Below are 56247 nucleotides of genomic sequence, written 5' to 3'. Positions count from 1 at the left end.
GTAGAAGGCGTGTTTCATTCACGAGCCCGAGACGAAAGGCTTACCATGAGCGACCGCGCCGCGGCAGCACGCATCCTTGCGCCGTCCGATGCGCTGACGGTGGAGACCGTACGTTCCGTGCTGCACTGGAACGCGCATCTGTTCAGTTTCACGATCACGCGTCCGCCGAGCTTCCGCTTCCGATCGGGCGAGTTCGTGATGATCGGGATGCCCGGCGAGCGGCGGCCGCTGCTGCGCGCGTATTCGATCGCGAGCCCGGCATGGGCCGAAGAGCTGGAATTCCTGTCGATCAAGGTGCCCGACGGGCCGCTCACCTCGCAGCTTCAGCGCGTCAGGCCCGGCGACCAGCTTTTCCTCGGCCGGAAGCCGACGGGCACGCTCGTCGCCGATGCGCTGCTGCCGGGGCGGCGTCTGTTCCTGCTTTCGACGGGAACAGGTCTTGCGCCGTTCATGAGCCTGGTGCGCGATCCCGATATTTACGAACGCTTCAACCAGATCGTGCTCGTGCACTCCGTGCGGCAGGTCAGCGATCTTGCGTACCGTGCCGATCTTGAAAGCCACCTCGCGGGTGATCCGCTGGTGCAGGATCAGGCGCTGCTGCAACTTTCCTATCTGCCGACAGTAACGCGCGAGCCTTTCCGCACCGGCGGGCGAATCGATACGCTGATCGCCGACGGCACGATGTTCCGATCCCCGCTGACGGGGCCGAAGCACTTCGATCCGGCAACCGACCGCGTGATGCTCTGCGGCAGCATGACGATGATCCGCGCCCTCGCCGCGCAGCTTGAAGCGGCCGGATTTGCCGAAGGATCGAACGCCGAACCGGGGCATTATGTGATCGAACGCGCGTTCGTCGGTTGAGGAGATACGGATTTGCGTTTCCGCCGGACGGCAAGCCGCACTAACCTGCCGGGCATGATTCGCCTGACCGCCCTTTGCACCGCGCTGCTCGCCCTTGCCGTCGCCATGCCGTCGCTCGCGCAAACCGAGCCGCAAACCTCCGCAACGCCCGCCGAAGCGCCGCCAGCGCCGCCATCTGCGCCGGAGAAGGTTTACGAGACCGTGCGCGTCGCGATCACGACGAGCGAGGGCCCGATCGTGCTTGCGCTGGAAAAGGAACGCGCGCCGCTGACGACCGCGAACTTCCTGCGCTACGTTGACCAGAAGCGGATGGACGGTACGGCCTTCTACCGCGCGATGAAACTGTCCGACGACGGCAGCTACGGGCTGATCCAGGGCGGCACGCAGGGCAATCCGAAGAAGGTTCTGCCCAAGGTCGCGCACGAACCGACCACGAAAACCGGGCTGTCGCACACCGACGGCGCGATTTCGATGGCGCGCGGCGCGCCGGGAAGCGCGGACGGCGATTTCTTCATCACCGTCGGTGCGCTCGATTCGCTGAATGCCGACCTGTCGAAGCCCGGCGACAATCTGGGCTTCGCGGTGTTCGGCCGTGTCGTGGAGGGCATGGACACGGTGCGCAGGATCATGAACGCGCCGACCTCGCCGACGCTCGGCGCAGGCGTGATGAAGGGGCAGATGATTGCGGCCCCCGTGCGGATCCTCACCGCGCGCCGGGCGCAGTAGGCTCAGCGCGCGAGCAGCAACGTCGGGGATTCGAGTAGCGCCTTCACTTCGCCGATGAAGCGCGCGGCCTCGTAGCCGTCCACCACGCGGTGGTCGAACGACGAAGAGACATTCATCATCTTGCGCACCTCAATCGCGCCGCTCCGCACCACCGGCCGCTCGACGAGGCGGTTGGGGCCGATGATCGCCACCTCGGGGTGATTGATGACGGGCGTGGTCGCGATGCCGCCGAGCGTTCCCAGACTGGTGATGGTGATCGTCGAACCGGAGAGTTCGTCGCGCTTCGCGGTGCCGTCGCGCGCGGCGGCGGCGAGGCGGGCGATTTCCGCCGCGAGTTCCCACAGGCCGAGGTCTTGTGCATTGCGAACCACCGGCACGATCAGGCCGTTGTCGGTCTGCGTCGCAATGCCGACGTGGACGGGCGTGTAGCGGCGGACGATGCCCGCTTCATCGTCGTACGTCGCATTGATCTGCGGGAAGCGCGGCAACACGCGGACAAGCGCCTGCACGAAGAACGGCAGCAGCGTCAGCTTCGGGCGCTCGTCTCCATAACGGGCGTTCAGTTCCGCCCGCGCGCCTTCGAGCGCGGTGAGATCGGCCTCCTCGACATAGGCGAAATGCGGAATGCGCCGCGCCGAGATTTCCATCTTCTCGGCGATCTTGCGGCGCAGGCCGACGAGTTTCGACTCGGTGAATTCATCGGCGCTCGGCGACACGCGCAAGGCTGCGACGTGCGCTTCGAAATCCGGGCGACGGATGCGGCCGTGCGGGCCGGAGCCCTTAACGGTCTCCAGATTCACGCCGCCCTGCTTCGCGAGACGGCGCACCAGCGGCGAGGCCTTCGGGCGCGATGATGCGGGTGCGGGCGGCGGCGTTTGGTCAGGGACGACGGCTGCTGCGGCTGCCTCCACAGGTTCGGCGCGCGCCTTTCCCTCCAGCGCGAATTCGACGAGCGCGGAGCCGATCTGCCGGAGCTGGCCGACCTCGCCGTGGATCGCGACGATCGTGCCGGATACCGGCGAGGTGAGTTCCACCGTCGCCTTGTCGGTCATCACATCCGCGAGCGGCTGGTCTTCGGCGACCGTATCGCCGGGCTTCACGTACCACTCGACGAGTTCGGCCTCGGCGATACCTTCGCCGATGTCGGGCAGCTTGAAGACGTAGTTCGCCATGTCCTTACGCCTCCATCGCGCGGCGCAGCGCATCGCCGACGCGCTTGGGCCCTGGGAAATAATCCCATTCGAAGGCGTGCGGGTAGGGCGTGTCCCAGCCGGTGACGCGCTCGATCGGTGCTTCGAGATCGAAGAAGCAGTGCTCCTGCACCAGCGCGGCGAGTTCCGCGCCGAAGCCGCAGGTGCGCGTCGCCTCGTGGACGACAACGCAGCGGCCGGTCCGGCTCACCGACTGGGTAATCGTTTCAAGATCGAGCGGCATCAGCGTGCGCAGATCGATCACCTCCGCATCGATACCGGTCTCGCTCGCCGCCGCGAGCGCGACATGCACCATCGTGCCGTAGGCGAGCACGGTGACGGCGCTCCCCGCACGCACGATGTTCGCCTTGCCGAGCGGCACGACATAATGCCCCTCCGGCACCTCGCTCGCGGCATGCTTCGACCACGGCTCGACGGGCCTGTCGTGATGCCCGTCGAAGGGGCCGTTGTAGAGGCGCTTGGGCTCGAAGAAGAGCACGGGATCGTCGTCCTCGATCGCGGCGATCAGCAGGCCCTTGGCGTCGTAGGGGTTCGACGGGATCACCGTCTTCAGCCCCGCGACGTGCGTGAAGATGCCTTCCGGGCTCTGGCTGTGGGTCTGGCCGCCGTAAATGCCGCCGCCGTAGGGGCTGCGCACGGTGATCGGCGACCACCATTCGCCGCCGGTGCGATAGCGCATGCGCGCGGCTTCGGAGATCAGCTGATCGGTCGCGGGATAGATATAGTCCGCGAACTGAATCTCCACGACCGGCCGCTTGCCGTAAGCGCCCATGCCGACAGCGACCGCCACGATGCCGCCTTCGGAGATCGGCGCGTCGAACACGCGGGTGAGGCCGTGCTTGCGCTGGAGACCATCAGTTGCGCGGAACACGCCGCCGAAATAGCCGACGTCCTGCCCGAAGATGGTGACGGCGGGATCGCGCGTCAGCGCCACATCCATCGCGCTGTTCAGCGCCTCGATCATGTTCATCGTCGCCATGGCTATACCCCCGCCTGCCTGCGCTGTTCGACAAGGTGAGGCGGCATCTCCTTGTAGACATCGTCGAACATCGTGGAGGCTGGTATGCGCGCGCCTTCTTTCAAAGTGCCGTAGCTTTCGGACTCCTTGCCCGCCGCGCGCACCTCGTCCTCGAGTTCCTTTTCAAGCGCTGCGTGGCGCTCTTCGTCCCAAAGGCCCGCGCCGATCATATGCGTCTTCAGCCGTTCGATCGGATCGCCGAGCGGCCATGCGGCGGCTTCCGCTCCGGGGCGATATTTGCTCGGATCGTCGGAGGTCGAGTGGCCTTCGGCGCGGTAGGTGAACAGCTCGATCACCGTGGGGCCGAGGCCGCTGCGCGCGCGGTTCGCCGCCCAGCGCGTGACGGCGTAGACGGCGAGAAAGTCGTTGCCGTCCACACGCAGCGACGGGATACCGTAGCCGAGCCCGCGCGAGGCGAACGTCGTGCGCTCGCCCCCCGCGATGCCGGAGAAGGACGAGATCGCCCACTGGTTGTTGACGATGTTGAGCACGACGGGTGCCTGATAGACGCTGGCGAAGGTGAGCGCATGGTGGAAGTCGCCCTCCGCCGTCGCGCCCTCGCCGATCCATGCGGCGGCGATGCGGCTGTCGCTCTCCGACGCCGACGCCATCGCCCAGCCGACCGCCTGGCTGTACTGCGTGGCGAGGTTGCCGGAGATCGAGAAGAAACCCGCCTCGCGGCTTGAATAGAACACCGGCATCTGCCGCCCTTTCAGGCGGTCGCGGCTGTTCGAATAGACCTGGTTCATCATGTCGACGAGCGGCCAGTCGCGCGCCACGAGCAGGCCCTGCTGACGGTAGGTGGGGAAGCACATGTCGCCGTATTCGAGCGCGAGCGCGGCGGCCACGGCGACCGCCTCCTCGCCCGTCGACTTCATGTAGAAGCTGGTCTTGCCCTGCCTCTGCACGCGGACCATGCGCGCGTCATAAGCGCGGGTCAGCATCATGGCGCGCAGGCCCTTTTCGAGCAGAGCTGCGGGCAGGCCGGGGTTCCAATCGCCCACCGGATTGCCCGCGTCGTCGAGAACGCGGATCAGCGCCCACGCAAGGTCGCGGATTTCGGCGGGGTCGGTGTCTTCGGCCGGTCGGCGCACCTCACCGGCAGGCGGCACCTTGATGTGCGACAGGTCGGGCGTTTCGCCGGGGCGGTGTCCGGGTTCGGGAATGTGCAGGCGCGTACTGTTTTTCAGCATGGGTGTTTCCTTGTGGCCGCTCATGCCGCCGCCCGCCGTCCGCGCGCGATGATGCGGCGGGCGCGTGTGTCGGCAACGGTGTTGGCGGGCACCTGTTCCGTGGCGGCGGAGTCGAGAATGGCGATGAGGCGCGGTGCGATCTCGGCGATGCGGCGCTCGACCGCTTCGGGCGCCTCGCCGAGATATTCGGCCGAGACGTTGATGATGCCGCCCGCGTTCACGACATAGTCCGGCGCGTAGACGATGCCGCGCGCGGCGAGGGCTTCACCGTCGGCCTCGGTTTCGAGCTGGTTGTTCGCCGCGCCGCAGATAAGGCGCGCTTTGAGCGTCGGGATCGTGCGGCCGTTCAGAACGCCGCCGAGCGCGCAGGGCGCAAGGATGTCCGCATCGGCGGAAAGGATGTCGTCGATGCCGACGGCGCGCGCACCGAGTTCGGCGACGAGCGCATCGACGCGGCGGCGATCGACGTCTGCAATCACGAGCCGCGCGCCCGCCGCGCGCAGCATACGGCAGAGCGCCGCGCCGACGCTCCCGGTGCCCTGCACCGCGACGGTCAGCCCGTCCAGATCGCTGCCGAGCGCAAAGCGCGATGCCGCGCGCATCGATTCGAACACGCCGCGCGCCGTCCACGGCGAAGGGTCGCCGCCGCTCTTGCCGGGCTGGGCGCGGAGGCCTGCGACAAAGCGCGTGCGTTCCCGCACTGCGGCCATGTCCTCCACGCTCGTGCCGACATCTTCGGCCGTGATGTAGGCGCCGCCAAGGCTTTCGACCGCATTGCCGAAGGCGCGGAACATTGCGGCCCGGTCGAAGCTGCCCGCCGGGCGCTGCAGCACCGCCTTGCCGCCGCCGAGCGGCAGGTCCGCGAGCGCGTTCTTATAGCTCATGCCGCGCGCGAGGCGGATGGCGTCGGCGGTGAGGTCGGCGCGGCGCTCGTAGTGCCAGAAGCGGCAGCCGCCCGCCGCCGGTCCGAGTGCGGTTGAGTGGATGGCGATGACGCCGATCGGCTCGCCGTCCGCAGTGCTGACGACGTGAATATCTTCCTGAAAATCCGTGACTTCGTGCGGCCGGTGGACCATCGGGCCTCCCTTTCGCGCACAAGCGTAACACGCATCCGGCTGATAAAAATTGCTCGTATGTGGATACGGGGCAGATTAAGGAATGATCTATTCTCAAAAGCGCAGATAGTGGAATAGATCATGCTGGAAGAACTGGACCCGTTCGAACGCAAGATTCTCGCGATCCTCCAGAAGGATTCGTCGCGGCCCACCACCGAGATCGCCGAGGAGGTCGGGCTGTCGCAGGCGCCCTGCTGGCGGCGCATCCAGCGGCTGAAAGAGGCGGGCTATATCAAGGCGCAGGTGAGCCTGCTCGACCGGCGCAAGATGGGCCTCAACACGCAGGTGTTCGCGCAGGTGAAGCTCACCCGCCACGGGCGCTCCAACCTGCACAAGTTCTCGGATGCGATCCGCGAGTTTCCCGAAGTGCTCGACTGTTTCGTGTTGCTGGGGCCGGTCGATTTCATGCTGCGGATTGTGACGCGCGACATCGAAACCTACGAGCGCTTCTTCTTCGAAAAGCTCTCGCAGCTTCCCGGCGTGCAGGAAGAGCACTCGATGGTGGCGCTGTCGGAGATCAAATCGACGACGGAATTGCCGATTCTGGAAAGCATGGCCGCAGCGTAGCGGCGCTGCTGCGCAGGGTGGATTTGCGGCGATCGTTCCCGCATAACATGCGGAGAACACGACGGGAGGTTGAGGTTTGGCCAAAAGACTCCGCGCTTTCACGGTTATCGCAATGGCGCTTTCGACGACCGTGTCGCACGCGCAGCCCGTTTCGGAAACCTGGGATGTGCGCGGTCTGAAGGCCCCCGCCGAGATCATCGTCGACCGCTGGGGGCTCGCGCATATTTATGCCGCGAGCACGCAGGATGCCTATTTCCTGCAAGGCTACAACGTCGCGCGCGATCGGCTGTGGCAGATCGATCTGTGGCGCAAGCGGGGCCTCGGGCTGTTGTCGGAAAGTTTCAGCGAGGCCTATGTGGAGCAGGATCGCGCCGCGCGCCTTTTCCTCTATCGCGGCAACATGGCGCACGAGTGGAAGCGGTATGCGCCGGGCGCGCGGGGCAGCTACGAAGCCTTCGTTTCGGGCATCAACGCCTATGTCGACGAGGTGCGCGCGGGCCGAAAGCCGATGCCGCGCGAATTCGCGCTGACCGACAGCGCGCCCGCGCATTGGCGTGCCGAAGACGTCGTGCGTATCCGCAGCCATGCGCTGGTGCTGAACGCACAGTCCGAAGTGCAGCGCGCCCGCCTGATCTGCAAGGGCGGCATGGAGGCGGCGCGCGCCGTGCAGCGGCTCTATCCCGACCATACACCCCAGGTGCCCGAAGGGCTCGACCCCTGCGTTATCGATGGGGAGGTGATGCGCGACTATGTGCTGGGTACGGGGCCGGTCAGCTTCGAAGGCCTGCCGAAACCGGCGGAAACAGCCTCCGCCGTTTCGGGCGACGGCGGCATGGAAGGCTCCAACAACTGGGTGATCGCGGGAACGCGCACGGCCACGGGCCGCCCGATCCTGGCGAACGACCCGCACCGCGCGCTCACCGTGCCGAGCCTGCGCTATGTCGTGCATATCGAAGCGCCAGGGCTGTCCTTGATCGGCGCGGGGGAGCCGGGGGTGCCTGGCGTTTCCTTCGGCCACAACGGCAAGGGCGCCTTCGGGCTCACCATCTTCAGCACCGATCAGGAAGACGTCTACCTCTATGATCTGCAGCCCGGCCGGTCCGACACGTATCGCTACCGGGGCCGATGGGAAAAGATGCGCATCGTTCGGGAGATGATCCCGGTCAAGGGCGGGAAAGCGGTTGCGGTGGAACTGCCCTTCACGCGGCACGGCCCCGTTATTCACCGCAATGCGGCGGACAATCGCGCGTATGCGATCCGCTCGGTCTGGTCCCAGCCCGGCACGTCGGCCTATGCGGCGGCATCCTGGCTCGCAGGGGCGTCGAGCTGGGAAGATTTCAGGAAGGCGGCGGACCACTGGGGAACGCCGCCGCTCAATCTGATCTGGGCCGATGAGGGCGGCACGATCGGCTGGACGGCTGCGGGGTTGACGCCGGTGCGGCCGAACTGGGACGGGCTGCTGCCGGTTCCCGGCGACGGACGCTTCGAATGGAACGGCTTCCTTGCGCCGCGGCGGCTGCCGAGTGTGATGAATCCCGCGCAGGGGTGGATCGCCACGGCGAACGAGCGGAACGTGCCGAAGGACCATCCCGCAGACGTGCAGATCGGCTTCGAATTCGCGGATCGCAGCCGCTACGATCGGCTCGCCCAGATACTCTCGGGCGCCGAGCGCGTCTCCGTGGCGGACGCGGCGGCGATGCAGATGGATACGCGCGATCTTTCCGCGCTGCGGCTCGTCGCGCTGCTCGGCGGCATGAAGGGGTGGGACGCCGACAGTGAAACCGCGCTCCGTCTGATGCGGGAATGGGACGGCGACGCGCGCGCCGACAGCGCGGCGGCGGCGATCGCATCGACCTGGCTCGCGTCGCATCTGGGGCGTACGCTAGTGTCCCATGTCGTCCGGCCCGAAGCGCAGGCGCTCGTCACGCGCGCGTCTGCCGACGCGGCGCTCCATGCGTTCGAGGCCGGCGATCCGCTGCTCGGGCCCGATGCCGCCGCCACGACGCAGGCGGTGCTGAAGGAAGGCCTGGCGGCGACGCTGGACGACCTGCGGACGCGGCTAGGGCCGGACATGGCGCGCTGGACCTGGGGCGGCGTGCATCAGATCGAACTGAAACCGTCGACGGCGGCGCTGGAAGGCGTTGACGCGCGCGCGTCATTGACGGTCGGGCCGCTGCCGGTCGGCGGCACGGGAACCACGGTCGCGCTCGCGGCGCCGGGCAAGGACTTGCAGGCCCTGCACGGCCCTTCGGTGCGCATCGTCATGGATGTCGGCGATTGGGACAAATCGCTGTTCATGAACATGCCCGGCCAATCGGCGGACCCGGCGAGCCCGCACTACCGCGATTTTCTGTCCGGTTGGCTGGAAGGGCGTTTCGCGCCGATGACCTATACGCGTCCGGCGGTCGAAAAGGCGGCTGCGCGCGTGATCGCCCTTAAGCCCGCCCGCTGAAAGAAGCTTGCCGCACATAATGAAAGACCCGGCTCAGGATGCCTGAGCCGGGTCTGATCAGTATTCAACTCCTAGGTCGGAGTTGGATCGGGTACTTCAGGCGGCCTTGCGGCGGCGCGCGAAGCCCAGGCCGACGAGGCCGAGACCGAAGAGGCCGAGAACGGCCGGTTCCGGAACTTCCACGCCTTCGATCTGCAGCACGAACTGCGCGAAGGTCGTGGCATTTTCCGCCGTCATGAAGCCGAAGCAACCCGGAGCGACATTCGCCACTTCGCAAGCTTCATCGGAGAGGAAGCCGAGGGTCGACGGCATGGCGGCCGGATCTTCGAAGAGGAACAGCGAGTAGTTGGCGCCGTCATAGTTGAAGTCGAACTGGCCCGAGTCGAACGCGAACACGAAGATGTCGGCGCAGCCGTTGACGTTAATGCCGTCGCCGTGGGTGCCGCCGGCGTCACAGGTCTGGCCGGGGAGCTTGTTGGGCGTCTCGATGAACGAGATGTTGAACGTGCGCTCGAAAGCCGGGTCCAGCGTCGCGCCGGCCGGATCGGCCGGGGTCAGCGAGATCGTGATTGCGAGATCGGTGCTGAGCAGCGAATTGGTGCCGCCCGGCAGTATGTTGTTCTCGTGATAATACTGGTCCGCGAGGCTCCACAGCCCGTTGGTCTCAAGCGAGCCCGACGTCGGGGTGTCGGTAACGCCGATCGCGCTCTTTACACCATTGACCGGGCCCCATTCGAGCCGCTCGTCGGTTATTACCGGCGTGCCGTCGTTGTTCTCGAAAACCGAGTTGGAGAACACCGAGGTCACTTCGAAAGACCATGTGTTCACGAGCGCTGCATGAGCAGACGTCGCCATTCCGACCGTGGCCAGAGCCGTCATCGCCGGAAGAACCTTGTTCAGAACCTTGCGCATTTTAAGCCTCCTCAAAAAACTGTAGTCGGGATTGAGAAAGCAAGTTGCGTGCCACTTGGGGCGTTCGTGAAGAAAAGGTTAAGTTTCCGCGACTAAGGCGGGCGCTCCGGCGCGGCGGGAAAATGCCTTGCCGGGAACTGTAAAAAAACCCGACAACATCAATGCACGGCGGCGCGCGAAAAAACCCGCAGGACCACCACACCGGCCAGGATCAATCCTATGCCCAGCAGGGCAGGCGCATCCAGCGTCTGCTTCAGAAACGCCCAGCCGATGATCGTGATGAGGACGATGCCTGCGCCCGCCCAGATCGCGTATGCGATGCCCACGGGGATCACCTGAAGCGCCAGCGACATCAGGTAGAACGATATCGCGAAGCTGATGCCGACGATGATCGTGGGCGTCACCCGCGTGAAGCCCGCAGTCTGGCTCAGCGCTGACGTTCCTATGGTTTCGGCGACGATCGCGCCTGCAAGATAGAGATAGTGCATGAAACCTGCCTCCCGCGTTCAACGTCGATATCGGAGGAGAATGGAGCGCAGGCTGAAGCGGTTCGTCAAACCTTTTCGGAAACGCCCGTGGGCGCGCGCACGATGTCGTCGCTGGTCGGCTTTCCGTAAACGATGAACTTTTCGGCCTTGCCGTCGTCGTTCAGGTAGAAATTCGGGATCGTGAGCAGCGGCCGCAACCCGTAAAGCTCGTAGATGCGCCGGGCATGCCGGTATTTTTCGCAATCGGAGGTTTCCAGGCAGAACCAGCGAGCGCCGTTCTGTTTGGCGCGTTCTTCCGTCAGGCGAAGCGTGGCGAACACGGCGTCGCGCCGCGCGCGCGCCGGATCGATGGCGCCCCATGCGCCCCATGTCACGTCGCGCCAGAACCCGGTTTCGTAAATGCCGGTAAGGCCGATGATCGACCCCTCGCATTCCACCACGCTGAATTCGCAATCGGAAGGCATCCTGCTGCGATTGCCGAAGCGAAGGCGCATGGCCTGCTGGTCGCGATCGGTGACCCTTTTCCGTTCTGCGTGAAGATAGATATGTTCGCCGTGCCCGTCGGGTATGTGGCCCGCGATCCGGAAGCCTGCGGCCAGAAACTGCGGCGCATGAACGCGTTCCAGGCGAACGACCAGAAGGCGGTGGCAGCGCGGCCAGCGGCGCATCGCCGCCAGGGCAAGGTTCACGCCGTCTTCGTCGTGGGAAGCAAGATCGATCCAGGCGACGTCGCGGCCGTGCACGAACGACGACAGCAGATCCAGCTCCACCGTTTCGCCCGCCCGATCGTCAATGTGGACCACCGATCTGGACCACATCGAAGTCATCTGCGGAAAGCCCGCCCGGCGCGCGAAATGCCAAAGATAACTGCGCGCAACGAGATTGATTTCACCGCTGAAATTATCGGCGGCGATTTTCATCGCGCGGGCGATATCAACGATTTTCAGCGGTCTTATGGAATAACTGTTGTCTTTTTTCGATCTTTTGGATCGTATTACTGGTTTTTCTCGGGGGGATGGTAAATCGTTCGCTACGGAATAAGGTAAATTTACAAATTTGTTTTCAATGGCGACCGCCACATTGAGGTGGCTGCTTTCAACGGCAAATGACTCATTCGGATTGATGTTAACCATTGACCCCGATTTATTCATTATTTGACCCGTTCGCGACGCTTTTATTCTTCGATCCAGCCCCTATTCCGTCTCGGAACCGCTTCTTGCCATGGCGCAAAGCAGGTATTCTGACCCGGAGTATTGACCGACGTTCGTTAACAAAACTCTAACTTTGTTTTCCGGCATTTCCCATAGGGGGTTGCGGCTCTGTGCCGCAGCCGATCCCTCTGGAGAGGCGACTGGTCGTATTCGCGCAGATTGATGCCGGAAAAACGCCCGTGAGACCGCTCCGGCCGCCCTTATCGACAGCGATTGCGGGGCCTCGCGCGCGCCCTGCGAAGGCGCCGGGAAAACAATGGAAGCCAAATCGTCTCGAGGCTTGTATGGAGCGCACGATTGTGCCGACTCATCGGGTAGCCGGGCGGGGTTGAGCCCGCCGACTTTTGCAGCCGACACACGCCGGGAACCGGTTCGTTTCCACCTGCCGCGCGAGCGGCACCATTCCAGTTTGTGAGACCAATGTCCTTTTCAAATGTTCTGCCGGTTTTCGAGACTGCCCTGACCGAACGCGGCTATGCGGCGCCAACCCCCGTGCAGGGCGCCGTGCTCGAAGCCGAGGCCCAGGGCCGCGATCTGATCGTTTCGGCGCAAACCGGGTCGGGCAAGACCGTCGCCTTCGGCCTTTCCATCGCTGCCGATCTGCTTGGCGAGGATGGCCGTCTTCCTCCGGCCGCCGCGCCGCTCGCGCTTGTGATCGCGCCGACGCGAGAGCTTGCCCTGCAGGTCAGTCGCGAGCTTGTCTGGCTGTATGACAAGGCGGGCGGGCGCATCACGACCTGCGTGGGCGGCATGGACGCGTCGAAAGAACGCCGCGCGCTGAGCCACGGCGCGCACATCGTGGTCGGCACGCCGGGCCGCCTGCGCGATCATCTGGAACGCGGCGCGCTCAATCTTTCGTCGCTCCGGGCCATCGTGCTCGATGAAGCCGATGAAATGCTCGACATGGGCTTTCGCGAGGATCTCGAGGAAATCCTCGACGCGACCCCGCCGGAGCGGCGCACGCTCCTGTTTTCGGCGACCATGCCCGCGCCGATCGTCGCGCTCGCCCGCCGCTATCAGCGCAACGCGCTACGCATTTCGACCGTCGGCGAAGATCGCGGCCACGGCGACATCAGCTATCAGGCCATGGCGGTCGCGCCCGCGGACATCGAAAATGCCGTGGTCAATCTGCTGCGCTTCCACGAGGCGGAAACCGCGATGCTGTTTTGCGCGACGCGCGACAATGTGCGCCATCTTCACGCGAGCCTCGTCGAGCGCGGCTTCGGCGCCGTGGCGCTTTCCGGCGAGCACAGCCAGAGCGAACGCAACCAGGCGCTTCAGGCGCTGCGCGACCGGCGCGCGCGGGTCTGCGTCGCCACGGACGTTGCGGCGCGCGGTATCGATCTGCCCACGCTCAGCCTTGTCGTGCACGTCGAAATTCCGCGCGATGCCGAAACGCTCCAGCACCGCTCGGGCCGTACCGGACGCGCGGGTAAAAAGGGCACCGCCGTGCTGATCGTGCCCTATCCGCGCCGGCGCCGCGTGGAAGGCATGCTGCGCGGCGCGCGCATCGCCGCGCAGTGGATTTCGCCGCCCTCGGCCGACGACATTCGCCGCGCCGACAGCGAGCGGATGCTCGCCGCGCTGCTTGCGCCGATCGAACTGGACGATGAGGATCGCGTGCTCGCCGATCGGCTGCTTGCCGAACGCAGCCCGCAGGAGATCGCCGGCGCCCTGGTGCGCGCGCACCGCGCGCGTCTGCCCGCGCCCGAAGATCTGCTCGGCAGCGATGCGCCGCAGGAGCCGCGCACGACCCGCGAAGGGTTCGAGGGCAGCGCCTGGTTCCGTCTCAACGTCGGGCGCAACCAGAATGCCGATCCGCGCTGGGTTCTGCCGCTGCTGTGCCGCCGCGGCCATGTGAACCGCACCGAGATCGGCGCGATCCGCATCGCGGCGAACGAGACACTTTTCGAGGTGCCCGGCGCGCTTGCCGCCCGCTTCCTTGATGCGGTGCGCCGCACGGCCAACGAAGAAGACGAGGTGGAGATCGTCCCTGTCGACGGCAAGCCGCGTGAAGAGGCGCGCCGTCACCGCCGCGACAATAATAAGCCGACCCACGCGCCGAGGCCGCACCGGCCGCAAGGCGCGCGTCCCGATCAGGGCAAGCCCGGACCCAGGGGCGAAAAGAAGGGGATCAAGAAGGGGCCGTGGGGCAAAAAGCCCGATCGCGCCAAATGATCCGCATTCTCGTCGATGCCGATGCCTGCCCGGTGAAGGAGGAGATCTACAAGGTCGCCTTTCGCCATGACATCGGCGTGACGATCGTCAGCAACAGCCCGATCCGCATTCCGGTTCACGCGCTTGTCGAACGCATGGTCGTTTCCGACGGGTTCGATGCGGCGGACGACTGGATCGCCGAGCGCGCCGACGGCGAAGCGGTGTGCATCACGGCCGATATCCTGCTCGCCGACCGCTGCCTCAAGGCCGGGGCGGCTGTCATCGCGCCCAGCGGCAAGCCCTTTACCCCGGCATCGATCGGCACCGCCGTTGCAACGCGGGCCATCATGGCCGATCTGCGCGCGGGGGGCGATATCGTCGGCGGGCCGCCGCCCTTCACGAAGGCGGATCGTTCCCGTTTCCTCTCCGCGCTTGACGAGACGCTGGTGCGCCTCAAAAGAAGTGCGGGAAACAGGAGGCCGGCATGAGCGAGAAATTCGAGCGGCACAGGCAGCCCTGGACCCCGGCGGAAATCCAGAAGCTGCACACGCTCGCCAGGAAAGGCATGGCGCTCAAGGCGATCGCCAAGGCGCTCACCCGCAGCGAGGAATCCGTCAAGGACCGCGCAAGGGCGGACGGCCTTTCGATCGCAAGGCTGCACTAACCTTTCAACTCTTTCGAACCTCTCCTACAGATTTATCCCTCTGAACGGAAAAGGCGGCAATACCTACATAGGGTTCTTGAACAACGGCAATGCGCCGCTTGGAAAGGAAACCCGGCCATGATCGAACTCAGACCCTTCAACAGTCTCGGCGCCGCCGACCACGGCTGGCTGGACGCCAGGCACCACTTCTCGTTCGCGAGCTATCACGATCCCGATCGGACACAGTGGGGCAACCTGCGCGTGTGGAACGACGATACGATCGCGCCGCACACGGGATTTCCGCCGCACCCGCACCGCGACATGGAGATCATCACCTACGTTCGTGAAGGCGCGATCACGCACGAGGACAGTCTCGGCAACAAGGGACGCACCGAGGCCGGTGACGTGCAGGTGATGTCGGCGGGCACGGGCATCCGCCATTCGGAATATAATCGGGAAGACGTGGCGACGCGCATCTTCCAGATCTGGATCCTGCCGACGCGCACCGGCGAAGAGCCGAGCTGGGGGGCGCGTCCTTTTCCCAAGGCCGACCGGTCGGGAGGGTTCGTGGTGCTGGCGTCGGGTTTCGAAAACGACGGCGATGCGCTGCCGATCCGCACCGATGCGCGGGTGGTGGGCGCAACGCTGAAGGCCGGTGAAACGGCGGAATATCCGCTCGGGAAAGACCGCAAGGCCTATCTCGTTCCGGCGGTCGGCGCGGTCGTCATCGATGATGTCACGATCCATGCGCGCGACGGCGCGGCGATCACTGATGTCGATACGGTCCGCATAACGGCGATCGAAGACAGCGAGATCGTGCTGGTCGACGCTGCATGATGCGTCCCGGGCACCGCGCCGGTTTTCCGCGCGCAGTGCCCGCAAATCTTTGAGTGTACGCGGCGCGCGCTGTAGGAGAGGGCATGACCCTGATCCTGTTCAACAAGCCCTACGGCGTGCTTCCGCAGTTCACGGACCGGGGAACCGACAGCCCGCGCGCCAACCTGTCTGATTTCATTGCCGTGCCGGGTGTCTATCCTGCCGGACGTCTGGATCGCGACAGCGAGGGCTTGTTGCTCCTGACCGACGACGGGCGGCTGCAGGCCAAAATCGCCGACCCCCGTTTCAAAATGCCCAAGACCTACTTCGTCCAGGTCGAGGGAGAGCCTTGCGAAGAGGCGCTCGATCGCTTGCGGGAGGGTGTCGAACTGAACGATGGGCGCACGCGCGGGGCGGAGGCCGGGCGTATCGATCCGCCCCCGCTCTGGCCGCGCGATCCCCCCGTGCGTTTTCGCAAGACCGTTGCCGACTGCTGGTTGCAGATGACGATCCGCGAGGGGCGGAACCGTCAGGTTCGCCGCATGACCGCAGCCATCGGCCACCCGACGCTTCGGCTGGTGCGATGGCGTATCGGGGACTGGACGCTCGAAAACCTCGCGCCCGGCGCATGGCGCAACGGATAAGCGAGCCCTATCGCCGCGTCACGCGGTCTCGGGCATGCGAACACGTTCGCGAACGGTCAGAAAGCGAACGTCGGGCCATTCCTTCTGGGTCCGCGCCAGTTCCCAGGCGTTGCGTGCGAGGAAAACCAGTGCGCCGCCTTCGTCTTCGGCAAGATTCGCGCGCTGGGCCGCCACGAAGCGCTTGTTCAGCGCGTCATCGGGAATATCGAGCCAGCGCGCGGTTTCGTACATCGTCGCTTCGAAATCGATCGGCAGGCCGTATTCCGCTTCGGAGCGGGTCGAGATGACTTCAAGCTGCAATGCACCGACGACGCCGATGATCCAGTTCGATCCCACCAGGGGGCGGAACACGCGCGCAATGCCCTCCTCGGCAAGATCAAGCATCGCCCGGCGCATCTGCTTGATTTTCATGGGATCATTGAGACGGATGCGGCGCAGGATTTCCGGCGCGAAATCGGGAAGCCCGGTAAACTGAATCCCGCCCCGCTCGCTCAGCGTATCGCCCACGCGCAGGGTGCCGTGATTGGGAATGCCGACGATATCGCCTGGAAGCGCCTCTTCCGTGATCGCGCGGTCGCGGGCGAGGAAAAAGATCGGATTGTGCAATCCCAGCTTCTTGCCCGTCCGGCTGTTGTCCAGCTTCATGCCCCTTTTGAGTGTGCCGGAGCACACGCGCATGAACGCGACACGGTCGCGGTGATTGGGATCCATGTTCGCCTGCATCTTGAAGACGAAGCCGGAAACATGATCCGCAGCGGGATCGATCGGCTCGGGCAGCGCGGGCTGCGGCTGCGGCGGCAGCGCATGGCGCATCAGTGCCGCGAGCAGCGAGCTGACGCCGTAATTGCGAAGCGCGCTGCCGAAATATACCGGAGTCATGTCGCCGGACTGGAATGCCGCCGGCAGAAACTCAGGGAAGGCATCGGCCGCGAGCGCGGCATCATCCAGCGATGAATCGCCTGCCCGCATGCCGGTTCCGGCGAGCAGTGCGGGGTCATCGAGCCCGGTCACCGCGATCGCGGCGGGGCAGGGCGCGTTGCTTGCCTTGTCGGCCAGCCAGGCGCGTTTTTCCTCGAACGAGTAGATACCGCGAAACATGCCGCCCATGCCGAGCGGCCAGGACATGGGGACCGTATCGAGCGCCAGCTTGTCCCCGATCTCGTCGAGAAGCGCGAACGGGCTGAGACCCTCTCGATCGACCTTGTTGATGAAGGTGATGATCGGGATGCCGCGCAGGCGGCAGACCTCGAACAGTTTCAGCGTCTGCGCCTCGATCCCCTTGGCCGCATCGATCACCATGATCGCGCTGTCGACCGCAGTGAGCGTGCGATAGGTATCCTCCGAGAAATCCTCGTGTCCGGGCGTGTCGAGAAGGTTGAAGCGGATGCCGTCGTTCTCGAAGGTCATGACCGAGCTGGTGACGGAGATGCCGCGCCGCTGTTCGATCGCCATCCAGTCGGAACGCGCGCGGCGGCGATTGCCCTTCGCGAAAACCTCGCCGGCTTCCCGGATCGCGCCGCCTTCATAGAGCAGCTTTTCCGTCAGCGTCGTCTTGCCGGCGTCGGGGTGCGAAATGATCGCGAAGGTGCGCCGGACAAGCGGCTGCGACCCGTTTTCCGCGGGTTTTCCGGCGTCTTCGGTGCCTTTCGTCGAAGCGTCGTCGATCAGCATGTTTCTCTCCTGCAAACTTTGCGAGGGTCACTACAGGAAGAAGAGCCGGGCTGCGACCGAGAACGCGGTCTATGCCTTCAGGCGGCGCGTTCCTCGGCTTCGATCGCCGATACGGTGATCTGTTCGTCGTAGTGGATGCCGAACCGGTCTTCCTCCACCCAGCGCACGATGCCGGTGCGGGGCTGCTGTCCTTCCACGAACGTCGTCACCCGGTCGTCGGGCTTCGGCAGCCAGCGCGCTTCGAACATGGCGCCGGTGTCCGATGTGTTGCGCAGCCGGGCGTTGCGCTTGCGGCCATTGTGCAAAATCGTCGCCCGCCGCAGCATGGCGATGCGTCGCGGGCGGTTCGATTTGACGCCGCTCGGCGCGATCGGCGTTTCCGATCGCGCAAGCATGCCCGCTTCGGCCCAGGGCATGGGCTTGCCGAAGATATAGCCCTGAACCTGCGTGCAGCCGATGCGGCGGATGATATCCAGGTCGTCGTGCGTTTCGACGCCTTCTGCGGTGGTGATCATGCCCAGGCTGTCGGCAAGCGCCACGATCGCCCGCACGATCGCGGCCTTCTGCCCGCCGTGCTCGGACGCGCCGGAGACGAACGAGCGGTCGATCTTGATCTTCTTGAAGGGCGCCTTCGTCAGATACGAAAAGCCGGAATAGCCGGTGCCGAAATCATCGAGCGTCAGCCGCACGCCGATCGCGCCGAGGCGCTGCAGCGTGGCGCGTGTCACGGGGTTTTCTTCAAGGAAAACAGTCTCGGTAATCTCCAGCTCCAGCCGCGCGGGGGCAAGGCCCGCCTGTGCGAGCGCATTGATCACCAGCGTCGGCAGCTCCGGGTTCGTCACCTGGATCGGAGAGAGGTTGACGGCGATGCCGATGTGCTCGGGCCATTTCGCCGCGACCATGCAGGCGTGCCGCAGCACCCATTCGCCGATGCCGTCGATCAGGCCGGTTTCCTCGGCGATCGGAACGAAGCTCGACGGCGGGATTTCGCCGTGACGCGGATGGTGCCATCGCACCAGCGCCTCGAACCCGACGAGCGTTTCGCTCGCCGTCTCGACGATCGGCTGGAAATTGAGCGATAGCCCGTCGCCGGCCAGCGCGCTGCGTAGGTCGTTTTCCAGCTGCCGCCGGGTTTCGGCGTTGCGGTGCATCCCGCTCTGATAGAAGCAGTGCTTGCCGCGCCCGTCCGATTTTGCCGCATAAAGCGCCAGATCGGCGTTTCGCATCAGTGCATCGACGCTGTGGCCGTTGTCCGGGCCGATGGCGATGCCGATGCTGGCGCCGATGATGATGCGATGCCCTTCCACGGTATAAGGCGCGGAAAGATAATCGATGATGCGCTGGGCGAAGGCGGAAAGCCCGCCAAGCGTTTCGGCATCGCGCACCACGACGGCGAACTCGTCGCCGCCCAGCCGCCCGACGCGGCCGTCCGCGCCGACGAGCGTGCTGAGCCGGTCGGCGACCTGTTCGAGCAGCTTGTCGCCCACCGGATGGCCGAGCGTGTCGTTCACCGATTTGAAGCGGTCGAGATCGAGCAGCAGCAGCGCGCAGCGTTGCGGCACGACGCCGCCGTGGCTGACCAGCGCGGATTCCAGCGTCTCGCGGATGGTGATGCGGTTCGCAAGGCCGGTCAGCGGATCGAAGCGCGCGAGACGCATGGCGCGGTCTTCGGAACGGCGCATGTCGGTAAGATCGCCGCCGATTCCCGTGAACCCCTCGAAATGCCCGTGCTGGCTGTAGATCGGAGTCCCCGCGAGCGACCACCACTGAATGCCCACCGGAAACAGCACGGGGATCACCACGTCGTGAAAGGGCAGCTTGCCCTGCAGATGAAATTCGAGCGTGCGGAGCGATGTCGCGGCTTCGTCGGGGTCGTCCACGTCGAGCGACGTGAGTTCGCCGAGCGGCCGCCCGATCAGCTGATCGCTCGTGGTGCCGTGCGCCGCGCCGAAGGAGGGCGAGATGTAGGTGATCCTGCCGTCGACATCGGTTTCCCAGAACCAGCCGCTGCCGCAGGTTTCGAACGTCGAACACAGCCTCCGAACACGCTGCTCGCTGAGATCGCGCATCGAGGTTTCGATGCGATCGATGAGGGTGCGGCGACCGGCGAGATAGAGCGTGAGCGCGCCCGAGAGCACGACGACCGCGGCGGCCGACGAGGCAAAGCCGTCGAGCCGGGTGACGAGCGTTACGGCGAACGCCACCATATACGCCATCGCCGCAAGCGGCATCGGCGACAGGGCGACGATGCCCAGCACCAGCATCGAGATGGAAAGAACGATCGCGAAAGGCACGTCGCTGATGACCGGAAGCGTGCTCCACAGCAGCCCAGCCGCTGCGCTGAGCGTCACGAGGCCGCGCGCGGTATCGGCGACTTCGCCGGCTTTGGGCGTCGCCTCGCGCAGTCCGAACACTGCGAAAAGCGATGTCAGCACGCCGCCTGCCGCGAGCCAGGCGCCTTGGATCGAAGCCGTCAGGGGAATGTGCCACAGCATGACCCCCGCCCAGATCAGCGCGCCGATGACGGCAAACAGCGGAACGGTCGGGCGCAGACCGAGAAGCTGGCGGTGCGTGTTGGCGATCTCGCTGCGCGAGCCGAGACGGGGCAGCGCGACACCGGCAAGCCAGTTCCGGGGTTCGCGAAGGTTCGCGGCAGGATCGGCGCCTACGATATCACGGATCGGCTTTGCGGGGCGGCTGCGCATGTCAGGCCGCCGACGCCACGGAAGAGCCCGGCTCTGCAACGGCCACATGCCGGTCGCGCCCGGTCCTCTTGGCTTCGTAGAGCATTTCGTCGGCGCGTCTGTAGGCATGCCTCCAGCTGCGGTCGTCGGCGATTATGGCCGTTACCGATCCGATGCTGACGGTGATGCGGATGCCTTCCGTCATGGGGGTCGATCGGAACGCGCGCAGGATGGTGCCGGCGGTGTCGTCGCGCTCGCTGTAGGGCACGATGAGCGCGAACTCCTCGCCGCCCAGACGGCCGACCACGGCGTCCGCGGGCGCGATGCTTTCGAGCAGGCGCCCGGCTTCGCGAAGCACGCGGTCGCCGAACTCGTGCCCGAAGCCGTCGTTCACCGTCTTGAAGTGATCGATGTCGATCAGCAGAAGCCGGGATTTCAGCGTGCCCTTGCCGCTCATCCGAACGCCGTATTCGACGAACGCCCGGCGGTTCAGAAGCCCGGTCAGCGCATCGGTTTCGGCAAGGTAGGTCAGCTCGATCTCGCGCGCCCGCGCCTCGTCGCGCTCGGCGCGGATGTTGGAAATGCGGTAGGCGATGCCGATCATGCTCAGCACGCATTCCAGGCACATCGCATAGAAATAGCTGTCCTCGATGAACGCGCTCGTTTCGATGAAGCCGAGCGCGACAAGGATGCGGGCAAAGGCGCCGGCGAGCGGAACCGCCCAGGCGACCGTGTAGATCAGGATGATGCGGCTGCCCCGGCGCCATGCGATGATCGCGATGGGGAAGATCAGCGCCATCGTGATCGCGCCGAGGATGTTGACGGCGGCAAGCGGGATGTGAAGCAGTTCAGGCGCGCGGAAAAGCGTGATGAGTGCGATGACACCGGCGCCGACCTGCAGCGTCGCGAGCGCGACACTGGCGATCGCGAGGCGCACATGGACCGTGCCGCGCTCCAGCAGCGTGATCGTGAAGACTGCGGCAAACCACAGCATTACGGGGAGAACGGCTTCTGCAGCGACGTTGCCGAGCATCGGCGGCAGTCCTGCGGGAAGCGAACGCATCAGGATGCCGGATGCGGCGATGCCGTAGAGCAGCGTCGCTGCGGTCATGCCGCAGTAGAAGAAAAGAAAGGCGTAGCGCAGCCACACGAGCAGAACGAAATTGAAGAACAGCGTGGTGAGGATCACACCGCCGAACAGGCCGTAGATCAGCGATTGGCGTTCGGTCTCGATGGTTTCCGCATGGGTGTTCTCGATCGTGGGGCGCACGAAGGCCCCGCGCGGATCGACGACGTTCCCGGCATGCAGCGCGATGGTTTCGATTGCGCCCGCCCGCCATGGGATGCGGAGGCGAAACATGCCGCCGAGCTCCGTGTGGCGACCGGCGGAGGCCGCGTCGTGGCGCGTCGTCCACACGCTGCCGTCCGCATAGCGGACGTAAAGCGTGATGTCTTCGAACAGCGTCTGCTTCAGGTGGATGGACAGGGGCTCGGCAGGATGCTGGGTGAGATCGAGGCCCGATTTGACCAGCCAGCTGTCGCGCATGGCCCCCGTTGAAAGCGAACCGGGACAGTTGCCGCGCGCGGCCTCGGCCTTCGCCCCGGCAAGGCCGATGTCTTTGGGCGCGGAGAAGATGCACGCGCCGGTTCCGATATCGATCGCAATCCGGGGGCCCGCCGCCGCCGGACTCGACGGCGCACAGAAAAGCAATCCCGCAAGCAGGAACAGCCCGATCCGGGCAAACACGGCGGGTATGCCGAAAAAATCATGCATCCTCCTTAGGTTAACGCAGGGATGATAACGATTCGCTAATCACGATCCGGCGCCGATCGTAAATTTGCCGCCGCCCGTAACCGCCGCCCTTGACCGCCGCGCGCCTTCCTTTATGTCCGGCGCGCATGGAAGCGCGGACAGACAAGGCCGGAAAAACCGAGCGGCGCGGCATCCTTTTCGTGCTGTCTTCGCCTTCGGGCGCGGGAAAAACCACGATGGCGCGTCGGCTGCTGGCGGCCGAGCCGCAGATGGCGGTTTCGGTGTCGGCGACGACGCGCGCCAAGCGGCCCGGCGAGGTCGACGGCATCGATTATCACTTCCGCACCGAGGCGCAGTTCGATCGGATGGTCGAGGCCGGCGCGTTTCTGGAATGGGCGCATGTGTTCGGCAACCGCTACGGCACGCCGCGCCCCGCCGTTGAAGCGGCGCTGCGCATCGGCCGGGATGTGCTGTTCGATGTGGACTGGCAGGGCACGCAGCAGCTGGCGCAGTCGATGGGCGACGATGTCGTCTCCATCTTCCTGCTGCCCCCCACGATGACGGAGCTGGAACGTCGCCTGCGCGCGCGCCGCACCGACAGCGAAGAGGTGATCGAGGGCCGCATGGCGCGCGCCGCCGCGGAAATCAGCCACTGGCCGGAATACGACTACGTGCTCGTCAACGAGGATATGCACGACTGCTTCGAACATATCCACACGATCGTCCTGGCCGAGCGGCTCCGGCGGCAGCGCCGGGGTGCGTGGCTCACCGAATTCACCCGCGAGATGGTGGGGAAACAAGGTTAAGCCACCCTGATAAGGGGGTTAACGCGGCTTCGCGGCGTACCTATGTGAAGACCGTTCCGAACGTGGGAAGACGATGAAACCGACGAAAACACTTCTGCTGCTGGCTGCCGGTGCGATCGCCGGAACCAGTTTCGCAATGGCGATCGACCAGATCGAGCCGCAGGCCTCCGCGCAGCAGGCCGAAGCGCTTGCCGCCGCCGCCGCGCCGCCCGAGACGCCGCGCCGGGTGCCCGCGAGCAGCGCCGAGCTGATGCTCTCCTACGCGCCGCTGGTGAAGGCGACCGCGCCCGCCGTGGTCAATGTCTATACCGCGCGGGTCAATCGCACGCGGCGCGATCCGTTCTGGGATCTGTTCTTCGGCGGCGGCCGCATGACGCCGCAGCCGCGCGTCGAGCAGTCGCTCGGCTCGGGCGTTATCGTCGACGGCACGGGCCTCATCGTCACCAACAACCACGTTGTCGAGGGCGCGGACGAGATCAAGGTCGCGCTTGCCGACCGCCGCGAGTTTGCGGCCAAGCTGATGTTCACCGACAAGCAGCTCGATCTTGCGCTGCTGAAGGTGGAAACCGGCGGCCCCGCGCTTCCGGTGGTGCCGCTCGGCGACAGCGACAGCGCCGAAGTCGGTGACGTCGTCATCGCCATCGGCAATCCGTTCGGCGTCGGCCAAACCGTCACGCACGGCATCGTCTCGGCGCTGGCGCGCACCGGCGTCGGCATCAGCGACTACCAGTTCTTCGTGCAGACCGACGCGGCCATCAACCCCGGCAACTCGGGCGGCGCGCTGATCGGCATGGACGGGCGCCTCGTCGGCATCAACACTGCGATCTATTCGCGCTCGGGCGGATCGAACGGCATCGGCTTCGCGATCCCCGCGACCATGGTGCGGCAGTTCATCGCCGGGGCGAAGACCGGCAAGATCGCGCGCCCCTGGCTCGGCATGGCGGGGCAGCCGGTCACCGGCGAGATCGCGCGCGCCTCCGGCCTCGACCGGCCGATGGGCGTGGTCATAAACGAGGTGACGAAGGGCTCACCCGCCGATCGGGCGGGCGTGCGCATCGGAGACATTGTTTACGCAGTAGACGGCAAGGACGCCTCCGACCCCGACACGCTGCGCTATCTCGTGGCCAGCAAGCCGGTGGGCGAAACCGTGAAGCTCACGCTTCTGCGCGGCGGCAAGGCGGAGAACGTCGCGCTCAGGCTCGTTGCGCCGCCCGAGGTGCCTGCCCGCGACACGACGCTGCTCGCCGGACGCTCGATCCTCGCGGGCATTACCGTCGCGAACCTGTCCCCCGCGCTGTCTGCAGAGCTTGGCGGCGGGCTGCCGGATGCGGGCGTGGTCGTGATCGGCGCCGATCCCCGCGCCCCCGCGCTGCGTTTCGGCCTCGTGCAGCCCGGCGACATCCTCGAAGCGGTGAACGGCCGCGCCGTGGCGAGCGCGAAGGGGCTGCAGGCGCAGGCAAATGAAGCGCAGGCGCAAATGACGCTGCGCATGAGCCGCGGCGGCGCGACGCGCGAATGCTATTTCCGCGCGCCGTCCTCGCTGCAGTGCCGCGGCTGAAGCAAAGCCTGAGCCTTATTCGAATTCCATGATGATCGCGTCCACGGCCAGGCTGTCGCCGGCCTTGGCGTTCACGGATTTGATCACGGCGGTCTTTTCGGCGCGCAGGATGTTTTCCATCTTCATCGCCTCGACGACCGCGAGCACCTGACCCGGCTCCACGGTATCGCCCGCTGCAGCCGCGATGGAAACCACAAGGCCGGGCATCGGGCAGAGCAGGAACCGCGAAAGGTCCGGCGGCACCTTTTCGATCATGTGCCCGGCAAGAGCGCTCGCGCGCGGTGTGAGCGTGCGGACGTCGTGGGCCGAGCCCTTCACCGTCATGCGGTAGCCCACGGCCCTCAGCATCAGCTTCACGGCGACGCTGCGCCCGTCGACGTCGGCGAGGAACACCGGGTCGCCGGGCACCCACTGCGTGGAAACATTGTGCGTGTGCGCGCCGCCTTCGAACGTGTGCGTCACGGCCCAGCCGCTGCTCGTTTCCTCGGCGTTCACGCTGAAGGGCTTGCGGTCGATCTCGACGACCCAATCGGGGCCGAACTGCGCGCCGTGGCCGTTCAGCTGCCCCTCGATGAACTGCGCGCGCTGCACGCTGATGGCGTTGATGACGGCGGCGGCGATGATGAGATCGTCGCGCTTTTCATCGGTAAACGGCGCGCCCTCGAAGCCGTCGGGGTACTCCTCGGCGATGAAGCCGGTGGTCAGGCGGCCTTCGCGGAAGCGCGGATGCTGCATCACGGCGGAGAGGAAATCGATGTTGTGGCCGATGCCGTCGATCCGGTAGCGGTCGAGCGCGGCGACCTGCAGGTCCGCCGCCTCCGCACGCGTCGGCGCGTGGGTGATGAGCTTGGCGATCATCGGATCGTAGAACATCGAGATTTCGCTGCCCTCGACCACGCCGGTATCCACGCGCACCGTCGTTTCGCCGCTCATTTCCTCGGGCGGCGCGTAGCGCGCGAGGCGGCCGATGGAGGGCAGGAAGTTGCGGTAGGGGTCTTCGGCGTAGACACGGCTTTCCAGCGCCCAGCCGTTCAGCTTCACGTCGTCCTGCGTGAAGGCGAGGCGCTCGCCCGCCGCCACGCGGATCATCTGCTCGACAAGGTCGAGCCCGGTGATGCACTCGGTGACGGGGTGCTCCACCTGCAGACGCGTGTTCATCTCCAGGAAGTAGAAGCCCATGCCGGTGGTGTCGGCGCCGCTGACGATCAGCTCGACAGTGCCTGCGCTGTAATAACCCACGGCCTTCGAAAGCGCGACGGCCTGCTCGCCCATGGCTTTCCGCATCTCGGGCGTGACGAAGGGCGAGGGCGCCTCTTCGATCACCTTCTGGTGGCGGCGTTGGATCGAGCATTCGCGCTCGCCGAGGTAGAGCACGTTGCCGTGCTGGTCGCCGAGCACCTGGATTTCGATGTGGCGCGGCTCGACGATGAATTTCTCGATGAACACGCGGTCGTCGCCGAAGCTCGACAGGCCTTCGCGCTTGGTCGCCTCGAAGCCCTCGCGCACGTCCTTTTCGGAATACGCGAGGCGCATGCCCTTGCCGCCGCCGCCCGCCGAGGCCTTCATCATCACCGGATAGCCGATTTCGCCCGCGATGCGGACGGCGTGTTCGGTGTCCTCGATCTCGCCGACGAAGCCGGGGACGACGTTGACGCCTGCGGCCTTGGCCAGTTTCTTCGATTCGATCTTGTCGCCCATCGCGGCGATGGCGTTGGGCGGCGGGCCGATGAAGGCGATGTTCTCTTCGGCGAGGCGTTTCGCGAACCACTCGCGTTCGGAAAGGAAGCCGTAGCCGGGGTGCACGGCCTCGGCGCCGGTCGCCTTGCAGGCGGCGATGATCGCGTCGCCCAGAAGGTAGGATTCGGCGGCGGGCGGCGGCCCGAGGCGCACGGCTTCGTCGGCCATCGCAACGTGCAGCGCGCCGGCATCGGCATCCGAATAGACCGCGACCGTCTTGATACCCATGCGCCGCGCGGTCTTGATGACCCGGCAGGCGATTTCTCCGCGGTTCGCGATCAGGATTTTCTTGAACATGAAAGGCGACGCCCCCCCAAACCTATGACGCGGACCTTCAAGCCGCGATGCGCGGCGGCGTCAAGCCTTGAGGAGTCGGAGAAAGGCTTCGTCAGCGACGCCGCATCAGATTCGCTCGCCGCCGTAAAGCTCCATGAAGCGCGGCGTTGCAAGGCCGCGATCGGCGGCAAGCTGGACGAGAACGAAGTCACCGGCGGGGTTGTCTTCGATCAGCATCGGTCCCGCGTCGGTAAACGCGACATCCCAGCTATGAATTTTAAGCCCCGGCGCGGCGCGGCTCGCCCTCAAGACGAGTGCGACGGCTTCGTCCCAGTCGGGAATGGTGAAATCCGCGAACGGCCTGCCTGTATCGGGGTGATGGGTCACGGATTGCCAATCAAGGCCGATCGCGGCCAGCACGTCCCTAAGTCTGCCGGTTTCAGGGTCGAGCCGGGCAAGCAGATTGCCTGATGCGCCGCCGCGGAAATTGTCGACCATGCTGGTTCCGGCCGGAATCCGCAGGCCGACGCGATAGAGTTCCGGCTTCGGCCGGTCGTTCAGGACCATGAAGCGCGCGGTGGCGATCCGGTCTCCGATCAGCGACTGCATATCGGGGTGGGGTCTCAGCACATCCTGAAAGATCAGCGTGGGCTTGCCGGGCGCGCCGTGGAGGTCCGCGAAGTCGTCGATCGAACTGGAGTGCCCGTTGCCGTAAACCAGCGTGCCGCCCGCGCGGTCGAGCGATCTGATGAGGATGTTTCCGTATCCGCGATAGCTGACGGCAGGTTTGCTGAATACGGGATAAGGCGCCTGCTCCATCAGCCATGCTTTCAGTTGGCCCGGAGAGTTCAGCGATACGACGCCGGCCACGGCAGGAGCATGGGTTGCGGCCAGAACGGGCGGAGAGGGGATTCCGTTCTCCTGAAAGAAGGCAGCGGCTTTCAGCTTGTCGTTGAACAGGGCCACCGCATCGCTGCCTTGTACGCGGTACAGCTTCGGCTTGATCCACGAGCCGACATATTCGGTTTTTTGTCGCCACGACAGGCGCGGCTCGAACAGGCGCAGGTCGTAATAAAGATCGGCCGTGATTCCGTGTCCGTAGATACGAAGGCGAATCATGTCCCAAATCTGGGCGATGATGCCGCGTCCGCTTTGCGCCTTTGCCTTACGGGCCGATTTCACGATTTGATCGAGCGGAAGCCCGAGGTTCATAAAGTTGTTTTCCTGTGCAGCGCACGAATCTCGTTTGCAGCGAAGCGCCTGAATTCCCGAAAGTACAACGCCCGATCTCCGGGAAAGTTTAGGTCGGCGTGGATGCGCGGATCGATGAACCGCCACAGGAACGCGCCAAGCCGAGCGGCCTTGCTGCCCGGGCGGCGCAGCGCGTTCGCCAGCCACGCGAATTCGCCCGGAAACGTGTCGCGGCAGACGACATCCTGCCGGGGTTTGATGGGCGGCGGCACACGGCCTTCCAGGAACCATTCGGCGGCAAGGCGGGGGAAATCGACGCCCGCGTGAAGATCCAGGTGCAGGTACTGCCAGAAGCGGGCGTTCACTTCGATCACGTGGAAATCGCCGCTGTCGTCGTCGCGGCGGTATTCCACCATCGCGCAGCCGATCCAGCCGAGCGCGGAGAGGCGCCGCGCGGCATCCTCGTAAATGTCCTGGTGCCATTCGCTGCGGCGCAGCGACATCGTGCCCTTGCTGTGCGGCTCGGCGTGGCAATCGACGACGACATTGCCCGCCAGCGGACCCTCTGCGCCCATCAGCAGGCTGACCCCCACCTGCCGCCCGGTGACGCCGCCCTGTACCAGAACGCTTTCATAGCCCGCCGCGAGCGTGCGGCGGATCGCGTCCTGCGCGTCCTGCGCGCTCAGGCACTGGTGGAAGCCCACGCCCACAACCTCGCCGTCCGCGCCGCGGCCGCCCTTTACGTAGATGGGCAGCGGAAAGCCCGAAAGGTCCGGCACATCGCCCGCGCGCGCGATCAGCGTTTGCGGGTGGTGGTCCAGCAGCCCGGCGGCGCGCCAGCATTCATAGGCGGCGATCTTGTCTCCGCCCGCGTAAACCACGGCGGGATCAGGCGAGACCGGCAGCAGTGCGCTGAATTCGGCGAAGCGCGCGCGCACGGCGGAGAGCAGTCCCCCGGAAGGCACGATCATGCGGATGGCGTTTGCCTTCACATAGGCGGCCAGCCAGTCGCAGAAGGCGGGGTCGTCGTAGTGCGGATGGAGGGCGGCGGCACGCGCGTAGGTGGATTTCAGCCCCATCGCCTGCGGCTCCGAGGACACGGCGTGGGTTTCATAACCCGCGCGGCCGAGCGATCGCAGCGCGGCAAGCTGCGCCCGGGTTTGTACGTCGGGAACGAGGATGGCCGGCTTCACGCGGCGGCATCCTCCTGTTGCGCATCGACGAATTTCGCGTCGAAGGCGGGGTCTAGGCGCCGGGCGGTCATGCGCGCACGGCCAAGGCGGCGGCGGGTGTTCAGGATCGCGACGGGATGCGCGTTGGTCTTGCCCGCGCTCGCAAGCGCGGCGGCGTTGTCGCTGACCACGGCGCTCACCACCCAGCGCATGCCGAGCGTGCCGACGAGATAATGAATGCGCGCGGTCTGCAGCGCGGTGTGCAGGCCGCGCCCCCGCGCCATGGGGTGGATATAGCCGCCGAACATCGTCGCCGTGCGCTCCGGCCAGAGAACGCGCTGGCCGACATGGGTATAGAGCGTCTCGCGGGCGTTGGGCTGCGCGATGCCGAAGCCGAGCAGCGGGCCGTCCGCATGCGCGACCGAAAACAGCAGCGAGGTGCCTGTTTCGATCCGCTGCCGCGCGGCGGCGATGAAGTCGTCGCGGCTCTGCCAGGGCTCCGTCTGCTCGAAGCGCTCGACATGCGCCATGTCGTTGATGCGGATATCCAGCGTATCCGGCGCGCCCGCGCCCGGCGCGTCGGCGGCAAACAGATGCAGCGTGTGATCGCTCCACAACCGGACAACCACGGGTTGCCGCGCAATTTTCGCCAGGACGCCCTTATCGCTCATGCGCGCCTACTAGTGGAGACGCGTTGCGATTGCGCTAATTTTCAGGCGTCCGCAAGCAGCTCAGGTCGAGCCGCCTTGACCCCGAGACGGGCGAAGAGCGCGGCGTCCTTGCTGTCGCCTGCGTTCGGTGTCGTCAGCAGGCGGTCGCCGGTGAAGATGCTGTTCGCGCCGGCCATGAAACAGAGCGCCTGCGCGCTGTCCGACATGCTCTCGCGGCCCGCCGACAGGCGCACCATGCTATGCGGCATCACGATGCGCGCGACGGCGACCGTGCGCACGAACTCGATCTCGTCGATCTTCGCGAGCGGCGTATCGGCCAGCATGTCGCCGAGCACGGTGCCCTTCACGGGCACGAGCGCGTTGATCGGCACGCTTTCGGGGTGGTGCGGCAGCGTTGCGAGCGCGTGCAGGAAGCCGACGCGGTCGCTGCGCGTCTCGCCCATGCCCACGATGCCGCCGCAGCAGACGTTGATGCCTGCCGCGCGCACGTTTTCCAGCGTATCGATGCGGTCAGCGAAGGTGCGCGTCGTGATGACGTTGGCGTAATTTTCGGGGCTCGTGTCGATATTGTGGTTGTAATAGTCGAGTCCCGCCTCGGCGAGCTGGCGCGACTGATCGGCGCTGAGCATGCCGAGCGTCATGCAGGTTTCCATCCCCATGTCGCGGACGCCCTTCACCATCTCGACGATCGCGGGCATGTCGCGGTCCTTGGGGGACCGCCACGCCGCGCCCATGCAGAATCGGCCCGAACCGGCATCCCTGGCAGCGCGCGCCTCGGCGAGCACGCTCTCCACGTCCATCAGCTTTTCGGCCTTCAGGCCGGTTTCGGCGCTCGCGGACTGGCTGCAATAGCCGCAATCCTCGGGGCAGCCGCCGGTTTTGATCGAAAGCAGCGTCGAAAGCTGCACTTCGTTCGCCGCGAAGTTCGCGCGGTGCACGGTCTGCGCCTCGAGCATCAGGTCGGCGAACGGCAGATCGAACAGCGCGGCAATCTCGTCGCGCGTCCAGTCGGTGCGAAGACCGCCGGTGCCGATCGAAGCGTGGATGTTCATGCGGAGCGTTCCTCTCAACTCTGTCATGCTGAACTCGTTTCAGCATCCATACGCCGGTGCCATGCTTTCGCTTACAGCGGAATGTTGTCGTGCTTCTTCCACGGATTCTCAAGGCTCTTGGTGCGGAGCTTGCGAAGGCCGATGGCGATGCGCCGACGTGTCGAATGCGGCATGATGACCTCGTCGATGAAGCCTTTGGAGGCCGCGACGAACGGGTTCGCGAAGCGCGCTTCATACTCGCGGGTGCGGTCGGCGATCTTCTCGGGGTCGCCGATGTCCTTGCGGAAAATGATCTCCACCGCGCCCTTGGCACCCATCACCGCGATTTCGGCGGTCGGCCAGGCGTAGTTGAGATCGCCGCGCAGGTGCTTGGAGGCCATGACGTCGTAGGCGCCGCCGTAGGCCTTGCGCGTGATGACGGTGATCTTCGGCACGGTCGCCTCGGCATAGGCGAACAGCAGCTTGGCGCCGTGCTTGATGATGCCGTTATGCTCCTGCGCCGTTCCCGGAAGGAAGCCGGGCACATCGACGAAGGTGATGATCGGGATGTTGAAGGCGTCGCAGAAGCGCACGAAGCGCGCGGCCTTCTTCGACGAGTTGATGTCGAGCACGCCCGCCAGCACCATCGGCTGGTTGGCGACGATGCCGACCGTATAGCCCTCGACGCGCGCGAAGCCGATGATGATGTTGCCCGCGTGGTTGGGCTGAAGCTCGAAAAACTCGCCCTCGTCCGCCACTTTGCGGATCAGCTCGTGCATGTCGTAGGGCTTGTTGGCGCTGTCGGGGATCAGCGTGTCGAGGCTGGGTTCGAGCCGCTCCGGCTCGTCCTCGGTCGGGCGGAACGGCGCGGGCTGGCGGTTGCTGAGCGGCAGGAAGTCGAAGAACGTGCGCGTGCGGAGCAGCGCATCGACATCGTCTTCCATCGCCACGTCGGCAACGCCGGATTTGGACGTGTGCGTCACCGCGCCGCCCAGTTCCTCCTGCGTCACCACCTCGTTCGTCACGGTCTTCACCACGTCGGGGCCGGTGACGAACATGTAGGAGGAGTCCTTCACCATGAAGATGAAATCTGTCATCGCCGGGCTGTACACCGCGCCGCCGGCGCACGGCCCCATGATGAGGCTGATCTGCGGGATGACGCCCGACGCCAGCACGTTGCGCTGAAACACCTCGGCATAGCCGCCGAGCGAGGCGACCCCCTCCTGAATGCGCGCGCCGCCCGAATCGTTGAGCCCGATGACGGGCGCGCCGACCTTCATGGCGGTGTCCATCACCTTGCAGATCTTCTGCGCGTGGCGCTCCGAAAGCGATCCGCCGAACACGGTGAAATCCTGGCTGAACACGTAGACGAGGCGGCCGTTGATCGTGCCCGATCCGGTAACGACGCCGTCGCCGGGGAAGGTCTGCTCGGCCATGCCGAAATCAACGCAGTTGTGCTCGACATACATGTCCAGCTCTTCGAAGCTGCCGGGATCGAGCAGGATGTCGAGCCGTTCGCGGGCCGTCAGGCGGCCCTTGGCGTGCTGCGCGTCGATACGGACCTGTCCGCCGCCAAGTTTCGCGGCCTCGCGGCGGCGTTCGAGTTCGGCAAGCACCTTCTGCATGGGCGACTGTTCCCTTGAAACCCTCGTGTCGCCCGTGCGCTTAGAGCGTCCCGGCGCTCATGACAACAGCGAGAGAAAGCGTGCCGCCGCGCCGAAAGACTCGCGCCGCCCCGCGCGCGCCGCGCGCGCTTCGCTGTCGTCACCCCATTTTTCGGCCTGATAGAATTCGTCGAAGTGCCCGGCGGAGAACGCGGCGTCCGCATCGATCTCGCCCTCGGCGAGCGCCAGCGCGATGACCAGCGATCCGCTTATCGTGACGAGAGGATGCATCGCCGCCAGCCTGTAGGCGTCCATCGCGCCGAGCGCGGCGGCAAGGCGCTCGATGGCGGCGGCGTCCTGCACGACATGCGTGATGCCCGCCGTGATGCGTAGCGCCGCGTCATACCGCGTGCGCGCGAACGCGACGAGGGGATCCCAGGCCGCCGCCTGCCGCGCGGCGAGATCGGCGGGCGCTTCGGCCCGGTAGCAGACGAGATCGGCTTCGCCGTAAGCCGCAAGGCGCGCCGCAAACGCCTGCGGACCCGGCAGCACATGGTCGATCGCCGCGTTGGCAAGCCCGGTCATCGGCATGCTCGCGGGCGCGATCCTGGCGCCCTGTGCGTCCCACTCGGCCGCAACAGCGGCGGCAAGCGCCTCGGTCGGTAGCATCAGCGGCGCGCGCTTCGGGGTGTTGACCGGGCGACCGTCGAGCGCGATCCGCCATCCACCGCCTTCGGGAACGGCGGCGGCCGCTGCGTAGAAACGCTTCACACGCTGTCCTTGCTTCGCCATGCGCGGCGCAGCAAAGCGGGCAGGATCATCGCTTCAAACAGGCCGAAAACGAACAGGATCTTGCCGACGAGTTCGTCCTGATAGCCCCCGATCCCCTTGCGCCAGATCAGCAGGCCGACGACCATGAGGATGATGCCGCCCACGCGCATCGCGTTCAGCAGCAGCCAGCGGCGCTTCGCCGGATCGTTCATGCCCGCTGTTCCAGTTCGGCGATCAGCGCGCCGAAGTCCCCCACGACATGGTGCGCGCCCGCGGCGGTGAGTTCGTGCGGTTCGTGATAGCCCCAATCGACCCCGATGGCGCGGGTGCGCGCGGCGACGGCCATTTCCATGTCGAACACGGTGTCGCCGATCATGGCGGTGTCTTCGCTGCGGGCGCCGGTTTCGGCCATCGCGGTCTGGATCATCGACGGGTGCGGCTTCGACGGATGCCGGTCCGCCGTCTGCAGCGTCACGAAGCGCCCGTGAATTTCGTGGTGCATCAGCGTCAGCGCAAGGCCCCGATCGGATTTGCCCGTGGCGACGCCGAGCAGCCAGCCCCTGCGTTCAAGGTGGATCAGCCCCTCGCGAACGCCGGGATAAAGCGGTTCGGCGACAAGCCCGCCGTTGGCGCGGCGGCCCTGGAAGGCGAGCTTGTAGTCCTGCGCCAGCGCGGTGTGAAACGCCGCGTCCGCCTCGGGCAACAAGACCGCCATGGCCTCCGCGAGCGACAGGCCCACGACGCGGCGCACGGCATGCCGGTCCGGCTCGTCGAGGCGATGTTTGGCGAACGTATCCGCCATGCAATCGATGATGTTCGCCTGGCTGTCGACGAGCGTGCCGTCGCAATCGAAGATCGCAAGGCGGATCGTCATTTTTTGCTCCGCGTGGGCGCTACTCGTCCGCTGCCCCGGCGGCTGCGATGCGAATCGCGGCGTTCGCGGCGGGCGTCACGCGCCTTGTGCTTGGCGCGGCGGTCCTCGGCGCCGGGATCGACGAGTTCCTCTTCCAGCGGCAGGTCGCCGATCGAGGCGTCGAAGCCGATGGTGGCGAGCGTTTCGGCGAAGTGCGGCGCGGGCTCGGCCTTGATGTCGAGCGTCTTGCCGTCGGGAAGCTCGATCACGAGCCGCCGCGCGTGCAGGTGCAGCTTGCGCGAGATGCTGCCCGCCAGAACCGCATCCTTGCCGCCGTATTTGACATCGCCGACGATCGGATGGCCGATCGCCGCAGCGTGGACGCGAAGCTGGTGCGTGCGTCCGGTCAGCGGCTGCATTTCCAGCCACGCCGTGCGGCTGGCGGCGCGTTCGATACGGCGGTAGCGGGTCACGGCGCGCTGGCCGGAGGCCTCGTCGACATACATCTTCTCGCCGCCCGTGCCCGGCTGCTTGGAAATGGGCAGTTCGATCACGCCGTCGCGAATCTCGGGCACGCGCATCACGATCGCCCAATAGAGTTTCTTTGCCGTCCGGCCCGCGAACGCCCTTGAAAAATGCGCCGCCGCCCGCGACGAGCGCGCGATCAGCAGCACGCCGCTCGTGTCCTTGTCGAGCCGGTGGACGAGCTTGGGCCGGTCGGCGCGCTCGAACATCAGCGCATCGAGAAGGCCGTCGACGTGCGCGGTCAGCTTGGTGCCGCCCTGCGTCGCGAGGCCCGCGGGCTTGTTGAGCACGATGGCGTAGTCGTCGCGGTAGATCACCAGGCTTTGCGCGAACTCGATCTGGTCGTCGGAAAGGGTCGGGCGCTCCGCCTTCTTCACCGACATGATGGTCGGCGCCGAAGCATCGGCCGGGGGCACCCGGATGATCTGGCCGCTTTCGATCCGGTCGCCGGGCTGCGCGCGCTTGCCGCCGACGCGAAGCTGGCCGGTGCGCGCCCATTTGGCGACGGTGGTGAAGCTCGTGTCGGGCAGGTGCCGCTTGAACCAGCGGTCGAGCCGGATGCCGTCGTCGTCTTCGCCGACGGTGAACTGGCGGACGCCGTCGCTTTCATTCGCGCTCATACGAGTGCCTTGCCGAGATAAAGCGCGGCGACCGAGGCCAGCACCGAGAGGAAAGCGTAACCGACAGCCGTGAGCAGGGCGCCGCGATCCGCCAGCGTCACGAGGTCGAGCGAAAAGGCGGAAAAGGTCGTGAAGCCGCCGAGGATGCCGACGCCGAGCAGCAGGCGCAGCGGCTCGCTGCCGCCGCGCGCCGTGAACGCGCCGAACGCGCCGCCCGTGCCCACCAGAAGAAAATGCCCGATCATGCGCGGTGTCATGGCTCAGCGCACGCCGAAGGTCCAGCCTTCGGTGCGTGCGAGGCGCGCGTCGAGCCCGGCGGGGTGCCAGTAACCGGCGTCTTCCGCGATGTGCCGAAGACCCGCAGCGGTGACGAGCACATCAGTCTCGTGGTCCGCCAGAGAGCGATCCGCAGCGAACGGACGCGATCCGAGCCCCGCGAGCGCCGTGTTGAGATCGGCAAGGCTGCGCAGCTTCAGGCCCCTCCCGCCGGACATGCGGATGAAAGCGCGGCAATAGATTTCGACGAGGAGCGAGCCTTTGGCGGGCGGCGGATCGAACGGCCAAATCGGCACCCGCCCGGCCAGATGATGCAGCAGACGCATCCCCGCGAAGCTCGCCTTCGCCACCTGCGCTGCGCCGATCGCGTCGAAAACCGTGGAGGGCTTGCCGCCGCCGGTTGCATTGAATGCGGCCTCGCAGGCCCGCAGATGCATGAAGTCCGCCTTCGTGCCGTCCGCCTTGCCGAAATAGAAATGCCGCCGATAGCTGCGCTCCAGAAAGGACGCCGCACCCAGGTCTTCATCCTCGCACGCGGCGTCCACGAACGCCCAGAATGCCCGCGCATCATCGGGCGCCGCCTCACCGGGCAGATAGGCGCCGCGCCCGACGAAGGGCGGCGCGAAGCTGAAATCCATGCCCACCAGCGTCGGCGGCCCGTCGGCCAGCGCGGCGATCCAGTCCAGTGCCTCCGTGCGCGACCAGACATGCCCCGGCTTCACCAGACGCGGCGCCGCGTCCCCCGCTTCGGCGATCGCAACCGCGATGCCCTTGTGGCGGCTACCCTTTGCGCCGGACCAGTCGATCGCTGCAAAGTATTGGAAACGCTGATTTTTCATGCTAGGCGACCCCATGGAATTTGAATGGGATGAAATCAAGCGTCAGACCAATCTGGCAAAACACGGGCTTGATTTCATTGATGCCCGCATGATCTGGAATAAGCCGGTCATTGATCCATGCGACAGTCGAAATTCAGGTACGGAAATCAGGTACGCGGCGCTTGGTATTGTCGGTCGGGATGAAATTATCGTCGTTGTCGTATATACAAAGAGAGCGGCTCGAATCAGACTCATCAGTGCCCGAAGGGCGAGGCGAAATGAACGGAAAGCTTACCAGGATCGGTTTGGGCGTGGCCTCTGAAGAGGGCCGCACGGACTGGTCGCGTCTCGTCTCGCTGACGGACGAGGATATCGACCGGGCGATGACGCAGGATGATGACGCATGGCCTCTGGAAGGAAGCCGAGTCGCCAAGGGCTATTCGTTCGAAATCACCGAGGACAAACAGGGCGAGTTCCGGGTTGCTTTCAAATATAACTCGGAAAAGATTTTCACGACCGAGGGATATTCCAGCAAGGCGCGTGCGAAACGGGCGATAGAGTCATTTCGCAAGAACGGATCGCTTGCGCCGGTTGTGGATCGTTCCAAATCCGCCGCCTGACCTGAAGGACGCAAACCCTCCCGGTCGATGTCATTTCAGCGTTTTCAGCACGGATGCCACAAAGTCTGCGATGTTGAAGCGCGTGCCTGCGGGATCCTCGCCGCGCCGCACGATCACGATGTTCCGGCTCGGCACGATCACGATGAACTGGCCCCGGTTGCCGAAGGCGCCGAACGTGTCCTTGGGGATATCGTCCCGCGTGTTCAGCAGCCAGAAGGTCGCGCCGTAGCCGGCCTCGTCACCCTCCGGCTGCGGGCCTGAAGGCGTGCTGACATAGCGCGCCCAGCCTTCGGGAAGCAGGCGCTCGCCGCTCCACACGCCGCCGTTCAGATACAGCATGCCGAGCCGCGCGAAGTCGCGCGCCGTCGACCAGACCTGCGAGGAGAGGATGAAATTGCCGCGCCAGTCGGTTTCCGCGAACGTGTGCGTCATGCCGATCTTCCAGAACAGTTCGGTGAATGGGAAGGCGGTGTATTGCGCGTCGTCCCCGATCGCGGTGCGAAGACCATAAGCGGCGAGCAGCGTGTCGTTGTTGGCGTAGCGGAAGCGCGCGCCGGGCGTCGCCTGCAGCGCCTGCCCCGGCACGTTCTCGCCGACATGCGTTCCGCCGAAATAGATCGCATCGGTGCGGTTGCCCGCGAAATCGCTGTGCAGGCCTGATGCCATGCGCAGCAGATTGTCCGTGGTGATCGCGCCGCGCGGGTCGCCCGGCGTCTGCCATTCGGGAACGGGCGCGGGTTTCGCCGGGTCGATCAGGCCCTTGTGCGCGGCGACGCCGATCAGCGTGCCGGTGATGCACTTGGCGACCGACCATGTGCGCTGCGGGATGTGCCGGCCGAAACCATCGGCGTAGCGCTCCGCGACGATGCGGCCGCGCTGCACGATAACGACGCCGGTGGTGTTCGTTTTTGCAAAAGCGTCGTCGATCACGGCGGCAAGGGCGTTCGCGTCGCCCTTGGGTTTCGCCTCGGCGCCGACATCGCCGTAGGGCCAGTCGGGCGCGCGGATGAATTGCGGCGGCGACAGGGAGAGCGTCGGCAGGCTCACCGCTGTTGCACCGATCGGGAGGCCCGCGCAGCCGAGCCACGGGCGCCACACCGCGACGCGCGGCGGCAGCGCAGGGTCGAAGGCCACCGAAACGGTTTTCGCCGCCTCGTCGATGCGCGCTTCAAGCGTAGCGAGCAGCGGCGCCACATTCTCCTGCGTACCGGCAAGCTCGGACTGCGCGATCGCCTCGGGCGCGCGCCGCGCGTTGAACACGCCGCTGCAGATGAACTGCGCCTTGTATCCGGCGGCGAGCGCGCGCGTGTAGGGGTCGGGCTCCGCTGCGGCGGCCGGCGCGCTCAGCAGCATCAGCGCCGCAACTAGGCTATTTCGCACGTTCACGGCGTTCCTCCCACCAGGCCAGCCGTTCGCCGACGCGTTTCTCGAAGCCCCGATCGGTGGGGCGGTAATAGGTTTCCGGCCGCATGTCGTCGGGCCAGTAATTGTCGCCTGAAAAGCCGCCTTCGGCATCGTGATCGTAGGTGTAATCCTTGCCGTAGCCGATGTCCTTCATCAGCTTCGTCGGCGCGTTCAGGATGTTCGCGGGCGGCATCAGCGATCCGGTTTCGCGCGCGCTGCGCCACGCTGCTTTCTGCGCCTTGTAGGCCGCGTTCGATTTGGGCGCGGTCGCGCAGTACAGGCACGCCTGCACGACCGCGAGTTCGCCTTCGGGCGAGCCGAGGAAATCGTAGGCATCCTTCGCGGCGAGGCACTGGACGAGCGCCTGCGGATCGGCAAGGCCGATGTCTTCGCTGGCGAAGCGGACGAGCCGGCGCAGCACGTAGAGCGGTTCCTCGCCCGCCGTCAGCATCCGCGCGAGGTAATAGAGCGCCGCCTGCGGATCGGACCCGCGCATCGCCTTGTGAAGCGCGGAGATGAGATTGTAGTGCCCCTCGCGATCCTTGTCGTAGACGGCGACGCGGCGGTGCAGCAGGTCGCGAAGCCCGGCGGGATCGAGCGGTTCGTCGAGTTGCACCGACATCAGCGTTTCGATCTGGTTGAGCAGGAAACGCCCGTCGCCGTCGGTTGAATGGACGAGCGCTTCGCGCGCTTCGGGCGTAAGGGGCAGGGGGCGGCCGAAATCGGTTTCGGAGCGCTCCAGAAGCGCCCCGAGCGCCGCTTCGTCCAGCCGGTGGACGAGCAGCACCTGACAGCGCGAGAGCAGCGCCGCGTTCAGCTCGAAGCTGGGGTTTTCGGTCGTGGCGCCCACCAGCGTCACCGTGCCGTCCTCCACGAAAGGCAGGAAGCCGTCCTGCTGCGCGCGGTTGAAGCGGTGGATCTCGTCCACGAACAGCAGCGTCTTCTGCCCGATCCTCGCGTACTCGCGCGCCTCCGCGAAGGCTTTCTTCAGGTCGGCGACGCCCGAGAACACGGCCGAGATCTGCACGAAGCGCAGCCCCACGGCGTCCGCGAGCAGCCGCGCGATCGTCGTCTTGCCGGTCCCCGGCGGCCCCCAGAAGATGAGGCTCGAAAGTTTGCCCGCAGCCACCATCCGCCCGATCGCGCCTTCCGGGCCGGTCAGGTGTTCCTGCCCGACGACGTCGGCAAGCGCGCGCGGCCGCAGGCGCTCCGCGAGCGGCGCGTCGCCAGCGTTCCGCTTATCGGGCTGCGGGGAATCCTCGAGGAAGAGATCGGACATGAGTCGGTGACTTTAGTCATCTCTGCCCCCGCGCAAAAGCCGCTTGCATTCGATGAATTAAGATATATCTTAGATGCAACTAGACGAGTCGAAAGGTATCGAAGATATGAAAGAACACCGTGGCCATCACCCGCACGGTCGTGGTCGTCGCAGTTGGGGCGGCTTCGTCCAGGCCCTCGCAGGCCTCGGTTCCGCGATGGAGGGCGACGAGCACACCGGCCACCGCCGTCGTCGCCGCTTCGGCGCGGGCGAACTCCAGGTGCTGATGCTCTCGCTGATCGAAGACGCACCGCTCCACGGCTACGCGATGATCGAGGCGATCGAGGCCCGCACCGGCGGCGCCTATGCGCCCAGCCCCGGCGTGGTCTACCCGACCCTCACGCTGCTCGCCGACATGGAACTCGCCGAGGAACGCGCCGACGGCACCCGCAAGCTCTATGCGATCACCGCAAAGGGCAAGGCGCACCTCGACGCGCGCCGCGACGAACTGAACGCCCTGCTCGAAAGGCTCGACGCCGCAGGGCAGGCCAACACCCGCGCCGACGCCGCCCCGGTGTGGCGCGCGATGATGAACCTCGGTTCGGTCCTCAAGGGCCGCATGTGGGACCGCGGCGCCGACCGCGATGCGATGCTGGAAGCCGCCCGCATCATCGACGAGGCCGCCCAAAAGATCGAAAGGCTCTGAGCATGGCGACAGCGACGGCAGCGGTTCCGACGACCAGCGGCAGCCGTTACATGCAGCAGCTCTGCAAGCACTGGAGCCACCAGTTCGCGGTGACGTTCGATGCGGAGCAGGGCCGGGTCGCGTTCCCCGAAGCGACGGTCATCATGACCGCCGGGCCCGAAGCCTTGGCCGTCGTTCTCGATGCCGACGATCCTGCCGTGCTCGAAAAGATGAAGGGCGTGGTGGCGAGCCATCTCGATCGCTTCGCTTTCCGCGAGGCGCCGCTGACGTTCCGCTGGCTTACCGCCTAGGGTGTGTGGGGATTCAGCCCAGGACGGGCTGCAAACGGCGGCTTTCTGGGCTTCCGGTGCTCACGTACCTTTAGTACGCTCCGCTCCGGTTCGCTAGCGCACCTTTGTTATAAGTCGCTGTATGTTGAGATTTAAGCTATGCTATCGATGAGACAGTCTTTCACTGCGAAGCTTGGATCTCGAAGGCTGCATAGCACAACGCCGTCCCAATCTAAAAGCAATCAGGACGAAAAATGCCGCATTTTCGACGGTTGCCTCAATATTTCCGAGTTCCTGTAGTGCGCGATCGCGGCTGCCACTCCACGGCTTGTCACTTTGCGGCGTTTACTCGACATCGTCGAACTTTCTCATGAGCTGAGAAGTCGCTTCGTCATAGCAATAAATTGGGCTTTCGCCCATTCCGGGAGGAACTACGACCAACCTTACACAGATACCTCCTTCCGACCGCTCCACAGAGACTTCTCGTCCTGTCATCGCTTGGTCGATAGATGTCATACCCTGCTTTTTGGCAAACTCTTTCGCTGCAAGGAGGGCATAGGGTCTGAACTCTTGATCTACGCTATCGAAATCAAAAGTGTGCTTCTGCCTCCCCACCTCAGCGGGCCGCTGGTAAAAAGCCATAAACCCAACAATAAGCGCCGCTATCGCTGCAATTCCGATCAGAATGGTTCGCCAGCCGTTTTTCATGGTTTGGCGCATGTCAAATTCCCAGCTTTGTCAACTGCAGCTACCGGCACACCGAGTGCTGCAGCGCTTCCTCTGTCGCCTCGTCCGACAGGCGAAGGTGGAGGGTTGTTCGGATGCGTATGTATGAAAAGCGTATCCACCGTTTTCGCTCCGCCCTGAACTGAATCCCCACACACCCTAAACCGGGTCGGGCGCGCGCACTGTCCTGTCGAGGTCGCCCTCCCAGTGCGCGACCGTGGTGGTGACGGTAAGGTTCGCGCAGACGTTGGGCACCGTGCGCGTCATGTCGAGCAGGCGGTCGAACGGCAGGATAAAGCCGACGATCAGCGCGGCCTGTTCCATCGTGATGCCGACCGAATTGAGAACGGCGGCGAGCATGAAGAGCGAGGCCGAGGGGATCGGCGCTGTACCGAACGCAGCGAGCGCGCCGGTGACGAAGATGACGACGAGCATCCCCAGGTCAGGGACGATGCCGAGCGCCTGCAGGCTGAAGACGCTGAGCAGGCCGACATACATCGCCGTTCCGTCCTTGCCGATGCTGGCGCCGATCGGGAGCACAGTCGAGGCCACGGCGGTGCTGACGCCCAGATTGTCCCGCGCCACGCGCAGCGCCACCGGCAGCGTCGCCGACGACGACGACGTGGAAAAGGCGACCGCGAGCGCATCCACGATGCCCCGGTAGAAAACCTTGAGCGGCATGCCCACGATGCCGCGGATCAGCGTGCTGTGCACGAATACGATCTGGACCAGCGAACCCAGCACGACGCAGAGCGCGAGCAGACCGATGTTGGTGAAAACGGCAAGGCCGTTCGCGGCGATGGCGCCTGCGGTCAGCGCGAAAACACCGAACGGCGTCGCTTCCATGATGACGCGGATCATCTGGAACAGCACGTTCGCCGCCGATTGCAGCAGGCCCGCCAGCGGTTTTCCGGCATCGCCCGCGAGGATCGTGCCGATCCCCAGCAGCAGCGAAAAGAAGATGATCGCCAGCATGTCGCCCGCGATGAGCGATTCGAAAATATTGGTGGGAACGATGCCCACGAGCTGGTCGTAAGGGGATTTGGGCGTGCCCAGCGGCCGCGGTTCAGCGCCGCCGAGATTGGCGCCGATCCCCGGCTCGACGATCAGTGCGATGATCATGCCGATGGAAACCGCGATGGCGGTCGTGATCGCGAACAGTCCGACCGTGCGTCCGCCGACCGAGCCGAGCCGCTTGGGATCACCCAGCGACGCGACGCCCGATGCGATGGTGACGAACACGATCGGCACCACGAGCATGCGGATCAGCCGGATGAAAAGGTCGCCGAGAATCGCGACCGAGTCCGTTGCCGACGGCCAGAACACACCGAACGCGAGACCGAGCGCGAGGGCGCCGAGCACCCGCTTCCAGAGCGCGATGCGGAACCACCCCCTGATAAGCGTCACGGGCAGCTTCCGGCCTTCGGCGTGCGCGGCAATCCCCGGCCCGCAGCGACGCCCGTCGGCGCGCCGTTTTCAACGGCGACCTTGCCGTTGACGATCACCGTGCGAACGCCCGTCGCAAACAGCGTGGGCTGCGCGTAATCGGCGCGGGACGCGAACGTGGCGGGATCGAAGGCCACGACATCGGCGAACGCGCCGGTTTTCAGCACGCCGCGTCCTTCAAGCGAGAACGTCTCTGCGGGAAGGGCGGTGCTGCGCGCGATGAAATCCCCGAGTGAAATGACCTTATCCGTCTTCACATACTTGTCGTACTTGCGCGCGTAGGAGCCGTAAAGGCGCGGATGGCCGGTTGAGCCGTCCGAACTCGTCATCACCCACGGCTGTTTCATGAAGGCCGCAATGTCGGGCTCGGTCTGGTTGAACGAGGCAACGCCCGTCGGGCCGCGGCGCATGACGGCGACGGCGGCATCGACGGGATCGGCGCCGGTTTGCGCGGCGATCTCTTCCAGCGTCTTGCCGACAACGTCGTCGGGGCCGCGGGTCAGCAGCAGCGACGCCGCGCCTCCCCGCCGACGCAGGTTCTCGCGCATCTCGGTGCGGATGCGGGCAAGCGTTTCAGGCTCGTCGAAGCGTTTCAGCATCGCCTCGCGGCCGCCGTCTTCGGCCCAGCGCGGCAGCAGCGCGGCGGAGAGCGCCGTGCCGGACGCCGACCACGGGTACTGATCGGCATGCACGACCTGCCCGGCGGCGCGTGCGGCATTTATCTTCGCGATGATCGCGGGCGCCTGCCCGTGAACATCGACGCCCAGTGCCTTGATGTGCGCGATATGGACCGGCATGCCCGCCTCGCGGCCCACGGTCAGCGCCTCGTCGATCGCCCCGGAAAGGCCGACCGTGTAGCTGGATTCGTCGCGGATATGGCTGTCGTAGATCCCGCCGTGCGCGGCCGAAGTCTTCGCCAGTGCCACAACCTCGTCCTGCTTGGCGAAGTTCTGCGGGGCGTAAAAGAGCCCCGTCGAAAAGCCGAGCGCGCCGCTGCACATCGCCTTGCCGACGATGGTTTTCATCTCGCCGAGTTCGGCGGCGGTGGGCGCGCGGTCGGCCTCGCCGACAACGGCCTTTCGCACTGCGCCGAAGCCCACGAAAGTCGCATAGTTGATGCCGACGGGCCGCGTCGCTGCGCTGCCGAGCACTGCCGCCGTATCGATATCGCCGCCGCCGTCGTTGCCGATGAACGCGGTGGTGACGCCCTGCATCAGGAAGGGCAGGACGAGCCTCTCGGCCGCATCGTTTCCGGCGATCATGTCGCCGACATGCGTGTGCGCGTCAATGAAGCCGGGCGCAACGACCAGCCCCTCGGCGTCGATGACGCGTTTCGCACCGGCCGGGGCGGCCTTGCCGACAAAGGTGATGCGGTCGTCCGTGATCGCGACATCGCCCACGAAAGGCGCAGCCGTTCCCGTATGGATCGTGCCGCCTTTCAGAACGATATCCGCTTCGGCAGCGGCGGGACGTGCGAATGCCGACGAGGCTGTAAGCGCGCCGGCAGCCAGCACGATGTGCAAAACACCTCTTGAACCTGAAACCGCCATTGCACAACCCCCTCCGGCCCGTACCTGTCGTTCGCGGGGCAGACTGTGCAAGGACGGCATCTGAAAGGAAAGCGGGCAGGCGATTGTTTGGCTTTGCCGCCCCATAACCCAGGGCTATGCGCTGCCCCACAACGACGGCGGGCTCAGGATCCCGTCGGTGCACCTGACGCCGCCGGGTCGGTCGTTCGCAAGCCATACCGGGCCGTCGAGATCGGCGAACGCGGCGTTCGCGGCGACGATGAGCGCGGGCGCGATGGCGAGCGACGAGCAGACCATACAGCCGGTCATCAGGCCCATTCCCTTTGCCGTTGCCGCGTCTGCCAGTTCGAGCGCGGCGGTGAGGCCGCCGGTCTTGTCGAGCTTGATGTTGACCACCTGGTATTTCTGCATCAGCGCATCCAGGTCGGCCGCGACGTGGGCGGATTCGTCGGCGGCGATCGGCACGGCCGAACGGAAGCCTTCGAGCGCGGCGTCTTCGGCCGCCGGAAGCGGCTGTTCGAGCAGATCGACGCGCAGATCGACGAGCAGCGACTGAAGCTCGCGGACCTCCGCGATCGTCCAGCTTTCGTTCGGATCGACGATGAGCCTGGGCTTCGGAGCAGCGGCGCGCACCGCCTTGATCTGCGCGGCGGGATCGCTGCGATCGACCTTGATCTTGATGAGCGGAACCCCGGCGAGCTTCAGCGCGGCGGCGCCCATCGCTTCGGGCGTATCGAGACTGATGGTGAGCGCCGTCGGCGTCGGCGCGATCGGGGGGCGACCGAGCAGGGCGGTGACGCTGGTGCCCGCGAGTCGGGCTTCGAGATCCCAGAGCGCGCAATCGACCGCGTTGCGCGCGGCCGAGGGCGGCATCAGCGCGCTGATTTCCGTGCGGCCTGCTCCGGCTTCAAGCGCGGCGCGCACGGTTTCGATCGCGGCAAGCGCGCTTTCGATGGTTTCGCCGTAGCGCGGGTAGGGCACGCCTTCGCCTCTGCCGACATGGCCGTCGGCGGCGATTTCGACGGTGACGACATCGGCGGCGGTCTTGACCCCGCGCGAGATGCGGAACGGCGCGACTAGCGGAAAGCTGTCGCTGCGGGCGCTGAGAGTTCGCATTTTAGCATCCAGTCGATGATCGGTTCCACGCCCATGGTGACGGGATCGACGCAAGGCAAGCCGAAAGCGTCCGACGTTTCCGCGCAGAACCGCGCCGCCGCATCGGGTGTGAGCTTCGAGGTGTTGAGCGCGATGCCCACGGCTTTCACGTGCGGATTGGTGAGGCGCGCGGTACGAAGGTTGGCTTCGAGACAGTCGGCAAGGTCAGGCAGCCGGTAATGCGGCAGGCCGCGCATGTGGGGCCGATTCGGCTCGTGACACAGCACGAGCGCGTCGGGCTGCGCGCCGTGCAGCAGGCCGGTGGAAACGCCCGCGAACGAGGGGTGGAAAAGCGAGCCCTGGCCTTCGATGAGATCCCAGCCGCCGTCGTGGCGCGCAGGCGAGATGGACTCGATGGCGCCCGAAATGAAGTCCGCGACCACGGCATCCAGCGGTACGCCGTCGCCCGCGATCAGAATGCCGGTCTGGCCGGTCGCGCGGAAATCGGCGCGCACGCCCCGCGCTTGCAGCGCGCGGGCGAGGTGAAGCGTGGTGTACATCTTGCCCACCGAGCAATCCGTGCCGACGGTGAGCAGGCGCTTGCCCGCGCGCGGCTTGCCGTCGCCGATCGGAAGGTCGGACGCGGGGTCGCGCACGTCGAACAGCGCAAGGCCTTTTGCCTTCGCGGCGGCGGCGAGGCGCGGTTCATCGCGCAGGCGCTGGTGCAGGCCCGAGGCGATGTTGAGACCAGCATCGAGCGCGGCAAGCGCGTCCTCCACCAGATCCTCGCCCAGCTTTCCGCCTGCGTTCGCAATGCCGAGCACGAGCGTTTTCGCCCCCGCCGAAACGGCCTCCGCAAAGGTCATGCGGGGGAGGCCGAGCGTGAGGCTGCAATCATCGTGGCGGAATTCGCCGACGCAGTCCTCGCCGCGGAACACCGCGAGCCCGCGCGAGGTCTTGATCCCGATCTCGTCGTTCGAGTGACCGAGATAGAGAAAATACGGACTGGGGATCATCGTGCACCTTTTGCCATGCAGCTTGCTCCGATGCGATAGACGCGGCGGGTGCGGGCGCCTTCATATCAAGCGCCTCCATCCCTATAACGCCCGTCTATAGGGCCTCGATGACCTCGCTCAGCACCTTCAGAAAAGCCGTCGCAAGGCCCGAAGGCGGGCGGTTCTGAAGATGGACGGCATGGATGTCGAACGCCAGCGACGGCTGGATCGGGCGGAAGGACAGTCCGGGCGCCTGCGCCGCCTGCGCCGTGAAATTGTCGACGATCGTCATGCCGACACCGGCCTTCACCAGAGCAGACGCGATGTAGAACGTCCGCGCCGAGACAACTTCGTCAAGTTCGACGCCCACGCGCTGAAGTTCGGCAGAGAGCAGGTTCCCGATCGGCCCGCTCTGCATCGGGCTGATGAACGGTCGCCCCCTCAGCAGGTCGAGCGGGATGCGGGGCGGCGCATCGGGCATGTCCGCCTCGCGGTAGAGCACGACGAGTTCGCCCTCCCCGAGCCAGCGGTGGGAGACCGGCGCAGCGGGCGGCACCTCGTAACTGACGACGATGTCGGATTCGCGTTCGTAGAGCTTGCGGACCATGTCATCGTGATGAACGGTCTGCAGATCGAAGCTGACGCCCTGGTGGTCGCCGAGAAAGCGGGCGACGGCCTCCGGCAGTGCGCCGAGGCTGAGCGAGGGCAGAGCGGAAATGCGCAGCGTGCCGCCTCGCCCGTGCCGCAGGTTCTGGCTCGCCTGCCGCAGCGAATAGACGCGCGTCTGGATCTCGGCGACCTCGGCGAACAGCGTGTGCGCGTCCTCGGTCGGCACAAGCCCGCCCTTGGCACGCTCGAACAGCGGGAAACCAAGCAGCATCTCGGCATGGCGAAGCACTTTCGTCACCGAAGGCTGCGATACATTGAGCGCGCGCGCCGCCGCGCTGACGGAGCCGTTGCTGTAAACGGCGTGGAAAATTTCGATATGGCGCAGGTTTATCATGAAGGCCCCATCCTCCCGTCCGTTGCGCCCTCCCGTCAATAGCGATTGCGATTCAGGGGTCGGATCGGGTTAAACGGCAGAGGAACAATCGGGGACAAAACACATGTCGGCAAACCTCGCCGCGATCTTTTACGCACGGCAGGCCGGTGCGGGCGCGAAGCCCGCGATCGTATGGAACGATGCGCCGCTTATCGACTATGCGGGCCTCCCCCTCATGGCGGGACGATATCGGGCGGCGCTCGCCGCACTCGGTGTGAAGCGCGGCGATCGGGTCATCGTGAAAACCGACAACTCGCCCGCATTCGTCTACACCTATCTCGCGGTGCTCGCGGCAGGCGCCGTTTTCGTGCCCATGAACGCCGCGTACACGGCGGCTGAAGTCGCGCTGCTGATCGAAGATGCCGATCCGGTGCTTCTCATTCACGCGTCGGCGACGCCTGTGCCCGACGAAGCCGCCGCGCCGGTCCGGCGCATGACGCTGGAACCCGACGGAACGGGGTCGCTTCCCGCGCTCGCCCTGACGCTCGAACCGGACCTCGCCGTCGAAACCGTGGAGGAGGGCGACCTTGCCGCGATCCTGTTCACGTCCGGCACCACCGGCCGGTCCAAGGGGGCGATGCTGACGCACGGCAATCTCTCCAGCAATGTGGCGGCACTCAACGAGGCGTGGCGCTTTTCGCCCGAGGACTCGATTCTGCACGCGCTGCCGCTGTTCCACGCGCACGGCCTGTTCGTGGCGCTGCACCTGGCGCTCTACAACGCGTGCACGCTGGTCATGCTGCAGAAATTCAGCGCGGAGCAGGTGATCGCAAAGCTCGGGCGGGTGAGTGTTTTCATGGGCGTGCCGACGTATTACGCCCGCCTGCTCGCCGACGAAGCGTTCGACCGGGCCGCTTGCGCGTCGATCCGGCTATTCGTCAGTGGGTCTGCACCTTTGCTGCCGTCGGTGTTCGATGCGTTCGAAGCCCGCACGGGACACCGGATCCTCGAACGATACGGCATGACCGAAGCATTGATGATCACGTCAAACCGCTACGAGCAGGAAGGGCGGATCGCCGGAACGGTGGGGTTTCCGCTGCCGGGCGTATCGCTCGACATAGTCGATGCGGATCGCCGCGCATTGCCTCCGGGCGAAGTGGGAGAGATCGAGATCAAGGGGCCGAACCTGTGTGCCGGATATTGGCGGCGGCCGGAGGCGACGGCGGAGAGTTTCCATCCCGATGGTTTCTTTCGCACCGGCGACACCGGCTTCAAGGATAGCGAAGGACGGGTGAGCATCGCCGGGCGATCGAAGGATCTGATCATTTCGGGCGGCTTCAATGTTTATCCTGCCGAGGTGGAGATCGCGCTCGCCGAGGTGGAGGGTGTTGTCGATGTCGCGGTATTCGGCGTGCCGCATCCCGATTTCGGCGAGGCGGTGGTCGCAGCCGTCATCGTCGATCGTGAAGACTTCGATGTCACGAAACTCGAAACCGCCGCAGGTGCCGGTCTCGCGCGTTTCAAGCAGCCCAAGGCGATCCACGTGCTCGCCGAACTGCCGCGCAACGCGATGGGCAAGATCATGAAATCGGAACTGCGCAAGCGCTACGCGGGCACCTTTACGGCGTAGGAACTGTTCTGCCTCGCGGCACGTATGGCGGCTTGGGTGACCGAGGTGTCACTACGGAGGTTTTCGAATAATATTAGTATGCTAAGGATGTGCTGCTAACCATATGAGGAAAGAGATGGCCCAGCATGTTCCGATCCGTAACCGCCGATGGATTCTCGCAAACCGGCCGCAGACGGAGATCGAGCGCGATCTGCTGACCTTCGAGGATGGGCCCCTCCCCGAGCCCGGCGAGGGCGAGGTGCTGGTACGCAACATCTACCTTTCGATCGACCCGACGCACCGCATCTGGATGTCCGATGTTGACCAGTACATGGAGCCGGTTGCGATCGGTGATGTGATGCGCGGCGGTACACTGGGCGTTGTGGAAGTTTCGCGCGCGAAAGGCCTGGCTGTCGGCGATATCGTGACAGGGCAGGGCGGCTGGCAGGATTATGCCGCCGTGTCCGGCAAGGCGCTGCGCCGCGTCGAGCCCGGCGGCTTGCCGCTCGCCGCCTTCATGGGCCCGCTCGGCAACATCGGCGCAACTGCCTATTTCGGATTGTTCGAGGTCGCAAAGCCGCGTCCGGGTGAAACCGTGCTGGTTTCGGCGGCGGCGGGGGCCGTGGGATCGCTTGTGGGGCAGATGGCGAAGCTCATGGGCTGCCGTGTTGTCGGCATCGCCGGATCTGCAGAAAAATGCGCGTGGATCACGAATGAACTCGGCTTCGATGCTGCCGTCAACTACCGGGACGCCGATCTGGTCGGCGCGATTTCGGCAGCGTGCCCCAAAGGCGTGGACGTCTATTTCGATAACGTCGGCGGGAAGATTCTCGACGCGGCGCTGACGCTCATCAACATCAACGCGCGCATTGCGGTTTGCGGTCTCATCTCGACCTATAATGAAATCGAGCAGGGCGGCGGTCCTGCCATGTTTCGCAACGTCCTGATGAAGCGCGCGCGGATCGAGGGGTTCATCGTCAGCGATTACTGGCGGCGTTACCCGGAGGCGTATGCGGCGATCGGCGCCTGGCTCGAAAAGGGCCTGCTCAAATACCGTATGGATATTCGGGACGGACTCGAAAACGCCCCGGACATCCTGAAATTGCTGTTCAGCGGTGCGCACGACGGCAAGCTGCTCGTGCGGGTTTCGGCCGAGCCCCGCTAGGCGACCTGCTCCTCCGCTTCCATAGCGGCGACGCTGCGGCGGAACGGTGCGCGGCCCCATGCGATGAGAAGCGCGGAGGCGGGAAGCGCGGCCACAGCCACGATGACAAGTGATGAGGCAAGGGCATCGTCCCTGCCGAAGCCGTAATCCGTGATTGCGGCGACGGCCGTAGGGCCGAGGCCGAAGCCGATGAGGTTTGCAACGAAGAAATAGAGCGCCGTCACCTGCGCGCGGAAGCGGTTCGGCGTGATGAGTTGCAATGCCGCGCCGGCAACGCCGCCGTGCATCGAAGCGATGAGCATCGCGGGGGCGAGACACAGGAAGGCGAGCGTAGCGCTCGGCATGAGAGGCGCCAGTACGAGGAAGGGCGCGGCCCCGATCGTCGCGGCGAGGATGGTGATGAGATGGCCGTCCTTGCGTCCGCTCCGAAACAGCTTGTCGGCGAATGCGCCGCCCGCAAGCAATCCGAGGGCGCCGCCGGCGGCGAGGATGATGCCGAACCAGAACCCGGCGTCGGCGGGTGCCATGCCGTGGCTGCGCGCGAAGAAGGTCGGTATCCAGGCCATGTAGCCGTAAATGACGAGCGTGAGCAGTGACAGGCCGAGAAAATGGGGTCCGAACGCGGCGCGGTGTTGCCACACGAAAGCGAAAACGCCGCCGAACCCGCGACCGGTTTTAACGCGCGCACCCTTTCGCGCCGGTTCGCGCACAAGGAGCATGAGCAATGCTACGGCGAGGCCGGGAAGCGCGGCCATGAAGAACACCAGCCGCCATGGCGCCGCGTCTGCGATGCCCGGGAGATCGACGGGCGGCATGTTCGTCGCAATATCGACGATGACGCCGCCGAGCATCAGCGCGATCCCCGAACCGAGCGGCACGCCGATCGAGTAGACGGCGACCGCGCGGCCGAGCTTGTCCTTGCGGAAATAATCGGAAAGCAGTGAATAGGCGGCGGGGGATAGCGTCGCTTCTCCGATGCCGACACCCACCCGGGCCAGAAACAGCGAAAGATAGTTGGGAGCCAGGCCGCACGCCGCGGTCATCGCGCTCCAGCCCGTGATGCCTGCCGCGATCAGCCGCCGCCGGTTACCCCGATCCGCGATATAGCCGAGAGGAATGCCCGCCACAGTGTAAAGAACGGCAAATGCAAAGCCCACAAGAAGGCTCATCTGCGTGTCCGAGATGCCGAGATCCGCGCGGATCGGGGCCACGAGCAGCGTCAGGATCATGCGATCGATGAACGAACACGTGTAGGCGAGCAGCAGGACGAAGACGACCCACCACGCGTAGGCATCCGAGCCTTCCTCGTCTGCTGCGGCAATCGGAACGGCGGGCTCGGACATCGTCTAAAGCAATTCGTGAACGTCATAATCGACGCCGTGAGGGGTGCGCGTCCCTATACCGACAGCGACGAGACCGTTCAGCCAGGAATATCGCGGGTCTGCAGTTTCGAAGAGCGGTGTGATGCGAAAGTAATATTGCGCCCGGTCGAGCGCCCTCAGCGCCTCGGGGTCTCGGAACGCAGGCAAAACTGCCGCGGGGATCGTCAATCGGCCCTGATATGTCACGTAAACGAGCGCATCATCATAAGTCTTCCATAGCGAGCGAACATCGAGAAGCGTCAGGCCGTCGCCTTCCGGAGTCATACCCAATTCCGACCAGTCGCCGCCGCCCGGTTCAACCCTCCCGCGCAGCCGCTCACCGTCGATGCTGCCTCCGGTGATATGACTGACGCGCCGGTTCCGCCACGGTGACGCTCCGATTACGATAGGCGCTCCGGCCTCGAGTGTGATCGATACACGACACAGCGGCCGGCTGCTCAACGACATGATCGTCTCCCGTAAACACCTCGAAAAAACCCTTAGACATCTAATTACATTCGTGCGACCTTAACGCAATACGGCTCTCAAAAGTGGTCGAAAAATCGGGGAGGAGATAAACATGGCGATATGTCGTTTCATGCATGTTGTGTCATGTCTGGCGCTCACAGCCGGAAGCGGCGCGGCACTGGCGCAGGAGCAAACGCCATCTTCGACGCAGGGCCTTGAAGAAATCGTCGTGACTGCGCAGCGCGTCGCACAAAATCTGCAGGATGTTCCTATTGCGATCAGCGCGTTTTCAGCGTCGCAACTTCGCGATGCGCGCATCGAATCCGTGCGCGATCTGGCACAATACACGCCGGGCCTGACATCAAGTGAGGTGAATCCCGGGGAGCCCAATTTCGCGATCCGCGGCATCGGGACGGAAGGCATCAACTCGAACGCAGGCGGCGACGCCTCGGTAGTGATGTTTGTCGACGGCGTCTACATCGGGCGTGGCGGTGGATCGAATCTCAATCTCTACGATCTCGAGCGTGTCGAAGTGCTGCGCGGCCCGCAAGGCACGCTGTTCGGCAAGAACGTCGTAGGCGGCGCGATCAGCCTTGTCAGCCGGAAGCCGGACTTCAAGGAAAACTTCGTCGGCGGAACGGTCTCTTACGGCAATTACGACCGCCTCGAACTGCTGGGGCGTTTCAATTATGGTCTTTCGGATATCGCAGCGGTTTCGGGAGCATTTACAAGAATCCGCCGTGATGGATACACACGCAACGCCACGACCGGAAATCGCGTGGACGATGAAGATCTCTGGGGCGGACGCCTTTCGGTGCGGCTGGCGCCGAGTGATGTCGTCGATATTGTCCTCAGCGGCGACTACACCAAGCAGGATACGCTGGGGCAGCCCCGCGACAATGTATGCAACGCGTCGTTCAATGGCGGGGTACACTGCGTGGGTGTCGATCCCGATCCCCGCGTCGTGAATGCGGTCGATGACGGGTTTCTGAAGCGCGAAGTCGGCGGGCTTTCCGCCACGGTCACGCTCGATAGCCCGATGGGCGAGATCACGTCGATTACGGCATGGAGAAAAGCGGATTACAGCCACCGCGACGCCTTCTTCAGCAATCCGGTAAATCCGCCGACCCAGATCGAATCGATCAACGAGAATGTCGAAGAATCGCAGCAGTTCAGCCAGGAGCTTCGTCTCGCGTTCAAGACGTTCAATAACCGCTTGAGCGGCGTGATGGGTCTCTATTTCCTGACCGAGAATATCGAGCGGAACGAGATGCTCGAGCAGACATTCCCGGCGCCGGCGCAGCAGGGAAGAAACGCGTTCCCGCAGGATGTCGATTCAGATAGTTTTGCGCTGTTCGGTCAGGCCAATCTCGCCGTCACCGATCGCCTGACATTGACCGTCGGTGCGCGCATGACATGGGAATCCAAGCGCGCCCATCTGCAGGGCATTCTGGTCGAGGGGCCGGGTCTTCCGCCGCCGCTCAGCGTACCCTTTGATGTGCGTGCCCGCGAAAGCTGGCGGGCGTTCACGCCGCGCTTTGCCGCCGATTACAAAGTCAGCGACAACGTGATGATCTATGCGAGTGCTGCGCGCGGCTTCAAGAGCGGCGGGTTCCAGGGCACAGCGGGAACAGGCTCCAGCGCCGCGACGCCTTACGATCCCGAGTTTGCATGGAATTACGAGGCAGGCTTCAAATCCCGCTTCTTCGATAACCGCGTGCAGCTGAACGTCGCTGCGTTCCGCACCGACTATACGGATCTTCAGGTCTCGCAGCTGGTGCCGCTGTGCTGTGTCGTGATCGGCAATGCTGCAACGGCGAAGATCGAGGGTGTCGAAGCGGAATTTGTCGCTCAGCTTTTCGAAGGGTTCCGCATCGATGCGAGCTACAGCAGACTCGATGCGAAATTCGACAGTTTCGCGGATGGCGCCACCGCCGACTTTACCGGCAACCGCCTGCCGCGTGCGCCCAAGCACCAGATCGGCCTCGCGGGTCAATATGAGGTGCCTGTTACCGACAGTATCAACCTGTTCGGTCGCGTCGGCTGGTCCTACCGTTCGAAGATATTCTTCGAAGCGTCGAACACACCGCTCGAAGTCCAGAAGTCTTACGGAATGCTCGATGGCCGGCTCGCCGTGCGTTCGGCGGATGATCGTTGGGAAGTCGCCGTGTGGGGCATGAATCTGACCGACAAGCTCGTGAAAAACCACATCGTTGCGTTCGCGCCTTTCCAGCAACAGCTGAACACGTATCAACCGCCGCGGACTTACGGCGCGACGGTGTCGTTCCAGTTCTGAGATCGGCCGTTAAACGGCAGGCCCTCAGTTCTGGGCGAGTATGCAGGGCATCAGCGCCATGCGCCCGCGCGCGAAGCGGAAGCCGTGTTGCGGCTCTGTGACACGCTGCAGCGTCATGCGTCCGTTGGTGTAGGTTTGAGCCGCGCCTGTTTCGCCTTCAAGCCTGGGCAGCACCATTTCGCTGCCGTCGTCCAGAACCACTTCGGCCGTGTCGCCCTCAATGCGAACGCGGAGTTGTTCGTCGCCGCAGCGCATCACGACGTGCGAGGGTGTGGGCATCGGCATGGCCGAGTTCGCGTGACTGCTGCTTTGGTTTGACGGCACGTCAGCCTTGGCAAAGCGTATTGCGCGTCCATCGGGCCCGGTCACGGTCAACATGCTGTCGGTGCCGACCGATGCGGTCGTCGCTGTCTCGATTATTGCCAGGAACCGTGCTTCCTGCGCCATCACCGCCTCGGAGCACGCCATTCTCGTGCCGATTATCGGCGGGTGCACCTGCAGCGCCGCGCCGTTCAGCGCATAGCCTGCCCCGAAACTGTTGCAACCCGAGCGTCCGCTGATGCGTCCGTCGGGGCCGAACATCAACTCGAACCGGGAGCCTGCCGCCGGGGCGTCCCCTGCCACAGTTTGCCCCGTCCAGAGGGTATTGACGACAGGGGCGGGAGCGGGCGCCTGCTCGGAAGACGCCGCACAGCCCGCGAGCGTCAATGCTGCCATTCCGACACACCAGTCACGCATCATCATGGTTTTCCTCCCATAACACCCCGCATTCCGGGGCTGGCGTCACCAGGATAGCGGCTTTCATGCCGCTACGGGAGGCACCATTTGCAATGAGGGCTGGACGAACCCCCGCGATGGGCGGTAAGGCGCTCTCCCCAGCGATGCGGAGCGGTGGCCGAGTGGTCGAAGGCGCTCGCCTGGAAAGTGAGTATACGTCAAAAGCGTATCGAGGGTTCGAATCCCTCCCGCTCCGCCATTTTGCCATTCACAGGCGTTCGCCGCCGTCCGAAAATCCCATCAAACCACTGAAATATAACAGAAAGAAGCCGTACACGTTCGTGGCTATTCGCGCTTGTCCGAAAACTGATGTGGGGCTGAGTGTGGGGCTGGGGTGGCCTCAGGGGGTTCAAAACTGCCTTCGTAGTTGATATATTCAGGCCATGGGAAAACTCACGTCCGACCTGGTCAAGGAGCTGTCAGAACCCGGCCGATATTCGGATGGGGACGGTTTGCTGCTCCAGATCTCGCCATCAGGCGGCAAAAGCTGGCTGATGCGCATCCAGATCAACGGCAGGCGCCGAGACATCGGGCTGGGGCAACTGCGTCACGTGAGCCTACGACACGCTCGTCTTGAGGCTGCCGCGATCAAGAAGCTGGCTGCCTCGGGCGTCGATCCTCTGGAGGAACGAAAAAAAGTCGAAATCGTCATCCCGACCTTCGAAGCGGCGGCGAAATTGGCTCACGCAGAACTCGTCAAGGGCTGGAAGAACGGCAAGCACACGAAGCAGTGGCTGAAGACCCTCGAACTCTACGCGTTTCCGAAGCTCGGCAAGCTCAAGGTTGACCAAATCGATGGGCCGTTGATCCGCGACGTTCTCGCCGAGATCTGGCTCGATATCCCGGAAACCGCGCGACGGGTGAGGCAACGTATCGGGACGGTTCTGGACTGGGCATATTCTAGCGGCTTCAGACCAACAGAAGCGCCGACACGATCCCTCTCGAAGGGGCTTCCGCGCCAGCCAAGGAAGACCGGCCATTTCGCCGCGCTGCCGTATGCGGATGTGCCGGCGTTTCTCGTGAATCTACGGCGACGAGATCTGTGCGCCAGTAGGCTGGCCCTCGAAGCCGTAATTTTGACCGCGACGCGATCCGGGGAGGTCAGGGGTGCCAAATGGTCGGAACTCGATGACGACCTTACTGTGTGGACGGTGCCGGCCGAGCGAATGAAGGCGGGTGTAACGCATGTTGTACCGCTTTCACGCCAGGCAGCCGAAGTGTTTCGGGCCGCCAAGGTGCTTCGCCAACGAGATTGCGATCTGGTTTTTCCAGGGGCTCTATCAGGCGCGGAGTTATCGGACATGGCGCTGCTACAGATGGTGCGCGGCCTGGAATGTCCTGCCACAGTGCATGGATTTAGGTCCAGTTTTCGGGACTGGGTAGCAGAGGAGACCGAAGTACCGCGCGAAATCGCGTGTCAATCGGCGTCCAAAAGGGACCCCCGATCGGCGTGCAAAAGGGACCCCACCGCGGCGTGGCGATCGGTTGATGTTGAGCGCGAGTTTCGCTC

At 65.1% G+C, this 56247-nt stretch carries 52 protein-coding genes and 1 tRNA gene; 20 read left to right on the top strand and 33 right to left on the bottom strand.

Going from position 1 to position 56247, the window contains the following annotated elements; genetic code table 11:
* Positions 1-45: 45 nt before the first annotated feature.
* Entirely contained in the window at positions 46-861 is an 816-nt protein-coding gene (locus GGQ98_RS11285; RefSeq protein WP_184069523.1) for a ferredoxin--NADP reductase, read from the top strand.
* A gap of 54 nt (positions 862-915) precedes the next feature.
* Positions 916-1587 carry a peptidylprolyl isomerase gene (locus GGQ98_RS11280; protein ID WP_184069537.1) on the top strand — a complete coding sequence of 224 codons (672 nt, stop codon included), beginning with the start codon at positions 916-918 and terminating at the stop codon, positions 1585-1587.
* A gap of 2 nt (positions 1588-1589) precedes the next feature.
* Here GGQ98_RS11280 and GGQ98_RS11275 read toward each other — a convergent pair whose 3' ends face one another.
* Genes GGQ98_RS11275 through GGQ98_RS11260 form a run of 4 tightly spaced genes read right to left on the bottom strand, consistent with a single transcriptional unit; the run spans position 1590 to position 6085 of the window.
* Positions 1590-2759, bottom strand: coding sequence for a dihydrolipoamide acetyltransferase family protein (locus GGQ98_RS11275; protein WP_184069521.1), 1170 nt, complete (start codon positions 2757-2759; stop codon positions 1590-1592).
* 4 nt (positions 2760-2763) lie between these two features.
* The gene (locus GGQ98_RS11270) at positions 2764-3768 is read right to left on the bottom strand and encodes an alpha-ketoacid dehydrogenase subunit beta (protein WP_207791366.1); all 1005 of its coding nucleotides are present in this window, start codon (positions 3766-3768) and stop codon (positions 2764-2766) included.
* Between the two features lie 11 nt (positions 3769-3779).
* Entirely contained in the window at positions 3780-5009 is a 1230-nt protein-coding gene (locus GGQ98_RS11265) for a thiamine pyrophosphate-dependent enzyme (RefSeq protein ID WP_184069517.1), read from the bottom strand.
* 20 nt (positions 5010-5029) lie between these two features.
* Positions 5030-6085, bottom strand: a complete 1056-nt coding sequence (locus GGQ98_RS11260) for a Leu/Phe/Val dehydrogenase (RefSeq protein WP_184069515.1) — start codon at positions 6083-6085, stop codon at positions 5030-5032.
* Positions 6086-6208: 123 nt separating this feature from the next.
* Here GGQ98_RS11260 and GGQ98_RS11255 point away from each other — a divergent pair, with 123 nt between their 5' ends.
* Positions 6209-6691: an Lrp/AsnC family transcriptional regulator gene (locus tag GGQ98_RS11255; protein ID WP_481133351.1), complete on the top strand. Its 483-nt coding sequence runs from the start codon at positions 6209-6211 to the stop codon at positions 6689-6691.
* 76 nt (positions 6692-6767) lie between these two features.
* Positions 6768-9143 (top strand): penicillin acylase family protein, encoded by a 2376-nt coding sequence (locus GGQ98_RS11250; RefSeq protein WP_184069511.1) that lies wholly within the window; start codon positions 6768-6770, stop codon positions 9141-9143.
* Between the two features lie 96 nt (positions 9144-9239).
* Here GGQ98_RS11250 and GGQ98_RS11245 read toward each other — a convergent pair whose 3' ends face one another.
* The 3 genes from GGQ98_RS11245 to GGQ98_RS11235 form a co-directional block, all read right to left on the bottom strand.
* The gene (locus GGQ98_RS11245; RefSeq protein WP_184069509.1) at positions 9240-10055 is read right to left on the bottom strand and encodes a THxN family PEP-CTERM protein; all 816 of its coding nucleotides are present in this window, start codon (positions 10053-10055) and stop codon (positions 9240-9242) included.
* A gap of 158 nt (positions 10056-10213) precedes the next feature.
* Entirely contained in the window at positions 10214-10543 is a 330-nt protein-coding gene (locus GGQ98_RS11240) for a DMT family transporter (RefSeq protein ID WP_184069507.1), read from the bottom strand.
* A 65-nt stretch (positions 10544-10608) separates the two neighbouring features.
* Positions 10609-11463 (bottom strand): hypothetical protein, encoded by an 855-nt coding sequence (locus GGQ98_RS11235; RefSeq protein ID WP_184069505.1) that lies wholly within the window; start codon positions 11461-11463, stop codon positions 10609-10611.
* A gap of 711 nt (positions 11464-12174) precedes the next feature.
* Between GGQ98_RS11235 and GGQ98_RS11230 the strand changes: the two genes are divergently transcribed.
* The 5 genes from GGQ98_RS11230 to GGQ98_RS11210 all read left to right on the top strand — a co-directional run bounded on the left by GGQ98_RS11230 (position 12175) and on the right by GGQ98_RS11210 (position 16014).
* Positions 12175-13932: a DEAD/DEAH box helicase gene (locus GGQ98_RS11230; RefSeq protein WP_184069503.1), complete on the top strand. Its 1758-nt coding sequence runs from the start codon at positions 12175-12177 to the stop codon at positions 13930-13932.
* Positions 13932-14399: a YaiI/YqxD family protein gene (locus GGQ98_RS11225; protein WP_184069535.1), complete on the top strand. Its 468-nt coding sequence runs from the start codon at positions 13932-13934 to the stop codon at positions 14397-14399. The genes GGQ98_RS11230 and GGQ98_RS11225 overlap by 1 nt, the downstream gene beginning before the upstream one ends.
* On the top strand, positions 14396-14575 hold the full coding sequence (locus GGQ98_RS11220; RefSeq protein ID WP_184069501.1) for a hypothetical protein: 180 nt from the start codon (positions 14396-14398) through the stop codon (positions 14573-14575). Before GGQ98_RS11225 ends, GGQ98_RS11220 begins: the two co-directional genes overlap by 4 nt.
* A gap of 117 nt (positions 14576-14692) precedes the next feature.
* On the top strand, positions 14693-15391 hold the full coding sequence (locus GGQ98_RS11215; RefSeq protein WP_184069499.1) for a pirin family protein: 699 nt from the start codon (positions 14693-14695) through the stop codon (positions 15389-15391).
* Between the two features lie 83 nt (positions 15392-15474).
* Entirely contained in the window at positions 15475-16014 is a 540-nt protein-coding gene (locus GGQ98_RS11210) for a pseudouridine synthase (protein ID WP_184069497.1), read from the top strand.
* 18 nt (positions 16015-16032) lie between these two features.
* On the opposite strand, the gene GGQ98_RS11205 is transcribed toward GGQ98_RS11210, so the two are convergent.
* From GGQ98_RS11205 to GGQ98_RS11195, 3 genes are all read right to left on the bottom strand, one after another.
* The gene (locus GGQ98_RS11205) at positions 16033-17685 is read right to left on the bottom strand and encodes a peptide chain release factor 3 (protein ID WP_184069495.1); all 1653 of its coding nucleotides are present in this window, start codon (positions 17683-17685) and stop codon (positions 16033-16035) included.
* 77 nt (positions 17686-17762) lie between these two features.
* Positions 17763-20390 carry a putative bifunctional diguanylate cyclase/phosphodiesterase gene (locus GGQ98_RS11200; protein WP_184069493.1) on the bottom strand — a complete coding sequence of 876 codons (2628 nt, stop codon included), beginning with the start codon at positions 20388-20390 and terminating at the stop codon, positions 17763-17765.
* A 1-nt stretch (position 20391) separates the two neighbouring features.
* A complete protein-coding gene (locus tag GGQ98_RS11195) occupies positions 20392-22143 on the bottom strand; it encodes a sensor domain-containing diguanylate cyclase (protein ID WP_184069491.1) in 1752 nt (583 codons plus the stop codon).
* Positions 22144-22268: 125 nt separating this feature from the next.
* On the opposite strand from GGQ98_RS11195, the gene gmk reads away from it, so the two are divergent.
* Positions 22269-22928 carry a guanylate kinase gene (gene gmk / locus GGQ98_RS11190; RefSeq protein ID WP_184069489.1) on the top strand — a complete coding sequence of 220 codons (660 nt, stop codon included), beginning with the start codon at positions 22269-22271 and terminating at the stop codon, positions 22926-22928.
* A gap of 73 nt (positions 22929-23001) precedes the next feature.
* A complete protein-coding gene (locus tag GGQ98_RS11185; protein WP_243451832.1) occupies positions 23002-24486 on the top strand; it encodes a Do family serine endopeptidase in 1485 nt (494 codons plus the stop codon).
* Positions 24487-24501: 15 nt separating this feature from the next.
* On the opposite strand, the gene GGQ98_RS11180 is transcribed toward GGQ98_RS11185, so the two are convergent.
* The 12 genes from GGQ98_RS11180 to GGQ98_RS11125 all read right to left on the bottom strand — a co-directional run bounded on the left by GGQ98_RS11180 (position 24502) and on the right by GGQ98_RS11125 (position 36052).
* The gene (locus tag GGQ98_RS11180; protein WP_184069487.1) at positions 24502-26520 is read right to left on the bottom strand and encodes an acetyl-CoA carboxylase biotin carboxylase subunit; all 2019 of its coding nucleotides are present in this window, start codon (positions 26518-26520) and stop codon (positions 24502-24504) included.
* Between the two features lie 105 nt (positions 26521-26625).
* Complete coding sequence (locus tag GGQ98_RS11175) at positions 26626-27711, bottom strand: sugar-transfer associated ATP-grasp domain-containing protein (protein ID WP_184069486.1); 1086 nt, start codon at positions 27709-27711, stop codon at positions 26626-26628.
* Positions 27708-28883: a hypothetical protein gene (locus GGQ98_RS11170; protein WP_184069484.1), complete on the bottom strand. Its 1176-nt coding sequence runs from the start codon at positions 28881-28883 to the stop codon at positions 27708-27710. The genes GGQ98_RS11175 and GGQ98_RS11170 overlap by 4 nt, the downstream gene beginning before the upstream one ends.
* Positions 28880-29533, bottom strand: a complete 654-nt coding sequence (locus GGQ98_RS11165; protein WP_184069482.1) for a GNAT family N-acetyltransferase — start codon at positions 29531-29533, stop codon at positions 28880-28882. The genes GGQ98_RS11170 and GGQ98_RS11165 overlap by 4 nt, the downstream gene beginning before the upstream one ends.
* Before the next feature lie 41 nt (positions 29534-29574).
* Entirely contained in the window at positions 29575-30585 is a 1011-nt protein-coding gene (bioB, locus tag GGQ98_RS11160; RefSeq protein ID WP_184069480.1) for a biotin synthase BioB, read from the bottom strand.
* A gap of 71 nt (positions 30586-30656) precedes the next feature.
* Positions 30657-32189, bottom strand: coding sequence for an acyl-CoA carboxylase subunit beta (locus GGQ98_RS11155; RefSeq protein ID WP_184069471.1), 1533 nt, complete (start codon positions 32187-32189; stop codon positions 30657-30659).
* A gap of 57 nt (positions 32190-32246) precedes the next feature.
* The gene (locus GGQ98_RS11150; protein ID WP_184069469.1) at positions 32247-32939 is read right to left on the bottom strand and encodes an ATP12 family protein; all 693 of its coding nucleotides are present in this window, start codon (positions 32937-32939) and stop codon (positions 32247-32249) included.
* Positions 32936-33151 (bottom strand): hypothetical protein, encoded by a 216-nt coding sequence (locus GGQ98_RS11145; protein WP_184069467.1) that lies wholly within the window; start codon positions 33149-33151, stop codon positions 32936-32938. Before GGQ98_RS11145 ends, GGQ98_RS11150 begins: the two co-directional genes overlap by 4 nt.
* Entirely contained in the window at positions 33148-33813 is a 666-nt protein-coding gene (locus GGQ98_RS11140) for an HAD-IA family hydrolase (protein ID WP_184069465.1), read from the bottom strand. Before GGQ98_RS11140 ends, GGQ98_RS11145 begins: the two co-directional genes overlap by 4 nt.
* Complete coding sequence (locus GGQ98_RS11135) at positions 33810-34937, bottom strand: RluA family pseudouridine synthase (protein ID WP_184069463.1); 1128 nt, start codon at positions 34935-34937, stop codon at positions 33810-33812. Before GGQ98_RS11135 ends, GGQ98_RS11140 begins: the two co-directional genes overlap by 4 nt.
* A complete protein-coding gene (locus GGQ98_RS11130; RefSeq protein ID WP_184069461.1) occupies positions 34934-35194 on the bottom strand; it encodes a FluC/FEX family fluoride channel in 261 nt (86 codons plus the stop codon). Before GGQ98_RS11130 ends, GGQ98_RS11135 begins: the two co-directional genes overlap by 4 nt.
* Before the next feature lie 3 nt (positions 35195-35197).
* A complete protein-coding gene (locus tag GGQ98_RS11125) occupies positions 35198-36052 on the bottom strand; it encodes a hypothetical protein (protein ID WP_184069459.1) in 855 nt (284 codons plus the stop codon).
* Between the two features lie 13 nt (positions 36053-36065).
* Here GGQ98_RS11125 and GGQ98_RS11120 point away from each other — a divergent pair, with 13 nt between their 5' ends.
* Both GGQ98_RS11120 and GGQ98_RS11115 read left to right on the top strand, forming a co-directional pair.
* Positions 36066-36353, top strand: coding sequence for a BrnT family toxin (locus tag GGQ98_RS11120; RefSeq protein ID WP_184069457.1), 288 nt, complete (start codon positions 36066-36068; stop codon positions 36351-36353).
* Between the two features lie 88 nt (positions 36354-36441).
* Positions 36442-36651 carry a YegP family protein gene (locus GGQ98_RS11115; RefSeq protein ID WP_243451833.1) on the top strand — a complete coding sequence of 70 codons (210 nt, stop codon included), beginning with the start codon at positions 36442-36444 and terminating at the stop codon, positions 36649-36651.
* A 30-nt stretch (positions 36652-36681) separates the two neighbouring features.
* On the opposite strand, the gene GGQ98_RS11110 is transcribed toward GGQ98_RS11115, so the two are convergent.
* Both GGQ98_RS11110 and GGQ98_RS11105 read right to left on the bottom strand, forming a co-directional pair.
* Positions 36682-38037, bottom strand: coding sequence for a serine hydrolase domain-containing protein (locus tag GGQ98_RS11110; RefSeq protein ID WP_341534197.1), 1356 nt, complete (start codon positions 38035-38037; stop codon positions 36682-36684).
* Positions 38021-39334, bottom strand: coding sequence for a replication-associated recombination protein A (locus GGQ98_RS11105; RefSeq protein WP_184069455.1), 1314 nt, complete (start codon positions 39332-39334; stop codon positions 38021-38023). The genes GGQ98_RS11110 and GGQ98_RS11105 overlap by 17 nt, the downstream gene beginning before the upstream one ends.
* 106 nt (positions 39335-39440) lie before the next feature.
* On the opposite strand from GGQ98_RS11105, the gene GGQ98_RS11100 reads away from it, so the two are divergent.
* A complete protein-coding gene (locus tag GGQ98_RS11100; protein ID WP_184069453.1) occupies positions 39441-40019 on the top strand; it encodes a PadR family transcriptional regulator in 579 nt (192 codons plus the stop codon).
* Between the two features lie 2 nt (positions 40020-40021).
* Entirely contained in the window at positions 40022-40309 is a 288-nt protein-coding gene (locus tag GGQ98_RS11095; protein ID WP_184069451.1) for a DUF2218 domain-containing protein, read from the top strand.
* A 324-nt stretch (positions 40310-40633) separates the two neighbouring features.
* On the opposite strand, the gene GGQ98_RS11090 is transcribed toward GGQ98_RS11095, so the two are convergent.
* The 6 genes from GGQ98_RS11090 to GGQ98_RS11065 all read right to left on the bottom strand — a co-directional run bounded on the left by GGQ98_RS11090 (position 40634) and on the right by GGQ98_RS11065 (position 47079).
* Positions 40634-41008 (bottom strand): KH domain-containing protein, encoded by a 375-nt coding sequence (locus GGQ98_RS11090; RefSeq protein WP_184069449.1) that lies wholly within the window; start codon positions 41006-41008, stop codon positions 40634-40636.
* A 165-nt stretch (positions 41009-41173) separates the two neighbouring features.
* Positions 41174-42421 carry a cation:dicarboxylate symporter family transporter gene (locus GGQ98_RS11085; protein ID WP_184069447.1) on the bottom strand — a complete coding sequence of 416 codons (1248 nt, stop codon included), beginning with the start codon at positions 42419-42421 and terminating at the stop codon, positions 41174-41176.
* Complete coding sequence (locus tag GGQ98_RS11080) at positions 42418-43974, bottom strand: N-acyl-D-amino-acid deacylase family protein (RefSeq protein ID WP_341534198.1); 1557 nt, start codon at positions 43972-43974, stop codon at positions 42418-42420. Before GGQ98_RS11080 ends, GGQ98_RS11085 begins: the two co-directional genes overlap by 4 nt.
* 150 nt (positions 43975-44124) lie before the next feature.
* Positions 44125-45105, bottom strand: a complete 981-nt coding sequence (dgcA, locus tag GGQ98_RS11075; RefSeq protein WP_184069443.1) for an N-acetyl-D-Glu racemase DgcA — start codon at positions 45103-45105, stop codon at positions 44125-44127.
* Positions 45066-46100, bottom strand: a complete 1035-nt coding sequence (dgcN, locus tag GGQ98_RS11070; protein WP_184069441.1) for an N-acetyltransferase DgcN — start codon at positions 46098-46100, stop codon at positions 45066-45068. Before dgcN ends, dgcA begins: the two co-directional genes overlap by 40 nt.
* 94 nt (positions 46101-46194) lie before the next feature.
* Positions 46195-47079, bottom strand: a complete 885-nt coding sequence (locus GGQ98_RS11065; RefSeq protein ID WP_184069527.1) for a LysR substrate-binding domain-containing protein — start codon at positions 47077-47079, stop codon at positions 46195-46197.
* A 106-nt stretch (positions 47080-47185) separates the two neighbouring features.
* Between GGQ98_RS11065 and GGQ98_RS11060 the strand changes: the two genes are divergently transcribed.
* Together GGQ98_RS11060 and GGQ98_RS11055 are read left to right on the top strand one after the other, a co-directional pair.
* Positions 47186-48691, top strand: a complete 1506-nt coding sequence (locus tag GGQ98_RS11060) for an AMP-binding protein (protein WP_184069439.1) — start codon at positions 47186-47188, stop codon at positions 48689-48691.
* Between the two features lie 115 nt (positions 48692-48806).
* Positions 48807-49835, top strand: a complete 1029-nt coding sequence (locus tag GGQ98_RS11055) for an NADP-dependent oxidoreductase (protein ID WP_184069437.1) — start codon at positions 48807-48809, stop codon at positions 49833-49835.
* On the opposite strand, the gene GGQ98_RS11050 is transcribed toward GGQ98_RS11055, so the two are convergent.
* Positions 49832-51178 carry a spinster family MFS transporter gene (locus GGQ98_RS11050; RefSeq protein ID WP_184069435.1) on the bottom strand — a complete coding sequence of 449 codons (1347 nt, stop codon included), beginning with the start codon at positions 51176-51178 and terminating at the stop codon, positions 49832-49834. The genes GGQ98_RS11055 and GGQ98_RS11050 overlap by 4 nt on opposite strands.
* 3 nt (positions 51179-51181) lie before the next feature.
* Positions 51182-51664 carry a DUF3237 domain-containing protein gene (locus GGQ98_RS11045; protein WP_184069432.1) on the bottom strand — a complete coding sequence of 161 codons (483 nt, stop codon included), beginning with the start codon at positions 51662-51664 and terminating at the stop codon, positions 51182-51184.
* A gap of 112 nt (positions 51665-51776) precedes the next feature.
* On the opposite strand from GGQ98_RS11045, the gene GGQ98_RS11040 reads away from it, so the two are divergent.
* Positions 51777-53960, top strand: coding sequence for a TonB-dependent receptor (locus GGQ98_RS11040; RefSeq protein WP_184069430.1), 2184 nt, complete (start codon positions 51777-51779; stop codon positions 53958-53960).
* 24 nt (positions 53961-53984) lie between these two features.
* Here the strand turns inward: GGQ98_RS11040 and GGQ98_RS11035 are convergent, their stop codons facing one another.
* Complete coding sequence (locus GGQ98_RS11035) at positions 53985-54704, bottom strand: META domain-containing protein (protein ID WP_184069428.1); 720 nt, start codon at positions 54702-54704, stop codon at positions 53985-53987.
* A gap of 141 nt (positions 54705-54845) precedes the next feature.
* Between GGQ98_RS11035 and GGQ98_RS11030 the strand changes: the two genes are divergently transcribed.
* Positions 54846-54936 (top strand) — tRNA-Ser (locus GGQ98_RS11030).
* Between the two features lie 184 nt (positions 54937-55120).
* The coding region (locus GGQ98_RS11025; RefSeq protein WP_184069426.1) for a tyrosine-type recombinase/integrase at positions 55121-56247 on the top strand (1127 nt) is incomplete at its 3' end.

The organism is Sphingosinicella soli (assembly GCF_014199685.1).
GTDB lineage: Bacteria > Pseudomonadota > Alphaproteobacteria > Sphingomonadales > Sphingomonadaceae > Sphingosinicella > Sphingosinicella soli.
This window is presented reverse-complemented; position numbering and strand designations above follow the sequence as displayed.

What these genes read in the sequence shown, in the direction of transcription:
- GGQ98_RS11285 (WP_184069523.1), top strand. Translation starts at nt 46, where the DNA reads ATGAGCGACCGCGCCGCGGCAGCACGCATCCTTGCGCCGTCCGATGCG.
- GGQ98_RS11280 (WP_184069537.1), top strand. Translation starts at nt 916, where the DNA reads ATGATTCGCCTGACCGCCCTTTGCACCGCGCTGCTCGCCCTTGCCGTC.
- GGQ98_RS11275 (WP_184069521.1), bottom strand. Translation starts at nt 2,759, where the DNA reads ATGGCGAACTACGTCTTCAAGCTGCCCGACATCGGCGAAGGTATCGCC.
- GGQ98_RS11270 (WP_207791366.1), bottom strand. Translation starts at nt 3,768, where the DNA reads ATGAACATGATCGAGGCGCTGAACAGCGCGATGGATGTGGCGCTGACG.
- GGQ98_RS11265 (WP_184069517.1), bottom strand. Translation starts at nt 5,009, where the DNA reads ATGCTGAAAAACAGTACGCGCCTGCACATTCCCGAACCCGGACACCGC.
- GGQ98_RS11260 (WP_184069515.1), bottom strand. Translation starts at nt 6,085, where the DNA reads ATGGTCCACCGGCCGCACGAAGTCACGGATTTTCAGGAAGATATTCAC.
- GGQ98_RS11245 (WP_184069509.1), bottom strand. Translation starts at nt 10,055, where the DNA reads ATGCGCAAGGTTCTGAACAAGGTTCTTCCGGCGATGACGGCTCTGGCC.
- GGQ98_RS11240 (WP_184069507.1), bottom strand. Translation starts at nt 10,543, where the DNA reads ATGCACTATCTCTATCTTGCAGGCGCGATCGTCGCCGAAACCATAGGA.
- GGQ98_RS11235 (WP_184069505.1), bottom strand. Translation starts at nt 11,463, where the DNA reads ATGAAAATCGCCGCCGATAATTTCAGCGGTGAAATCAATCTCGTTGCG.
- GGQ98_RS11230 (WP_184069503.1), top strand. Translation starts at nt 12,175, where the DNA reads ATGTCCTTTTCAAATGTTCTGCCGGTTTTCGAGACTGCCCTGACCGAA.
- GGQ98_RS11220 (WP_184069501.1), top strand. Translation starts at nt 14,396, where the DNA reads ATGAGCGAGAAATTCGAGCGGCACAGGCAGCCCTGGACCCCGGCGGAA.
- GGQ98_RS11215 (WP_184069499.1), top strand. Translation starts at nt 14,693, where the DNA reads ATGATCGAACTCAGACCCTTCAACAGTCTCGGCGCCGCCGACCACGGC.
- GGQ98_RS11210 (WP_184069497.1), top strand. Translation starts at nt 15,475, where the DNA reads ATGACCCTGATCCTGTTCAACAAGCCCTACGGCGTGCTTCCGCAGTTC.
- GGQ98_RS11205 (WP_184069495.1), bottom strand. Translation starts at nt 17,685, where the DNA reads ATGCTGATCGACGACGCTTCGACGAAAGGCACCGAAGACGCCGGAAAA.
- GGQ98_RS11200 (WP_184069493.1), bottom strand. Translation starts at nt 20,390, where the DNA reads ATGCGCAGCCGCCCCGCAAAGCCGATCCGTGATATCGTAGGCGCCGAT.
- GGQ98_RS11195 (WP_184069491.1), bottom strand. Translation starts at nt 22,143, where the DNA reads ATGCATGATTTTTTCGGCATACCCGCCGTGTTTGCCCGGATCGGGCTG.
- gmk (WP_184069489.1), top strand. Translation starts at nt 22,269, where the DNA reads ATGGAAGCGCGGACAGACAAGGCCGGAAAAACCGAGCGGCGCGGCATC.
- GGQ98_RS11185 (WP_243451832.1), top strand. Translation starts at nt 23,002, where the DNA reads ATGAAACCGACGAAAACACTTCTGCTGCTGGCTGCCGGTGCGATCGCC.
- GGQ98_RS11180 (WP_184069487.1), bottom strand. Translation starts at nt 26,520, where the DNA reads ATGTTCAAGAAAATCCTGATCGCGAACCGCGGAGAAATCGCCTGCCGG.
- GGQ98_RS11175 (WP_184069486.1), bottom strand. Translation starts at nt 27,711, where the DNA reads ATGAACCTCGGGCTTCCGCTCGATCAAATCGTGAAATCGGCCCGTAAG.
- GGQ98_RS11165 (WP_184069482.1), bottom strand. Translation starts at nt 29,533, where the DNA reads ATGAGCGATAAGGGCGTCCTGGCGAAAATTGCGCGGCAACCCGTGGTT.
- bioB (WP_184069480.1), bottom strand. Translation starts at nt 30,585, where the DNA reads ATGAACATCCACGCTTCGATCGGCACCGGCGGTCTTCGCACCGACTGG.
- GGQ98_RS11155 (WP_184069471.1), bottom strand. Translation starts at nt 32,189, where the DNA reads ATGCAGAAGGTGCTTGCCGAACTCGAACGCCGCCGCGAGGCCGCGAAA.
- GGQ98_RS11145 (WP_184069467.1), bottom strand. Translation starts at nt 33,151, where the DNA reads ATGAACGATCCGGCGAAGCGCCGCTGGCTGCTGCTGAACGCGATGCGC.
- GGQ98_RS11140 (WP_184069465.1), bottom strand. Translation starts at nt 33,813, where the DNA reads ATGACGATCCGCCTTGCGATCTTCGATTGCGACGGCACGCTCGTCGAC.
- GGQ98_RS11135 (WP_184069463.1), bottom strand. Translation starts at nt 34,937, where the DNA reads ATGAGCGCGAATGAAAGCGACGGCGTCCGCCAGTTCACCGTCGGCGAA.
- GGQ98_RS11130 (WP_184069461.1), bottom strand. Translation starts at nt 35,194, where the DNA reads ATGACACCGCGCATGATCGGGCATTTTCTTCTGGTGGGCACGGGCGGC.
- GGQ98_RS11125 (WP_184069459.1), bottom strand. Translation starts at nt 36,052, where the DNA reads ATGAAAAATCAGCGTTTCCAATACTTTGCAGCGATCGACTGGTCCGGC.
- GGQ98_RS11120 (WP_184069457.1), top strand. Translation starts at nt 36,066, where the DNA reads ATGGAATTTGAATGGGATGAAATCAAGCGTCAGACCAATCTGGCAAAA.
- GGQ98_RS11105 (WP_184069455.1), bottom strand. Translation starts at nt 39,334, where the DNA reads ATGTCCGATCTCTTCCTCGAGGATTCCCCGCAGCCCGATAAGCGGAAC.
- GGQ98_RS11100 (WP_184069453.1), top strand. Translation starts at nt 39,441, where the DNA reads ATGAAAGAACACCGTGGCCATCACCCGCACGGTCGTGGTCGTCGCAGT.
- GGQ98_RS11095 (WP_184069451.1), top strand. Translation starts at nt 40,022, where the DNA reads ATGGCGACAGCGACGGCAGCGGTTCCGACGACCAGCGGCAGCCGTTAC.
- GGQ98_RS11090 (WP_184069449.1), bottom strand. Translation starts at nt 41,008, where the DNA reads ATGCGCCAAACCATGAAAAACGGCTGGCGAACCATTCTGATCGGAATT.
- dgcA (WP_184069443.1), bottom strand. Translation starts at nt 45,105, where the DNA reads ATGCGAACTCTCAGCGCCCGCAGCGACAGCTTTCCGCTAGTCGCGCCG.
- dgcN (WP_184069441.1), bottom strand. Translation starts at nt 46,100, where the DNA reads ATGATCCCCAGTCCGTATTTTCTCTATCTCGGTCACTCGAACGACGAG.
- GGQ98_RS11060 (WP_184069439.1), top strand. Translation starts at nt 47,186, where the DNA reads ATGTCGGCAAACCTCGCCGCGATCTTTTACGCACGGCAGGCCGGTGCG.
- GGQ98_RS11055 (WP_184069437.1), top strand. Translation starts at nt 48,807, where the DNA reads ATGGCCCAGCATGTTCCGATCCGTAACCGCCGATGGATTCTCGCAAAC.
- GGQ98_RS11050 (WP_184069435.1), bottom strand. Translation starts at nt 51,178, where the DNA reads ATGTCCGAGCCCGCCGTTCCGATTGCCGCAGCAGACGAGGAAGGCTCG.
- GGQ98_RS11045 (WP_184069432.1), bottom strand. Translation starts at nt 51,664, where the DNA reads ATGTCGTTGAGCAGCCGGCCGCTGTGTCGTGTATCGATCACACTCGAG.
- GGQ98_RS11040 (WP_184069430.1), top strand. Translation starts at nt 51,777, where the DNA reads ATGGCGATATGTCGTTTCATGCATGTTGTGTCATGTCTGGCGCTCACA.
- GGQ98_RS11035 (WP_184069428.1), bottom strand. Translation starts at nt 54,704, where the DNA reads ATGATGATGCGTGACTGGTGTGTCGGAATGGCAGCATTGACGCTCGCG.